Origin of the sequence: Arthrobacter zhaoguopingii, from assembly GCF_009828605.1 — a bacterium.
Classification (GTDB): Bacteria; Actinomycetota; Actinomycetes; order Actinomycetales; family Micrococcaceae; genus Arthrobacter_D; species Arthrobacter_D zhaoguopingii.
In genome coordinates, this window is the sequence record NZ_WIAE01000002.1 from 391,814 (window position 1) to 448,689 (window position 56,876).

At 69.3% G+C, this 56,876-nt stretch carries 51 protein-coding genes and 6 tRNA genes (2 of these 57 running past the window's edge); 27 read left to right on the top strand and 30 right to left on the bottom strand.

Features of this window, described 5'->3' with window-relative positions; genetic code table 11:
- The 8 genes from aroC to rpsD all read right to left on the bottom strand — a co-directional run.
- On the bottom strand, window positions 1-1,090 hold the 5' portion of the coding sequence (aroC, locus tag GVV77_RS04730; RefSeq protein WP_159616815.1) for a chorismate synthase. The gene continues 110 nt to the left of window position 1, outside the view; the window shows 1,090 of its 1,200 coding nt (coding positions 1-1,090); its start codon is at window positions 1,088-1,090; its stop codon lies off the left edge, out of view.
- Between the two features lie 32 nt (window positions 1,091-1,122).
- Window positions 1,123-2,013 carry a shikimate dehydrogenase gene (locus GVV77_RS04735; protein ID WP_246199642.1) on the bottom strand — a complete coding sequence of 297 codons (891 nt, stop codon included), beginning with the start codon at window positions 2,011-2,013 and terminating at the stop codon, window positions 1,123-1,125.
- Window positions 2,004-3,242 (bottom strand): endolytic transglycosylase MltG, encoded by a 1,239-nt coding sequence (gene mltG / locus GVV77_RS04740; protein WP_159616817.1) that lies wholly within the window; start codon window positions 3,240-3,242, stop codon window positions 2,004-2,006. The genes GVV77_RS04735 and mltG overlap by 10 nt, the downstream gene beginning before the upstream one ends.
- Window positions 3,239-3,817: a Holliday junction resolvase RuvX gene (ruvX, locus tag GVV77_RS04745; RefSeq protein WP_159616819.1), complete on the bottom strand. Its 579-nt coding sequence runs from the start codon at window positions 3,815-3,817 to the stop codon at window positions 3,239-3,241. Before ruvX ends, mltG begins: the two co-directional genes overlap by 4 nt.
- A 13-nt stretch (window positions 3,818-3,830) precedes the next feature.
- On the bottom strand, window positions 3,831-6,509 hold the full coding sequence (gene alaS, locus GVV77_RS04750; protein WP_159616821.1) for an alanine--tRNA ligase: 2,679 nt from the start codon (window positions 6,507-6,509) through the stop codon (window positions 3,831-3,833).
- 99 nt (window positions 6,510-6,608) lie between these two features.
- Entirely contained in the window at window positions 6,609-6,854 is a 246-nt protein-coding gene (locus GVV77_RS04755) for a DUF6167 family protein (RefSeq protein ID WP_246199643.1), read from the bottom strand.
- Between the two features lie 69 nt (window positions 6,855-6,923).
- Window positions 6,924-7,298: a DUF948 domain-containing protein gene (locus tag GVV77_RS04760; RefSeq protein ID WP_159616823.1), complete on the bottom strand. Its 375-nt coding sequence runs from the start codon at window positions 7,296-7,298 to the stop codon at window positions 6,924-6,926.
- Between the two features lie 141 nt (window positions 7,299-7,439).
- Window positions 7,440-8,066 (bottom strand): 30S ribosomal protein S4, encoded by a 627-nt coding sequence (gene rpsD, locus GVV77_RS04765; RefSeq protein ID WP_159616825.1) that lies wholly within the window; start codon window positions 8,064-8,066, stop codon window positions 7,440-7,442.
- Window positions 8,067-8,367: 301 nt separating this feature from the next.
- On the opposite strand from rpsD, the gene GVV77_RS04770 reads away from it, so the two are divergent.
- Window positions 8,368-8,949 carry a GNAT family N-acetyltransferase gene (locus tag GVV77_RS04770; protein ID WP_159616827.1) on the top strand — a complete coding sequence of 194 codons (582 nt, stop codon included), beginning with the start codon at window positions 8,368-8,370 and terminating at the stop codon, window positions 8,947-8,949.
- 40 nt (window positions 8,950-8,989) lie between these two features.
- On the opposite strand, the gene GVV77_RS04775 is transcribed toward GVV77_RS04770, so the two are convergent.
- The gene (locus GVV77_RS04775) at window positions 8,990-10,387 is read right to left on the bottom strand and encodes a replication-associated recombination protein A (RefSeq protein WP_246199644.1); all 1,398 of its coding nucleotides are present in this window, start codon (window positions 10,385-10,387) and stop codon (window positions 8,990-8,992) included.
- A 62-nt stretch (window positions 10,388-10,449) separates the two neighbouring features.
- On the opposite strand from GVV77_RS04775, the gene GVV77_RS04780 reads away from it, so the two are divergent.
- On the top strand, window positions 10,450-11,100 hold the full coding sequence (locus tag GVV77_RS04780) for an acVLRF1 family peptidyl-tRNA hydrolase (protein WP_159616829.1): 651 nt from the start codon (window positions 10,450-10,452) through the stop codon (window positions 11,098-11,100).
- A gap of 146 nt (window positions 11,101-11,246) precedes the next feature.
- On the opposite strand, the gene rpe is transcribed toward GVV77_RS04780, so the two are convergent.
- From rpe to GVV77_RS04805, 5 genes are all read right to left on the bottom strand, one after another.
- Window positions 11,247-11,918, bottom strand: a complete 672-nt coding sequence (rpe, locus tag GVV77_RS04785) for a ribulose-phosphate 3-epimerase (protein WP_159616831.1) — start codon at window positions 11,916-11,918, stop codon at window positions 11,247-11,249.
- Between the two features lie 54 nt (window positions 11,919-11,972).
- Entirely contained in the window at window positions 11,973-13,541 is a 1,569-nt protein-coding gene (locus GVV77_RS04790; RefSeq protein ID WP_159616833.1) for an RsmB/NOP family class I SAM-dependent RNA methyltransferase, read from the bottom strand.
- Complete coding sequence (fmt, locus tag GVV77_RS04795; protein ID WP_159616835.1) at window positions 13,534-14,493, bottom strand: methionyl-tRNA formyltransferase; 960 nt, start codon at window positions 14,491-14,493, stop codon at window positions 13,534-13,536. Before fmt ends, GVV77_RS04790 begins: the two co-directional genes overlap by 8 nt.
- Complete coding sequence (def, locus tag GVV77_RS04800) at window positions 14,490-15,104, bottom strand: peptide deformylase (protein ID WP_159616837.1); 615 nt, start codon at window positions 15,102-15,104, stop codon at window positions 14,490-14,492. Before def ends, fmt begins: the two co-directional genes overlap by 4 nt.
- A gap of 265 nt (window positions 15,105-15,369) precedes the next feature.
- Window positions 15,370-16,329 carry a cytochrome gene (locus tag GVV77_RS04805; protein ID WP_159616839.1) on the bottom strand — a complete coding sequence of 320 codons (960 nt, stop codon included), beginning with the start codon at window positions 16,327-16,329 and terminating at the stop codon, window positions 15,370-15,372.
- A 161-nt stretch (window positions 16,330-16,490) separates the two neighbouring features.
- On the opposite strand from GVV77_RS04805, the gene GVV77_RS04810 reads away from it, so the two are divergent.
- The 7 genes from GVV77_RS04810 to GVV77_RS04840 all read left to right on the top strand — a co-directional run bounded on the left by GVV77_RS04810 (window position 16,491) and on the right by GVV77_RS04840 (window position 19,701).
- Window positions 16,491-16,564 (top strand) — tRNA-Gly (locus tag GVV77_RS04810).
- Between the two features lie 50 nt (window positions 16,565-16,614).
- Window positions 16,615-16,688 (top strand) — tRNA-Cys (locus GVV77_RS04815).
- A 26-nt stretch (window positions 16,689-16,714) separates the two neighbouring features.
- Window positions 16,715-16,786 (top strand) — tRNA-Val (locus GVV77_RS04820).
- Between the two features lie 332 nt (window positions 16,787-17,118).
- Window positions 17,119-17,826, top strand: a complete 708-nt coding sequence (locus GVV77_RS04825) for an SDR family NAD(P)-dependent oxidoreductase (protein WP_159616841.1) — start codon at window positions 17,119-17,121, stop codon at window positions 17,824-17,826.
- 295 nt (window positions 17,827-18,121) lie between these two features.
- A complete protein-coding gene (locus GVV77_RS04830) occupies window positions 18,122-18,844 on the top strand; it encodes a hypothetical protein (RefSeq protein ID WP_159616843.1) in 723 nt (240 codons plus the stop codon).
- A 255-nt stretch (window positions 18,845-19,099) separates the two neighbouring features.
- Window positions 19,100-19,176 (top strand) — tRNA-Gly (locus GVV77_RS04835).
- A 267-nt stretch (window positions 19,177-19,443) separates the two neighbouring features.
- Window positions 19,444-19,701: an antitoxin gene (locus tag GVV77_RS04840; RefSeq protein WP_159616845.1), complete on the top strand. Its 258-nt coding sequence runs from the start codon at window positions 19,444-19,446 to the stop codon at window positions 19,699-19,701.
- An 82-nt stretch (window positions 19,702-19,783) separates the two neighbouring features.
- Here the strand turns inward: GVV77_RS04840 and zapE are convergent, their stop codons facing one another.
- A complete protein-coding gene (zapE, locus tag GVV77_RS04845) occupies window positions 19,784-20,818 on the bottom strand; it encodes a cell division protein ZapE (RefSeq protein WP_159616847.1) in 1,035 nt (344 codons plus the stop codon).
- A gap of 164 nt (window positions 20,819-20,982) precedes the next feature.
- Between zapE and GVV77_RS04850 the strand changes: the two genes are divergently transcribed.
- Together GVV77_RS04850 and GVV77_RS04855 are read left to right on the top strand one after the other, a co-directional pair.
- On the top strand, window positions 20,983-21,900 hold the full coding sequence (locus GVV77_RS04850; protein WP_159616849.1) for a sulfurtransferase: 918 nt from the start codon (window positions 20,983-20,985) through the stop codon (window positions 21,898-21,900).
- Entirely contained in the window at window positions 21,897-22,337 is a 441-nt protein-coding gene (locus tag GVV77_RS04855; RefSeq protein WP_159616851.1) for a SufE family protein, read from the top strand. The genes GVV77_RS04850 and GVV77_RS04855 overlap by 4 nt, the downstream gene beginning before the upstream one ends.
- Here GVV77_RS04855 and GVV77_RS04860 read toward each other — a convergent pair.
- Window positions 22,318-23,583 carry an alpha/beta hydrolase family protein gene (locus GVV77_RS04860; RefSeq protein ID WP_159616853.1) on the bottom strand — a complete coding sequence of 422 codons (1,266 nt, stop codon included), beginning with the start codon at window positions 23,581-23,583 and terminating at the stop codon, window positions 22,318-22,320. The two genes, GVV77_RS04855 and GVV77_RS04860, sit on opposite strands and share 20 nt — an antisense overlap.
- Before the next feature lie 147 nt (window positions 23,584-23,730).
- On the opposite strand from GVV77_RS04860, the gene GVV77_RS04865 reads away from it, so the two are divergent.
- From GVV77_RS04865 to GVV77_RS04905, 9 genes are all read left to right on the top strand, one after another.
- Window positions 23,731-24,219 carry a hypothetical protein gene (locus GVV77_RS04865; RefSeq protein ID WP_159616855.1) on the top strand — a complete coding sequence of 163 codons (489 nt, stop codon included), beginning with the start codon at window positions 23,731-23,733 and terminating at the stop codon, window positions 24,217-24,219.
- 14 nt (window positions 24,220-24,233) lie between these two features.
- Window positions 24,234-24,659, top strand: a complete 426-nt coding sequence (gene msrB / locus GVV77_RS04870) for a peptide-methionine (R)-S-oxide reductase MsrB (protein ID WP_159616857.1) — start codon at window positions 24,234-24,236, stop codon at window positions 24,657-24,659.
- A gap of 226 nt (window positions 24,660-24,885) precedes the next feature.
- A complete protein-coding gene (locus tag GVV77_RS04875) occupies window positions 24,886-26,253 on the top strand; it encodes a DUF6421 family protein (protein WP_159616859.1) in 1,368 nt (455 codons plus the stop codon).
- On the top strand, window positions 26,250-27,002 hold the full coding sequence (locus GVV77_RS04880) for an SDR family NAD(P)-dependent oxidoreductase (RefSeq protein ID WP_159616861.1): 753 nt from the start codon (window positions 26,250-26,252) through the stop codon (window positions 27,000-27,002). The genes GVV77_RS04875 and GVV77_RS04880 overlap by 4 nt, the downstream gene beginning before the upstream one ends.
- A gap of 24 nt (window positions 27,003-27,026) precedes the next feature.
- Window positions 27,027-28,097: a threonine aldolase family protein gene (locus GVV77_RS04885; RefSeq protein WP_159616863.1), complete on the top strand. Its 1,071-nt coding sequence runs from the start codon at window positions 27,027-27,029 to the stop codon at window positions 28,095-28,097.
- Window positions 28,098-28,180: 83 nt separating this feature from the next.
- Complete coding sequence (locus GVV77_RS04890) at window positions 28,181-28,816, top strand: DUF3000 domain-containing protein (protein WP_159616865.1); 636 nt, start codon at window positions 28,181-28,183, stop codon at window positions 28,814-28,816.
- A gap of 33 nt (window positions 28,817-28,849) precedes the next feature.
- Window positions 28,850-30,199, top strand: coding sequence for an HRDC domain-containing protein (locus GVV77_RS04895; RefSeq protein ID WP_159616867.1), 1,350 nt, complete (start codon window positions 28,850-28,852; stop codon window positions 30,197-30,199).
- 82 nt (window positions 30,200-30,281) lie between these two features.
- On the top strand, window positions 30,282-31,532 hold the full coding sequence (locus GVV77_RS04900; RefSeq protein WP_246199645.1) for a thiolase family protein: 1,251 nt from the start codon (window positions 30,282-30,284) through the stop codon (window positions 31,530-31,532).
- Window positions 31,529-33,652 carry a 3-hydroxyacyl-CoA dehydrogenase NAD-binding domain-containing protein gene (locus GVV77_RS04905; RefSeq protein ID WP_159616871.1) on the top strand — a complete coding sequence of 708 codons (2,124 nt, stop codon included), beginning with the start codon at window positions 31,529-31,531 and terminating at the stop codon, window positions 33,650-33,652. Before GVV77_RS04900 ends, GVV77_RS04905 begins: the two co-directional genes overlap by 4 nt.
- 528 nt (window positions 33,653-34,180) lie before the next feature.
- Here the strand turns inward: GVV77_RS04905 and GVV77_RS04910 are convergent.
- From GVV77_RS04910 to GVV77_RS04935, 6 genes are all read right to left on the bottom strand, one after another.
- Complete coding sequence (locus GVV77_RS04910) at window positions 34,181-35,140, bottom strand: aldo/keto reductase (protein ID WP_159616873.1); 960 nt, start codon at window positions 35,138-35,140, stop codon at window positions 34,181-34,183.
- Between the two features lie 35 nt (window positions 35,141-35,175).
- Window positions 35,176-35,598 (bottom strand): nucleoside-diphosphate kinase, encoded by a 423-nt coding sequence (ndk, locus tag GVV77_RS04915; protein WP_159616875.1) that lies wholly within the window; start codon window positions 35,596-35,598, stop codon window positions 35,176-35,178.
- A 79-nt stretch (window positions 35,599-35,677) separates the two neighbouring features.
- On the bottom strand, window positions 35,678-36,121 hold the full coding sequence (locus GVV77_RS04920) for a DUF4233 domain-containing protein (protein WP_159616877.1): 444 nt from the start codon (window positions 36,119-36,121) through the stop codon (window positions 35,678-35,680).
- Between the two features lie 4 nt (window positions 36,122-36,125).
- On the bottom strand, window positions 36,126-37,502 hold the full coding sequence (locus GVV77_RS04925) for a bifunctional folylpolyglutamate synthase/dihydrofolate synthase (protein ID WP_246199646.1): 1,377 nt from the start codon (window positions 37,500-37,502) through the stop codon (window positions 36,126-36,128).
- Window positions 37,499-40,819 carry an isoleucine--tRNA ligase gene (ileS, locus tag GVV77_RS04930; RefSeq protein ID WP_159616879.1) on the bottom strand — a complete coding sequence of 1,107 codons (3,321 nt, stop codon included), beginning with the start codon at window positions 40,817-40,819 and terminating at the stop codon, window positions 37,499-37,501. The genes GVV77_RS04925 and ileS overlap by 4 nt, the downstream gene beginning before the upstream one ends.
- 470 nt (window positions 40,820-41,289) lie before the next feature.
- A complete protein-coding gene (locus GVV77_RS04935; protein ID WP_159616881.1) occupies window positions 41,290-42,090 on the bottom strand; it encodes an SDR family oxidoreductase in 801 nt (266 codons plus the stop codon).
- Window positions 42,091-42,170: 80 nt separating this feature from the next.
- Here GVV77_RS04935 and valS point away from each other — a divergent pair, with 80 nt between their 5' ends.
- Entirely contained in the window at window positions 42,171-44,804 is a 2,634-nt protein-coding gene (valS, locus tag GVV77_RS04940) for a valine--tRNA ligase (RefSeq protein ID WP_159616883.1), read from the top strand.
- A 95-nt stretch (window positions 44,805-44,899) separates the two neighbouring features.
- Here the strand turns inward: valS and GVV77_RS04945 are convergent, their stop codons facing one another.
- From GVV77_RS04945 to GVV77_RS04970, 6 genes are all read right to left on the bottom strand, one after another.
- On the bottom strand, window positions 44,900-45,514 hold the full coding sequence (locus tag GVV77_RS04945; protein ID WP_159616885.1) for a mycothiol-dependent nitroreductase Rv2466c family protein: 615 nt from the start codon (window positions 45,512-45,514) through the stop codon (window positions 44,900-44,902).
- 132 nt (window positions 45,515-45,646) lie between these two features.
- Window positions 45,647-46,939, bottom strand: coding sequence for an ATP-dependent Clp protease ATP-binding subunit ClpX (clpX, locus tag GVV77_RS04950; RefSeq protein WP_159616887.1), 1,293 nt, complete (start codon window positions 46,937-46,939; stop codon window positions 45,647-45,649).
- Window positions 46,940-47,078: 139 nt separating this feature from the next.
- Window positions 47,079-47,753, bottom strand: coding sequence for an ATP-dependent Clp protease proteolytic subunit (locus GVV77_RS04955; RefSeq protein WP_159616889.1), 675 nt, complete (start codon window positions 47,751-47,753; stop codon window positions 47,079-47,081).
- A gap of 48 nt (window positions 47,754-47,801) precedes the next feature.
- On the bottom strand, window positions 47,802-48,398 hold the full coding sequence (locus GVV77_RS04960; RefSeq protein WP_133402674.1) for an ATP-dependent Clp protease proteolytic subunit: 597 nt from the start codon (window positions 48,396-48,398) through the stop codon (window positions 47,802-47,804).
- A gap of 262 nt (window positions 48,399-48,660) precedes the next feature.
- A complete protein-coding gene (gene tig / locus GVV77_RS04965; RefSeq protein ID WP_159616891.1) occupies window positions 48,661-50,046 on the bottom strand; it encodes a trigger factor in 1,386 nt (461 codons plus the stop codon).
- Between the two features lie 89 nt (window positions 50,047-50,135).
- Window positions 50,136-50,209, bottom strand: a tRNA-Pro gene (locus GVV77_RS04970).
- Between the two features lie 112 nt (window positions 50,210-50,321).
- Between GVV77_RS04970 and GVV77_RS04975 the strand changes: the two genes are divergently transcribed.
- Window positions 50,322-50,392, top strand: a tRNA-Gly gene (locus tag GVV77_RS04975).
- A gap of 77 nt (window positions 50,393-50,469) precedes the next feature.
- Here the strand turns inward: GVV77_RS04975 and GVV77_RS04980 are convergent.
- Entirely contained in the window at window positions 50,470-50,943 is a 474-nt protein-coding gene (locus tag GVV77_RS04980) for a ribose-5-phosphate isomerase (RefSeq protein ID WP_159616893.1), read from the bottom strand.
- Between the two features lie 242 nt (window positions 50,944-51,185).
- On the opposite strand from GVV77_RS04980, the gene pepN reads away from it, so the two are divergent.
- The 4 genes from pepN to GVV77_RS05000 all read left to right on the top strand — a co-directional run bounded on the left by pepN (window position 51,186) and on the right by GVV77_RS05000 (window position 55,417).
- Complete coding sequence (gene pepN / locus GVV77_RS04985; protein ID WP_159616895.1) at window positions 51,186-53,738, top strand: aminopeptidase N; 2,553 nt, start codon at window positions 51,186-51,188, stop codon at window positions 53,736-53,738.
- Window positions 53,739-53,741: 3 nt separating this feature from the next.
- Window positions 53,742-54,230 carry an OsmC family protein gene (locus GVV77_RS04990; protein ID WP_159616897.1) on the top strand — a complete coding sequence of 163 codons (489 nt, stop codon included), beginning with the start codon at window positions 53,742-53,744 and terminating at the stop codon, window positions 54,228-54,230.
- Window positions 54,231-54,308: 78 nt separating this feature from the next.
- On the top strand, window positions 54,309-54,932 hold the full coding sequence (locus tag GVV77_RS04995) for a mechanosensitive ion channel family protein (protein ID WP_159616899.1): 624 nt from the start codon (window positions 54,309-54,311) through the stop codon (window positions 54,930-54,932).
- Complete coding sequence (locus tag GVV77_RS05000; protein ID WP_281350576.1) at window positions 54,929-55,417, top strand: globin; 489 nt, start codon at window positions 54,929-54,931, stop codon at window positions 55,415-55,417. Before GVV77_RS04995 ends, GVV77_RS05000 begins: the two co-directional genes overlap by 4 nt.
- A gap of 278 nt (window positions 55,418-55,695) precedes the next feature.
- Here GVV77_RS05000 and GVV77_RS05005 read toward each other — a convergent pair whose 3' ends face one another.
- A complete protein-coding gene (locus GVV77_RS05005) occupies window positions 55,696-56,361 on the bottom strand; it encodes a DUF8185 domain-containing protein (RefSeq protein WP_159616901.1) in 666 nt (221 codons plus the stop codon).
- Window positions 56,362-56,644: 283 nt separating this feature from the next.
- Here GVV77_RS05005 and GVV77_RS05010 point away from each other — a divergent pair, with 283 nt between their 5' ends.
- Window positions 56,645-56,876 carry the start of an acyl-CoA thioesterase gene (locus GVV77_RS05010; RefSeq protein ID WP_159616903.1) on the top strand. It continues 659 nt past the right edge of the window, so 232 of the gene's 891 nt are visible here — the first part of the coding sequence; its start codon is at window positions 56,645-56,647; its stop codon lies beyond the right edge, outside the window.

A 56,876-nucleotide genomic window follows, 5' to 3' on the forward strand; every position in this document is an offset into this window, starting at 1 on the left:
CGAGCACCAGCGCCGTCATGGCCTCGGCCACCACGCCGGCCGCCGGGACGGCAACCACGTCGGAGCGCTGGTGGTGGGCGGTGGCGGCATCACCGGTTCTGACGTCGATGGTGCGCAGGGCACGCGGCACGGTGGCGATCGGCTTCATGGCGGCGCGCACGCGCAGGGTGTCTCCGATGCTCATTCCGCCCTCGATACCGCCGGCGCGGTTGGTGTCGCGCACGATGCGTCCCGAGCCGTTCCGGAGGATTTCGTCGTGGGCTGCGGTGCCGCGGCGTGACGCGGTGAGGAAGCCGTCGCCGACCTCGACGCCCTTGATGGCCTGGATGCCCATGAGGGCGGCGGCAAGGCGGGAGTCGAGGCGCCGGTCCCAGTGGACGTAACTGCCCAGTCCCGGCGGCAGCCCGTAGGCGATGACCTCAACGACGCCGCCGAGGGTCTCGCCGTCCTTGTGGGCGGCATCCACCTCGGCGACCATGGCGTCGGAGGTGGCGCGGTCGAAGCACCGCAGGGGGTCCTGGTCGAGGGCGAGAACGTCGCCGGGGCCGGGAAGCCGGGCCCCGGTGGGCACGGACACAGAGGCGATGGAGACCGTGTGGCTGACCAGCTGCACGCCCAGTGCCGCGAGAAACCGTGCGGCGACGGTGCCGAGTGCCACGCGGGTGGCCGTTTCGCGGGCGCTGGCGCGTTCGAGCACGGGGCGGGCCTCGTCGAAGCCGTACTTCTGCATGCCGGTGAAGTCCGCGTGACCGGGGCGCGGCCGGGTGAGCGGGGCGTTGCGGGCCAGGCTGGCCAGCTCCTCGGGGTCCACCGGATCCGGGGACATGACCCGCTCCCACTTGGGCCATTCGGTGTTGCCGACCTCAATGGCGATGGGTCCGCCCTGGGTGAGCCCGTGGCGGATGCCGCCGAGGATGCGCACCTCGTCCTGTTCGAACTTCATGCGTGCCCCGCGGCCGTAGCCGAGCCGGCGCCGGGCCAGGGCGGCCTGGATATCGGAGCTCGTCACCTCGACTCCGGCGGGCATGCCTTCAAGGATTCCGACTCCAGCGGGGCCGTGGGATTCTCCGGCCGTCAACCAACGCAACATGCCTTCAATACTGCCACGGCCCGGAGGGTGCTTCAGCGCAGGGGAACGCCGATCGCCTCACACATCCGGTTTATGACGGCCGGCGGGAGCGGCCCGGCGTCCGGGGAGAAGAGGCTCACCTGCTCGATCGCCTGGTACAGGAGCATCTCCAGGCCGTGCACGACGACGCCGCCGGCGCGCGCCCAGGCGGCGGACAGGACGCTGGGCCAGGGATCGTAGGCTGCGTCCAGGAGGACCCCGGCCGGGCCGTCCGCCGGAAGCGCAGTTGCCAGGGAATCCGCGGCGCGGGGCGGCAGGGTCGAGACGACGACGTCGGCGGCGCGCACGCTGGCCCGCGCGCCGTCCCAGGGAAGCACTTCCACCGCCATGCCGAGCGCCGCACCGGCGGTGGCGAGACCGGCCGCCCGTTCCGGCTGCCGGACGTACACCCGGACCCGGTCCGCGCCGAGACCGGCCAGTCCGGCGACGGCCGCCGCCGCGGTGCCGCCCCCGCCGAGAACCAGGCAGTTCCGGGGCGTCGACGCGCCGGCGTGGGCGAGGGCACCGGTGATCCCGGCGACGTCGGTGTTGTGCCCGGTGAGGACGCGGCGGCCGGGGCCGCCGCTGAAGGTGACCGTATTGAGGACACCGAGGGTCTCAACGAGGGCCGTGTTGGCGTCGGTGAGGGCCGCCATCGCGGCCTTGTGCGGCATGGTGACCGACAGGCCCCGCCACCGGTCGTCGGCGCGCAGGGAACGGACGAAAGCGGCGAGGTCCTCCGGCGCGACATCCTGTGCCGTGTAGGACCAGTCGAGGCCGAGCCCGGAGTAGGCCGCGGCGTGGAGCAGCGGCGACTTCGAGTGCGCGATCGGGTGTCCGATCACGGCGGCCCGCCCGGCGCCGCCCGCCGGGCCGGCGCCCACCCCGGCTGCGGCTACTCGCACCGGCCGGGGTTGTCGGCGCACCACGCCTGATACTCGGCGACGTACCGGCCGTGCTCGGCGAGCGTCTCGGAGAACTTGGTCTCACCGGAGTCGAGGTCGACCGTCACCCAGTAGTAGAACGGGACGTCGGCGGGCGAGACGGCCGCGTCGATGGCTTCTTCGCTGGGCGATCCGATCGGGCCGACCGGAAGCCCCGGATTGGCGTAGGTGTTGTACGGGTTGGAGGTGTCTGCCTTCTCCTCCGGGGTGATGTCGTAGCTCTTCCGCCCGAGACCGTAGGTGACCGTGGCGTCGGACTGGATCAGACCCGAGGTCTCGGTGTTGTCCGGCTTGAGCCGGTTCATGATCGAACCGGCGACGGAGGCGTAGTCGGCCTCCCCGGCCTCGGCCTGGATGATGCTTGCGATGGTCAGGATCCGGTACTGCTCAGCGGGATCCTTGATGCCGTCCTCTTCGAGCTGGGCGAAGGTGTTGTCGACCATCTCCTGAACGATTTCCGGTGCTGTCGCGTCGACGCTGAAGCGGTATTCGCCCGGATGCAGGTAGCCCTCGAGGCTGCGGGCCTGCTCGGGCAGGCCGAAGCGGGCCGGTTCCTTGGCGAGTGCCTGGAATTCGGTGACCGGGATCCCGGTTGACTCGGCGAGGATGTTGAACACCTCGCTCTGGCGCAGGTCCCGTGCCACGGCGGCGTAGGAAACCTTCGCTGACTCATCGCTGACCAGGATGGCCGCAGCGTCGTCGGAGGCCATCTGGTAGCGCATTTCGTACTCGCCGGGCTGGACTTCCCGCCCGTCGAGGACCCCCTCGAGCGCGGAGATGAACTCCCCGGAGTCCGCGACGATGTCCTCGGACTCAAGGGCATCGGCGATGGCCAGCGGCCCGGCGCCCTCGGCGACGGTGAAGACCACCTCGCCGGTGCCGGGGCCGGGATAGTCCTTGATGTCATTGAGGCCCAGGAGGTCCCTCAGCATCATGGCGACGCCGAAGACCACGCCGGCGAAAACCAGCAGGACGACAAGCAGGATGACCGTCCGGCGCTGACGGCGGCGCTGGCGTGCCTTGGACGGTCGACGTACGCGGCTGCGGCGGTTCACGTCCTGACTTGCGAAAAACTGTTCGACGGGTTCGGGATGCACAGGGTCGGCTCCGTTGCGGGCGTAGGGGGCGTCCGGGTCGTGCCAGCCTTCCGGCTCCTGGGACGCGGGTGACTGCGGGTAACGGGAACTCACAGTTCCTGGTCCTTCCCACTCAAACTGCTCTCCGAAATGACCGGCTCCTCGATAGCGGCCGTCGATGCGTTCCCGGAACTTCTCCGAAGACGTGCGCTGACCTGTTCCCCCACGTCCCGTCCAAGCGAACGCTGCATGTCGATGGCATGCTGGAGGATCTCCACGGCTGCCACCTGATCCACTACCTTACGATGATCACGGGTGCTCAATCCAGCCTGCCGCAGTGACCGGTGCGCCGAAACGGTGCTGAGCCGTTCATCGATCAGCCGCACCGGAAGCTCAAGCCCTACCGCTTTCAGCGCATCGGCCAGCAGCTGCGCGTACCCGCGCGCCATGTCCGCCGACTCCGACTCCCGGCCGCTGAGGTTCTTCGGCAGCCCGACGAAGACCTCCACCGCGCCGCGGTCCCGCGCTTCCTGCACGAGGACGCGGACGTCGGAGTTCTTCTTCGCATCGCGGGACAGCGTGCGGACCGGCGTGGCCAGCAGCCCGTCGCGGTCGCTGGCGGCCAGGCCGACGCGGACGCGGCCGACGTCGACCCCCAGTTTCGCCCCCGCAGGGTACCCGCCCGTCACCTCGGCCGGCACCCTAGCGTGCGGCCACGGCGGCGCGCACCGCTTCGAGGGCCGCGGCCACCTTGTCCGGGTCCGCGCCGCCGCCCTGGGCGACGTCCTCCTTGCCGCCTCCGCCGCCGCCGAGCACGCCCGCGGCGGTGCGCACCAGCGCACCGGCCTTGACGCCCTGGGCCCGGGCCGCTTCGTTGGTGGCGATGAGGATGAGCGGGCGCCCGTTGGCGACGCCGGCCACGGCCACGGCTGCCGCGGAGGAGCCGAGGCGTCCGCGCAGGTCGAGCGCGAGCGTGCGCAGCGCGTCGGCGCCGGCGACGGACCCGGCGTCATGGGCGATGAGCCGCACCCCGTCGACGTCCTGCGCCGTGCCGACGAGGGAGGCCGCGGCCGCGGCGAGCTGCTCGTTGCGCAGCCGCTCAAGCTCCTTCTCCGCCGTCTTGAGCTTCTGCAGGGTCAGCGACAGCCGCTCGGGCAGCTGGTTGGAGGGCACCTTGAGCATGTCCGACAGCTCGCTCACCAGGGCCCGTTCGGCGGCGAGGTGGCGGAAGGCGTCCATGCCCACGAGCGCTTCAACGCGCCGGTTTCCCGAACCGACCGACTGCTCCCCGAGCAGGGTCAGCGACCCGATGAGGGAGGTCGATTCGACGTGCGTGCCGCCGCACAGTTCACGGGACCAGTCGCCGTCGATCTCGACGACGCGCACCCGGTTGCCGTAGGCCTCCCCGAACAGCGCCATGGCACCGAGGGCCTTGGCCTCCGCGAGCGGCATGATCTTGGTCTCGACCGCGTGGTTGCTGCGGATGGCGAGGTTCGCCACCTCCTCGATTTCGCTGCGGGCGGCGGGGCTGATGCCCTCACCCCACGCGAAGTCGAACCGAAGGTAGCCGGCCTTGTTGAAGGACCCCCGCTGGGTGGCTTCGGGGCCGAGGATCTGGTGCAGCGCGGCGTGGACGATGTGCGTTCCCGAGTGGGCCTGCTCCCCGGCATGGCGGCGCTGGCGGTCGACGGCGGAGGTGACCAGGGCGCCGGAGGTGATCTCGCCTTCGCGGACGACGGCACGGTGGACGTGGAGGCCCTTGACGGGGCGCTGGACGTCGAGGACCTCGACCACGAAGCCGTTGCCGGTGATCAGCCCGACATCGGCGGCCTGTCCGCCGGATTCGGCGTAGAACGGCGTCTGGTCCAGGACCAGTTCGATCTCCTCGCCCGTGGAGGCGACAGGAATCGACTGTCCGTCGCGCAGCAGGCCGGTGACGACACCCTCGGTGGTCAGCTCGTCGTAGCCGGTGAAGATCGTCTCGCCCGTGGCGAGGATCTCGTTGAAGACGGAGAGGTCGGCGTGTCCTGCCTTCTTGCCGCGGGCATCGGCCTGCGCGCGCTGGCGCTGTTCAAGCATCAGCGTCCGGAAGCCCTCGGCGTCGACGGCCAGCCCGGCCTCTTCGGCCATTTCGAGGGTCAGGTCGATGGGGAAGCCGTAGGTGTCGTGAAGGGCGAAGGCGTCCGATCCGGACAGCGGCCGGCTGGCGGCCTTCGACTCCTTGACGGCCTCTTCGAGCCGGGCGGTGCCGGAGGCGATGGTGCGCAGGAACGCCTTCTCCTCGGCGTAGGCGATCCGGGCGATCCGCTCGAAGTCCTTCTCGACCTCCGGGTAGGTGCCCTTCATCGCATCGCGGGAGGCGGGCAGCAGTTCCGGCAGGCAGGGCTTTTCCACCCCGAGCAGGCGCATCGCCCGGACGGCCCGGCGGATGAGGCGGCGCAGCACGTAACCGCGCCCCTCGTTCGAGGGGGTCACGCCGTCGGCGATCAGCATCAGCGAGGAGCGGATGTGGTCGGCGACGACGCGCATCCGGACGTCGTCGGTGTGGTGCGGGTCGTCGGGGGTTTCGGCGCTGGTGTACTCGCGTCCGCTGAGTTCTGCCGCCTTGTCGAGCACGGGGCGCACCTGGTCCGTCTCGTACATGTTCTCAACGTCCTGCAGCACCATGGCCAGGCGTTCGAGTCCCAGACCGGTGTCGATGTTCTTCTTGGGCAGTTCACCGAGGATCTCGAAGTCGTCCTTGCCGGTTCCCTCGCCGCGCTGGTACTGCATGAACACGAGGTTCCAGATCTCGACGTAGCGCGAGTCGTCGGCCTCGGGCCCGCCCTCGACGCCGTAGGCCGGGCCGCGGTCGTAGAAGATTTCCGAGCAGGGGCCCGCGGGGCCGGGCTGTCCGGTGGACCAGTAGTTGTCCTTCTTGCCCATCTTCTGGATGCGCTCGGCGGGGACACCTACCTCGTCCCGCCAGATGGCCAGGGCCTCGTCGTCCTCGTGGTAGACGGTGATCCACAGCTTCTCCGGGGGCAGGCCGTATCCGCCCTGATCGACGCCGGAGGTCAGCAGCTCCCAGGCCATCCGGATGGCATCCTGCTTGAAGTAGTCCCCGAAGGAGAAGTTCCCGGCCATCTGGAAGAACGTGCCGTGGCGTGCGGTCTTGCCGACTTCCTCGATGTCACCGGTGCGGATGCACTTCTGCACGCTCGTCGCCCGGTTGTAGGGGGCCTGCTCGCGGGCGGTGAGGTACGGGATGAAGGGGACCATGCCCGCGACCGTGAAGAGAAGCGAGGGATCGCTGGAGACCAGCGACGCCGACGGCACGACGGTGTGCCCGTTCTTCTCGAAGTAGCTCAGCCAGCGGCTTGCGATCTCATGGGACTTCACGGGGGGATCCTTCGGGTTCGACAGGTGGATTCGGACCGGCAGGGGCGGTGCTGCCCGCGGCGAGCCGGTGCGGTTCAGGTTCGGGGCGCTCCGGCCCCGTCAGCGGTGCGTTGCCGGGGCCGGGGGAACCGGCTGCTCGACGCCGAGCGCGGAGCGGAGGTCCGACTCGCGCTCACGCATCCCGGAGCGGAAGGCGTCGGCGAATCCGGCGATATTGTCAGAGGCCGAGCCGACGGCGCGGTTGAGGCCGGCCGGCCCCAGCGCTGCCTTCGCGGCGGAGACCTTGCGTACTGCGAGAACACCGATGGCCACTCCCGCTGCCATCCATAGGGCTCTTCTGATCATGGGATCCTCCTCGTCGAGTGCTGACGGCGGTGTCTGGTGATCCGGGACCGCGGGCCCGGAGGGGATGGCTCAGCGGCTGCGGCGCCGCCCGGCCGACGTCTTCCGGCCGGCGAAGGCGCTGCGGACGCCGTAGGAGAACGCCGCGACCTTGATCAGCGGGGCTCCAAGCGTCGCGGCGACCAGGGAGGACAGCGCGGAAAGGTTCGCGGAGGCGTCGGACACGTTGGAGGTGATGCCGTCGACGTTCTTCAGCTGCTGGTGCGTGGTGCTGACGGTGCTGGTCACCTCGGTGATCAGCGGCGTCGTCTCGTCCGTCACGGTGCGGATGGCGGTGCGCAGCTCGTCGAACACCCTGCCGAGCTTCAGCACAGGTACAGCCAGCAATGCGACCAGGACGGCAAACACGCCGGCTGCAATGAGGCCGGCAATATCTCCACCGGACATGGACGGTCTCCTTCGTACGCAGGTAACCGCCCTCGGGCGGCAGAGTTTTTTAGGTGCCTTACCCAATAGCCCGCGGCCGGAGCCGCGGGCTATTGGGATGGCTGCTGTTCGATTCCGGCGGGCAAGCCGCCGGAGCCTCGACTAGCGGGCGTAGTACTCCACCACGAGCTGCTCTTCGCAGGTCACGGGGACCTCCGAGCGCTTGGGGCGGCGGACCAGGCGGGCCTGGAGCTTGTCGAGCTGGACGTCGAGGTAGCCCGGGACGGCCGGCAGGACGTCGCGGTGGGCGCCGGCTGCTGCAACCTGGAGCGGGACCATGGTCTCGCTGCGGCTGTGAACGTGGATCAGCTGCCCCTCCGCAACGCGGAACGACGGGCGGTCCACGCGGGCGCCGTCGACCATGATGTGGCGGTGGACGACCAGCTGGCGGGCCTGGGCGATGGTGCGGGCGAAGCCGGCACGGAGCACGAGGGCGTCAAGACGCATTTCGAGCAGCTCGATGAGGTTCTCACCGGTCAGGCCCGAGGTGCGGCGTGCTTCTTCGAAGACGCGGGTCATCTGCGCTTCGCGGATACCGTACTGGGCGCGCAGACGCTGCTTTTCGCGCAGGCGTACGGCGTAGTCGCTGTCCTGCTTGCGGCGGGCGCGTCCGTGCTGGCCGGGAGCGTACGGGCGACGCTCGAGGTACTTCTCGGCCTTCGGGGTCAAAGCAATGCCGAGGGCACGCGAAATGCGGACCTTCCGGCGGGCACGTGTGTTGTTAGCCACGTTTACCTTTCATCTGTTTCTGCGGCAAAGAGCCTGGCGCATCGGATGAATGCACGGCACTTTCTCTGTGTTGCTGGCCTCCTTGTGCGGAGAGCCGGGATTGGCCGCTTCCCGGTACTACAGTCAGCTCTGCGCACGCTCCTCCCCTTCAAAATTCGAGGGAAAGGGCACGGGCACGGCGCTACTTGCCAGTCAACCCACAATCCTAGCAGTCCGAGGGCCCCGGGATGGTCAGCGGCCGCTTCCCCCGCCGGCCCGGCGCCCGATGGTTCCCCGGCCCCCGGGCGGCTAGGGTACCGGCATGGTGTACGAGATCCGTCCGGCGACTAGGGACCGGTTCGGGGACGTCGCGGTCGTGCTGGGCCCCCGCAACCCCGACTCTTCGGTGTGCTGGTGCCTGACCTACCGGCTGCCGTCCCGCGAGAACCGGGAGCTGACCGGGCGCGGACGCGCCGAACGCGTCGAGGAGCTCTGCGGCCGGGCCATTCCGCCGGGGATCCTGGCCTACGACAGCGGGGAGGTGGTGGGCTGGTGCGGCGTGGCACCCCGGGCCGAGCTCAACTCCTTCGCACGCAGCACGAAGATCCCGCACCTCGATGGCCTTCCCGTGTGGAGCATCTGGTGCTTTCGGGTCCGGGGCGGGCACCGCGGCAAGGGCGTTGCCGCGGCGCTGCTGCAGGGCGCCGTGGAGCATGCCCGGGACTCCGGGGCGCCCGCCGTCGAGGGCTACCCGGTGGACAACGGCGGGCAGAAGGTCGACACGACGATGGCCTATGTCGGCACCCGGGCGCTGTTCGAGCGGGCAGGCTTCGCCAAGGCCGCCGACACCACCTCGGTCTCCAACGGCTTCCCGCGCGTGCTGATGCGCCGCACCCTCCCCTGAGCGCGGCCCCGGCGGACCCGCCACCGACCTCCGCCGGGGGCTACCGGCCCCGCAGGATCCTGCGCAGCCGGCCGAGGCGCGTTCCGATGTCCCGTTCGGCCCCCCGGTCGGTGGGGAGGTAGTAGTCCCGGCCGACCAGGTCGTCGGGCGCGTACTGCTGGGCGGCGATGCCGTGCGGTTCGTCGTGGGAGTAGACGTATCCCTTGCCGTGGCCGAGCTGGGACGCCCCGGGATAGTGGGCATCGCGCAGGTGGGCGGGGATGCCTTGGCCCCGTCCGGTCCGCACGTCGGCGATCGCGGCATTGATGCCGTTGTACGCCGCGTTGGACTTCGGGGCCGTGGCGATGTGGACGACGGCCTCGGCGAGGATGATCCTCGCCTCGGGCATCCCGACGAGCTGCACCGCCTGCGCCGCCGCCACCGCTGTCTGCAGCGCCGTCGGATCGGCCATGCCCACATCCTCGGAGGCCGAGATCATGATCCTGCGGGCGACGAAGCGCGGGTCCTCCCCCGCCTCGAGCATCCGGGCGAGGTAGTGGAGGGACGCGTCGACATCCGACCCCCGAAGGGACTTGATGAAGGCGCTGGCGACGTCGTAGTGCTGATCGCCCGCCCGGTCGTACCGCAGCGCCGCGACGTCGAGGGCCTTCTCTGCGTGCTGGAGTTCCACCACGGCCGGCCCCGGCCCGTCGCCGGCGGACTGGGCGACGCCGGCCGCCGCCTCGAGGGCGGTAAGCCCACGGCGGGCGTCGCCGGCGGCGAGGCGCACCAGGTGCTCGAGGGCCTCCTCGCTCAGGCGGACGGTCCCGCCGAGGCCCCGTTCGTCCTCGACCGCCCGCTGCAGCAGCCCGGCGATGTCGGCCTCGGTGAGCGGGCGGAGGGTCTGCAGCAGCGAGCGCGAGAGCAGCGGCGCGACGACGGAGAACGAGGGGTTCTCGGTGGTGGCCGCGATCAGGACGACCCACCGGTTCTCGACGCCGGGCAGCAGCGCGTCCTGCTGGGCCTTGTTGAACCGGTGGATCTCATCGAGGAACAGAATGGTGGTCCGGCGGTGGAGGTCGCGCGCGGTCAGGGCCTCTTCCATCACCCGGCGGACGTCCTTCACGCCGGCGGTGATCGCCGAAAGCTCGACGAACTGCCGCCCCTGCCCGCGTGCCACCACGTGCGCGAGGGTTGTCTTTCCGGTTCCGGGCGGCCCCCACAGCACGACCGAGGACGGGCCGGCGGGCCCTCCGGAGGCGGTGTCGCCGGCCAGTGTACGCAGCGGCGACCCGGGGCCGAGGAGATGCTGCTGGCCGACAACCTCATCGAGGGAGCGCGGACGCATCCGCACGGCCAGGGGGCTCCGCGGCCGCTGGGAACCGGCACCGGCAAGGGTCGGCGGTGCGGCGCCGGGGAAGCCGTCGTCCTCATCCGCGGCGCTGAATAGATCATTCACACTGCCAAGGCTACTGTGTAGCACTGACGCCGGCGGATGGCCGGGGCGGAGCGGAGGACACGATGGCAGAGCCGAGAACCGTCCTCGTTTCGGGCGAGCGCCTGGCTGGCTGGCTGGAGCGGTTCGCGCAGCGCAACGGTGGATACACGATCGATGAAGGCTCCCCCGGCGGAGCCCTGACGCTGAGCGCCTCCAACGGGTGCCGTGCCGTCCTGGTTCCACCCCTTCCACCGGAGGCCACCGGGGCGCCGTCGGTGGAGGCCCTGACCGCCGCCGCGGGGGAACCGCGCGCGGTTGCGCTGATCCTGGTCCGCCGGGGTGGCTATTCGGTGGGGGTGGCCCGCAACGGCAGGCTGCTCGCCTCCAAGACCGGCACGCGGTACGTCCAGTCCCGCACGGCCGCGGGCGGCTGGTCCCAGCAGCGGTTCGCGCGGCGCCGGGCCAATCAGGCCTCTTCGCTCGTCCAGGCCGCGGCGGAACACGCCTCGGCGGTCTTCTCGGCCCACCCCATTGACTGCGTCCAGCTGGGCGGCGACCGCACCCTGGCCCTCGAAGTGCTCGCCCACCCGGCGCTTGCGCAGTATGGGCACCTCCCCCGGCTGCCGTTCACCGCGGTACCCGATCCGCGCCTGGCCGTGCTGCAGCGGGCGGCGGCGGAGGCCATGTCGGTCCGGATTACCATTACGGACCCGCCGGCGGCGGCCGCGGGTTAGGCTCGTCCGCCCGGCGCCGCACGTCTTCCGACAGCGGCGGCACCAGTCCTGAGGGGCACGGGCCAGCGGACGGCGGCGCCGGCGGCCGCCGGGCGGGACCAGGGGCAGGGCGATCCGGCCTAGGCGCCCGGGCCGGACGGCGTCGGTTACCGGCCGGCAGCCGCGGCAACGGCCGCGCGGCGGAGTCGGTCGATCGCCTGGCCGGGATCGTCCGCCCCGTAGACGGAGGAGCCCGCGACGAAGACCGTGGCCCCGGCCTCCGCTGCGCGCAGGATGGTCTCTTCGGTGATGCCGCCGTCGACCTGGATCGCCAGCGGCAGCGACCCCCCGCGGACCGCCTCGGCGGCCCGCCGGATTTTGGGCAGGGTCAGGTCGAGGAAGGACTGCCCACCGAACCCGGGCTCAACCGTCATGATCAGGAGCATGTCGAGCTCCCCCAGCATGTCAAGGTAGGGCTCAACCGGCGTGGCCGGCCGCAGCGCCATGCCCGCCTGGGCGCCTCCCGCCCGAAGCTCGCGGGCCAGGCGGACCGGGGCGGCCGCGGCTTCGGCGTGGAAAGTCACCGACGCCGCACCTAGTTCGGCGTACGCGGGGGCCCAACGGTCGGCGTCCTCGATCATGAGGTGGACATCGAGCGGGAGCCCGCTGACCTCCTGGATCCGCTTCACCACCGGCTGGCCCAGCGTGAGGTTGGGCACGAAATGGTTGTCCATCACGTCCACGTGCACGGCGTCGGCCGCGCCGATGCGCTCGAGTTCACGCTCGAGGTTCACGAAGTCGGCTGAAAGGATGCTCGGATTGATGCGGCAGGCTCCCACAGGTGTCCTTTGCGGTTGGAGGTGGCGGGAGCGCGCTGCGTCCCGGAACGGAAGTCAGAGGGGTTTGCGGATCAGGGCCAGGAACATGGCGTCGGTTCCGTGAAGGTGCGGCCACAGCTGCGCCGTGGATCCCGTTCCGGACGCGGCCGGCCGGGCGGCGTTCAACGGTCCGCCGATGCTGACCGCGTCGAGGGCCGCACCGGAGTCGAGCAGCTCCATCTCCGGCCGGCGGCGCAGGGCGTCCTCGACGACGGCGAGGGTTTCCGCATGGTGCGGCGAGCAGGTCACATAAGCGACGACGCCGCCGGGGCGCACGGCCTCGAGCGCGGACTCAAGCAGGCCGCGCTGCAGCGGGGCAAGCTCCACGAGGTCCGCGGGCTTGCGCCGCCATCGGGCCTCGGGGCGGCGCCGCAGGGCGCCGAGCCCGGTGCAGGGCGCGTCGACCAGGACGCGGTCGTAGCTTTCGGGTTCCTCCTGCCCGACCTCCCTGCCGTCACCGACGCGCACAGTCCAGGTCCCGCCGTCCACCGGACGCAGGGCCTGACGGACGAGCTGTGCGCGGTGCGGCACCGGCTCGTTGGCGACGAGGGTCGCGGGCACCGGGCGGCCCAGCGCAGCGAGGAGCGCAGATTTGCCTCCGGGCCCGGCGCACAGGTCGAGCCAGCGCTCGGATCCGGGGGCGGGCGCCGGACCGGAGCCGCCCCCGGCTCGGGTCTCGGGTCCGACGGGAAGCAGGTCGACGGCGGCGAGGGCGCGGGCGACCAGCTGCGAGCCCGCGTCCTGCACGCGGAGCGTGCCTTCCCGCACCCCGGCCAGCCGTCCGACGTCGCCTCCTGCGAAGTAGGCGGACCCTTCGGCCAGGCGGCCCGGTTCGGCGCCCTCGGCCAGGGCTTCGTCGAGGGAGCCCAGGCCGGGAAGCGCCACAAGGTTCACCACGGGCGCGGCATTGTCGGCCTCGAGCAGCTCGTCGATCTCCTCGACGGTGCGACCGTGGGCGACCAGTGACTGCCGCATAGCCCGCACGATCCACTCCGGATGGCTGTGCGTCAGGGAGGCGATCCTGACGCCGTCGGTCTGGCCGGCGGTCAGCTCGGCGATCCAGGAGGCGAGGTCGCGGGCGGCCACCTTGCGCAGCACGGCGTTGACGAGGGAAGCGGGCCCCGCACCGATCACGGCACGGACCAGGCCGACGGTCTGATCGAGCGCGGCATGGGCGGGCACGCGCATCCCGAGGAGCTGATGGGCACCGATGCGCAGCGCGTCGAGCACCGCCGGATCGAGCTGCACCAGGGGACGGTCGACGCAGCGGGCCAGCACCGCATCGTAGGTCCCCTGCCCGCGCAGGGCGCCGTAGGCCAGTTCCGTGGCGAACCCGGCGTCGCGGCGGTCGAGTCGGTGCCTGCGGATGCTCACCGGCAGGACGAGGTTCGCATAGGCGTCTTCCGCAGCCACCGCCCGAAGCACCTCGAACGCGACAAGGCGCGCCGGGTCGGCCTTCCGGGTCCGCTGAGAGGGCGCGGCCTGGGAGAACCTGCGCTCCCCCGAACGGTTCCGTTCCCTGCCCTTATCATTACGGCGCGGGCGCTGGCCCGGCCGCTGACCAGCTCCTGGGGTATCAGACATCAAAAACCAACTCTCCGCGCGCCAGGGCGCCCCTCGCCCAGTCACGGGCGTCCATCATTGTCTTGCCGGCGGGCTGCAGGCGGCCGAGCACCACCGGCTCCGATCCGGTGCCGACCTGCACGCCGCCGTCCCGGAGCTCCACCCGACCGGGGGCAAGGTCCACCGGATCGCCGGACCCGGTGTCCGGCCGCGCCGGCCGGAGTTCCGACGCCGGGCGCACCGGCGCGATCTTCACGCGCTGACCCGCAAGGAGTGTCCAGGCGCCCGGCTCGGGGGTCACGGCATTGATCCGCCGCCGGACGGCGACGGCCGGCTGCGTCCAGTCAATCCGGGCATCATCGATCGACAGCTTGGGGGCGAGGCTGACCTCCCCCTGCTGCGGAACCGCCTCGACCGCGCCCTGCCCGAGCGCTGTCAACGTCTGCGCCAGCAGGGTGGCGCCGCTGTCCGCAAGCCGGTCCAGGACCTCGCCGCTGGTGTCGGACGGTGCCAGCGCTTCGGTCACGGTTCCAAACACGGGGCCGGTATCGAGTCCGCGTTCGAGGCGGAAGGTCGACGCCCCGGTGATGTCGTCGCCGTGAAGCACGGCGTGCTGCACCGGTGCGGCGCCGCGCCAGGCCGGCAGCAGCGAGAAGTGAAGGTTGATCCAGCCATGCCGTGGAAGCTCGAGCGCCCGCGCCGGCACGAGCCCTCCGTAGGCGACGATCGCCGCTGCGTCGAGGTCAAGCGCTGCCAGCTGCCCGACCACCTCGTCAGTGAACCGGTTGGCCTTGATCAGGGGCAGCCCCAGCTGCTCCGCCCGGGCGGCCACGGGGCTCGGGGCCAGGGTCCTCTTCCGCCCGACCGGGGCATCGACGCGGGTGAGCACCGCAGCGATCTCAAAGCCCGCGTCCGACAGCGTGTTAAGGGAGGGGACGGCCACGGCCGGAGTACCGGCGAACAGGATCCTCACCGCCGGCGTCCCGCATTTTCCGCACGCGCCGGTGCGCCCGCAGGACCGGCGGCCGATGCGCTGATGAAGCTCGACCCGAGGGTCTTGGCTCGCTGTGCCGCCGTCTGGCCGGCCACGGTGTTGTACTCGGCGCTGCGGATGGCGCGCATCGCCGCTTTTTTCTCCTCGCCCCGGAGCCTGTCGATGTAGAGCGTTCCGCGCAGGTGGTCCGTCTCGTGCTGCAGGCACCTCGCCAGCATGCCGGTGCCTTCGACCTCGACCGGCTCCCCGTGCACATTCTGCCCCCGGACCCGCGCCCATTCGGCGCGCTCAAGGAAGTTCCCCAGCCCCGGGACGGAGAGGCAGCCTTCGACAGCGCCGTCCTGCTGCAGGGTCTCCCCCACCTCGAGCACCGGGTTGACGACGTGGCCCTCGAAACCGTCGATGCTGTAGGTGAAGACCGAAAGGCCCACCCCGATCTGGGGCGCGGCGAGACCGACGCCCTGCACATCGAGCATTGTCTCGGCCATGTCCGCCACCAGCTTCTCGAGCTCGGGGCCGAAGTTTGTCACCGTCGCGGCAGGGGTGCGCAGGATCGGGTCGCCGATGATCCTGATACTCAGTACAGCCATGCGGTTCGGATTCCTTCACCTGGTTGGGCGCGTCGGGCGGATGCCCGGGTGGGCACTGCGGGGGTCTGCGGCGTGCGCGGAGGGCTCGGACCCATCAGCGAAAGCCCTCGAGCCATTCTAGAACGCCGCGCCGCTTCGCCGTCCCCGGCGCCGCTGGGCTGTGGAAAGTGCCGGGCGCGTCCGGGCAGGGCCGGTGCCCTGCCCGCTGCCTACCCGAGGCCTGCCCTCGACCGGGACGGAGCCGGCCCGGGCTCCTCGGCGACCGTCAGCCGGCTGCGACGGAGGACGGCGCTTCCGGAGCGGGTGCGGCCGGGCCCGGGGCGTCCGCACCGGTGGCCGGCGCCGGACCAGCCGGAGCCGCCGCCGGCGCCCCGGCCGCAGCGCGGGCGGGCGGCGGGCCGATCGGGAGCAGCGCCCGCCCTGCCGTTTCGGCGTTTCGGCCGGCCTCCCAGGCACGGCGCAGTGCACAGAATCGAAACCAGTGCTCCTTCAGCACCTCGGGATTGGCCCGCAGGGCCCGGACCTCCGTCTGGCCGACTGCCACGCCGAGGAGGAGGGGCTGCTCGCCGTACTTCCACGGTTCCCATTCGCCCTGATGGGAATCAACGAGGCTTTCCTGGGCCTTCATCCCGGCAACCAGCTGCATGACCACCTTGTCATCGAGCCCCTTGACGAAGCCGTCACGGTCGGTGCTCTTGGTCTTGTAGTCGATGAGGCACAGCCGGCCTCCGATGGTGGCCACCAGGTCGAGGGTTCCGGCGTACCCGAGTTCCTGATTCCAGACGGTCAGTTCCGGGGCGATCGGCCGGACATCGTAGAGTTCCCACCATTCGTCGAAACGGGCCGCGAATCCCTCCTCCCCGTTCTCCACGAGGGCGAGGCGTGCGGCGTCGAGGGTGGAGGGCCTGCCAAGGGCGCGCAGCGCCACCTGTTCGCAGTAGTTGTGCACCCGGGTGCCCCGGAGGGCCGCGTCGTCGCGGTACCGCTCGGCAGCCTGCGCGGCGTCCCGGACGGCCTGCTTCAGCTCGGCAGGTTTGCCCAGCGATCCTGGCAGGCGCGGATCGGCAGCCAGGGCGTTCGCCGCCATGTGCCCGAACCAGCCGCCGAGGGACGACGGCGCCTGGGCGATGACGGTCGTGATCGACGGGACGGTGGGCTGGTCCGACGTCGACCTCGCATACATCCGTCCGTAGGGAGTGGAGTGGGCGAGCAGCGGTTCAGTCATGGCTTAAGTCTGTCACTCTCCGGTGACACTCCCTCGCCGCGCCGTTGACCTGAAGACGCGCCCGATTGGACGAACCTCGAATAGTCCTATAGAGTTTTTTCTCGTTGGAAAACAGAAAAACACGAGGAACTCAAGGGTTTCGTGTTCAAAATTTTCTTTCTGCGGACGTAGCTCAGCTGGCTAGAGCACCACCTTGCCAAGGTGGATGTCGCGGGTTCGAATCCCGTCGTCCGCTCGCAAGTCACTGCATGGCCGGTTCATCCGGCTGTCTGTTTGTTGGATAGCGGTGGGGTGGCCGAGTGGCTAGGCAGCGGCCTGCAAAGCCGTGCACGCGGGTTCGAATCCCGTCCCCACCTCCAGTAGGTGAATTGCAGAGAAGGAAATTGGGCGATTGGCGCAGCGGTAGCGCGCTTCCCTGACACGGAAGAGGTCACTGGTTCGATCCCAGTATCGCCCACCGAGAAAGACCCCCGGGAAACCGGGGGTCTTTTGTTTTTGCAGCGCATTACGCGGGCTCCCGGTGTCGACGTGATAGGAAACACCCCTGAGAGGTTAGGGAGTACGTTCCGCATCCTCGTGGCTGCCGGAAGAAGCCGGCGGATGCGCTTTCCTCCGGCGAGGGGGCGGCCAGGACACCCTGCCGTTCCGCGCCACACTCCTCCGCACCCCACGCCCGCATTGCGGGCCCCAAGCCAGGGCTCCTACCCGCGGGGTTGTCAATAATCGACTGGTCAGCTATAACTGTACAGGTCGGTAGTTGACCGACTGTCTACTAAAGGGAGCGAAACCATGGAAGCACGTAAAGTCGCCGTCATCACCGGCGCATCGCAGGGCATCGGAGCAGGCCTCGTCGACGGGTACCGCAAGCTTGGGTATGCGGTGGTCGCGAACTCCCGCTCCATCGCCCCGTCCGAAGACTTCGACCTTGTCACCGTTGCCGGGGACATCTCGGACCCCGAGGTTGCCGAGCGCGTCATCGCCACGGCAGTGGAGCGGTTCGGCCGCGTGGACACGCTCGTGAACAACGCCGGCATCTTCATTGCGAAGCCGTTTGCGGACTACACCCAGGAGGACTACGACAACGCCCTGCGCGTGAACCTCGGCGGTTTCTTCCACATCAGCCAGAAGGCCATGGCGAACATGGTCGAACGGGGCTCGGGTCACGTTGTGAACATCACCACCACCCTGGTCGAGAACGCCAACTCCAATGTCCCGTCCGCCCTCGCTTCACTGACCAAGGGCGGCCTCGCTTCCGTCGTGAAGTCCCTCGCAATCGAGTACGCGGCCCGCGGGGTGCGCGTGAATGCAGTCTCCCCCGGCATCATCAAGACCCCGCTGCACGCGGAGGAGACGCACGACACCTATGGAGCACTTCACCCGGTCGGCCGGATGGGAACCATCGACGACGTCGTCCACGGCGTGCTCTACCTTGAGCAGGCCCAGTTCGTCACCGGCGAGTTCCTTCACGTCGACGGCGGGCAAAGCGCAGGAAACTAGCACCGGCCGGGGGCGGCGGGTCCGCCGCCCCCATCCCGGCGGGAACGATGCACAGCTGTCTTCCTCCCGCGAAGCCGCAACCGATCCGGAACCCTTTCATTCCGCGGACCCGACGAGCGGCGTCAGCCTCTGACGTAGCGCGGTGCTGGGCCATCTGACGTGGGCAGGGCGCCATGCCGGGGAGGCCCAATGGCGCAACTCAAGGACCTCGTCGGGCACGGCCCTCGGGGAATTATCCGTCGACCCCTTCGGTTGATACCAAAATAGAATCTATTAGTCCTAAAGGAGTACTTACATGGCGGCACTACTCGAGCAGGTCCTTGAAGCGAACGGCGGCCTCGACCGCTGGAAGAGCCTCAACGGCTTCACCGCCCGCATCACTTATGGCGGCCCGTTCTGGGGATTCAAGGGACAGCCTGACGTCGTCGGCACCGACCTCGTCGAGGCGAACCTGCAGGAGCAGCGCACCCGCCACACGCAGGAGGGAACCGGCCGCGTCGTCGAGTACGACAGGAAGGCCGACCGCGTCACGATCACGGCCGCCGACGGCACGCTTATCGAGGAGCTGAACAACCCCCGCGCCAGCTTCGAGGGCTACACCCACGAAACGCAGTGGACCCTCGCCCAGATGTATTACTTCCGCAGCTACGCCACCTGGCACTACCTCGTGGAGCCCTACATCTTCACCTGGCCCGGCGTTGAGACCCAGGAAGTGGAGCCCTGGACCGAGAACGGCGAGACCTGGCGCGTGCTCAGCGTCACCTTCCCTTCCTCGATCGACACCCACACCACCACCCAGCTGTACTACTTCGATGCGGCCGGCCGCCTCCGCCGGATGGACTACCAGCCGGAGGTCAACGGCAACTCCCCCGTTGCTCACTACATCCGCGGGGAGGCCGAGGTCAACGGACTCAGCATTCCCACGAAGCGGCACATCCACATCCGCAACAATGACCGGACCCCCGATCTGTCCTGGGTTCCGATTGAGATCGAACTGAGCGACATCAAGATCGCGTGATGCTCCTGCCGGAGGGGAGGACGCCTCCTCCCCTCCGGCCGACGGCCGGCTCCACGGCACCCACCTGGCTCCGCTCGAAGCGGTTCAGCGGCTTCCGCCGGACCGCCGGCCCCGGATTTGGCTCCCCCTTCGCCGCACGATATTGTTGATGCACTGGTTCAAGCCGGGTTCGCGACGCATGAAAATCCTTCTGCAAACGAATCCCCTGGGAGCCAAGCACATATCACCCGGGGTCCCGTGCAGGGACGCCCTCTTGCGGACGTAGCTCAGCTGGCTAGAGCACCACCTTGCCAAGGTGGATGTCGCGGGTTCGAATCCCGTCGTCCGCTCCACCGCTTCCGGTTCACAGCCGGAACTGCCCCACCGCAGCAAATCCGACGTCGGCCGCCGCGTGCCGCTTCCATGGCCCTCCTGTCACCCCCTCCCGCGAGACTGCAGCACACCACGTAATGTTCCGCTCGAAGCGTGGTGACCTGCACACTCGGCGGCGAGGGAAGCCTCAGAGGAGTGCCCACCCCTCCCCCGGACGCTTGCCCGCAATCTGCACTACGATTGTGACGAAGGGAACACCAGGTTCCCGGGTAGGAAAGGAGGTGCCTGTGTCTGTTTTTGACGGGCTCAAAGGCAAGGCCGGTGGGTTGAAGGACAAGGCGACCGGACTGATCGGCGCCAACTCGGAGAAGGTCAAGACCGGCATCACCAAGGCCGGCGGCTTTGTCGACGGCAGGACCGGCGGCAAGTACTCCGGGCGCATCCGCGGAGTGCAGTCGAAGGCCTCGGCGATGGTCGACAAGATCGAACGCGAGCAGCGCGGCGGCACGACCGGACCTACACCTCCTCCGGCCTCATCGCTTTAAGTACCGCAAAAAGGAAGCGCCGGTCCCGCCGTGAGGCGGAACCGGCGCTTTTGTTTAAGCCGGTCCGGGCCCGGCCCGCAGGCTACGCGCCGGAACCGCCCTGCCGGGCCAGTGCCGTAAGCCGGGAGACCGCCCGGTAATACTTCTTCATGTACCCGCCGTGCATCATCTCATCGGTGAACAGCTTGTCGAAGGGCACGCCGCTGGCGAAGATCGGAACGTCCCGGTCGTAAAGGCGGTCGGCCAGCACCACGAAGCGCAGGGCCACGGACTGCTCGGTGATTGTGGAAACCCGGTGCCATGCCACCGCCTCGACTCCGTCGAGCAGCTGCCGGTACTTGCTTGGGTGCACGCCGGCGAGGTGATGGATGAGGTCGCCGAAGTCATCCTCGGCCAGCAGCCCGCCGTTGCCCGAGTAGTTCCGGACGTGGTCGCGCAGGCCGGATTCACTCAGGGGCGCCGGCGGCTGCGGCAGCCCGCGGTGGCGGTAGTCCTCGCCGTCGATCCGCAGCACGTCGAACTGGTCGGCGAGAACCTGAATCTCCCGCTGGAAGTCGACCGCCGCGAACCGGCCATCGCCGAGGGACCCGGGCAGCGTGTTGGAGGTGGCGGCCAGCTTGACGCCGGCGTCCGCGAGTTCGCGCATCAGCCGGGACATCATCACCGTGTCACCGGGGTCGTCGAGTTCGAATTCATCGATGCAGACGAGGTTGTAGCCGCTGAGCGACTCGACGGTCTTGCGGAACGAAAGCACGCCGCACAGGTTCGTGTATTCGACGAACGTGCCGAAGGCCTTCGGCCCCTGCGTCGCGTGCCAGAGGGAGGCAAGCAGGTGGGTCTTCCCGACGCCGAAGCCGCCGTCGAGGTAGATCCCCGCTCGGGAAGGCGCCTTCCGTGCGCCGAAGAGCTTCCGCAGTCCGCTTGGCTCGGGCTCGTCAACGGTCGTTGCGAACGCCCGCAGCCCACGGACGGCGGCCGACTGCGAGGGCTGTGAGGGGTCGGGCCGGTAGCTGGAGAACGACACGTCCTTGAAGCGCGGCGAGGGGTAGAACCCGTCGAGCAGTTCCTCGACTGAAACTTTCGGCGCGCGGTCGGTCAGATGCTCTACGGATGCCACGGATCAGGGGTGCTTTCTCTTGCCGGCCGAAGGATGCGATGGGAGCGCGACGGCGCGCCCGTCAGGCAACATTACGGCACCGGACTCCAAGGTGCCGGAAGCAATTCGCGCCGGGCGTGGTTACGCTAAGTAGAGAGAAGCCGCCCCCAGCAGAAAGCCATTTAATGCCGCTCGAAACAGATTCGTCCGAAAAGTTCGCTGCCTATGCCCACCCCGGCCGGCTCGTCTCGACGGACTGGCTCGCCGACCACCTCGGCGTGGACGGGCTGGTGGTCCTTGAGTCCGACGAGGACATCCTGCTGTACGAAACCGGGCACATCCCTGGCGCGGTGAAGATCGACTGGCACACCGAACTCAACGACGAGGTACGCCGCGACCTCGTCGACGGTGAGGCCTTCGCCCGCGTGATGACCGCCAAGGGCATCTCCCGCGACACCACGGTGGTCATCTACGGCGACAAGAGCAACTGGTGGGCCGCCTACGCCCTCTGGGTCTTCGAACTGTTCGGCCACGAGGATGTCCGGCTGCTCGACGGCGGACGGGACAAGTGGATCGCCGAGGGACGGCCGCTGACGACGGAGGCCACCACGGTCCGCCCCGGCGACTACCCGGTCATCGAGCGGAACGATCCCCGCGTGCGTGCCTACCTCGGCGACGTGCTTGAGCACTTCGGCAACCCCCTCATCGACGTCCGCTCCCCGGAGGAATACACCGGCGCCCGGACGCACATGCCCGCCTACCCGGAGGAGGGCGCCATGCGCGGCGGCCACATCCCCACGGCGGCGTCCATCCCGTGGGGCCGCGCTGCAGCCGGGGACGGAACCTTCCGCAGCCGGGAGGAGCTCGACGCGATCTACCGCGGCGAGGCGGGCCTCAAGGACGGCGACGACGTCGTGGCGTACTGCCGCATCGGTGAGCGCTCGAGCCACACCTGGTTCGTCCTGGCCCACCTGTTGGGCTTCGACCGGGTGCGCAACTACGACGGGTCCTGGACCGAGTGGGGCAACGCGGTGCGCGTGCCGATCGTCCGCGGTCCCGAACGCGGCGAGGCTCCGGTCCGTCCGGCGGAGGCCCGGCGATGAGCACGGCCCTGCCGGCCCAGCTGGCCGAGATCATCGATGACTTCCAGGACCTGTCGGAGCCGGACCGGCTTCAGCTGCTCCTCGATTTCTCCCGGGAGCTTCCAGAGCTGCCCGAGCGGCTCCGCGAGCATCCCGAACTCCTCGAGCAGGTCGTCGAGTGTCAGAGCCCGGTGTTCCTCACCCTCGAGGTGGGCGAGGGACCCGAGCACCGGGTGAACCTGTTTTTCTCGGCTCCGCCGGAGGCGCCGACGACCCGCGGGTTCGCCGGGGTCCTGATGGAGGGACTCGACGGGCTGCCTGCCGAGGAGATCCTTGCGGTCCCGGACGACGTGCCGGACCGGCTGGGCCTGACCCGCGCCATCACGCCACTGCGCATGCGCGGCATGAGCGCCATGCTGGGCCGGATCAAGCGGCAGATCAGGGCGACTGCGGCCTAGCCCCCGCTCCGGGGTGCCTGCCGCCGGGCAGGGTGCGCTGGTGCAGCACCCGGTCAAGCCAGCGCGAGACCGTTTCCTCCCAGCGGGCCGGGTCGACGTTCCACTCCTTGGTGTGGCGCGCCCGGTGGAACCGTTCGAAGGTGACGAAGGCCGGGTTCCGTTCGGCGAGTTCCACCGAAGGAGCGACCGGAACGAACTCGTCGTCCTCGCTGTGCAGGATGAGGGTGGGGATGGTCAGCTGCTCCGCCCGTGAGATCCAGTCCATGCTCTTGAGGTCGAGGGGCGCGGCCAGGCCTGTGATGCGCTTGGCGGCGTCGTTGGCCAGCAGCCACTGGCCCAGCCGCCCCACCGGGGCCGGGATCCGGTTCAGCTGGGCGTGGTAGGCAAGCACCTCGATCCAGTTCACCACCGGCCCGTCGAGCACCAGCGCGCCGATGCGCCGGCGGTGGCGGGAGAGATCGGCGGTCTGCAGGGCGATCGCGCCTCCCATCGACCAGCCGAACAGGACGACCTCCTGGGCACCGGAGGCGATGGCGTAGTCGATGGCCGCCTCGACGTCGCGCCACTCGGTCGCGCCGAGGCCGTAGCGCCCGTCCGGGGCGAACGGGGCATCGCCGTCGTTCCGGTAGGAGATGACGAGGCTGGTCAGGCCGACGCTGCGGGCGGTGCGCACAGCCCGCAGGGCCTCGGTGCGCTGGGCCCCCCTGCCGTGGATCATGATCGCCCAGGTGTCGGCCGGCGCCTCGGCGCGGATCAGCCACGCAGGCGCTACCCCGCCGTCCACCGGCACCTGGACCTCCTCGTCGGCGAACCCCAGGCCCGACGGCGCCGGGTAGACGCTCCCGCTCCACCAGCCGCGCCGGGCGGTGCGCAGGTCCCCGGCATACACCTCCTCGACGTCGCGCTCAACAGTTCCCTCGCGGGGGCTGTACGAGTGGATGGCGCCGATCCGGGCATGGCCGGCCCCCCGGTTGAAGTAGAGGCTGTAGGTGCCCTCGACCGTGGTGTCCTCGTTGGCCGGCAGGATCACCCGCTGGTCCTGCCCGGCGCCGGTGACGGCGAGGATCTCAAGGTTCTCCTCGCGCGTGCGGGCCGGGGTCACGACCCGGCGCGCGAAGTACGCGGCGAGCGCCGATGCGGCCGTGGCGGCCGACGACGTCAGCAGCGCACCCACGCCGATCCCGAACGCCGTCCATTTCACCCAGGGGGCGGGGGCGGTGGCCTGTGATGCTGGTGGGAATGCCATACGGCCATTCTCACCCGTTCGGGCGCCCAGCGGGCAATTTCGTGAAAGCCGGTGCGTCCGGCCCCTCCGCGCGCCGCCGCCGGGGCGCCGGGCAGGGCCGTGCCGCGGTCCTCCCGCACCCGGCGGGCCGGGTCTACTGTTGGCGGTATGACTCAAACCATTCTGGTGCTGACCGAGGAAGCCCTGCAGGACGCGGATGTGTCGAACCTGAGGACGCTGCAGGGCGAGGAGGAAGCCGAATTCATCATTCTCATTCCGGCGGACCGGAACAAGAGCATGCTCGGCGAGTTCTTCCACCACCTGAGCATGCTGGAGTTCGCCCAGGCGTTCCGGGACGTTGCAGGCAGTGATTCCGGCCACCGGCCGGAGCACACGGCCGCCGACGCACTGGAGGGCTCCCTCCGGATGGCCGCGGCGTCGGGCCTGAGGGCACGGGGCTACACGGTCGGGGACAACGCCGTCGAGGAATTTGTGCGGGCTGCGGCCGACGAGGGCGCTGCGCAGGCCGTGGTGATCACCCGGCCGCACGCCGTGGCGGACACCCTCCACACCGACTGGGCCAACCGCGCGCAGAGCCACCTGGGGATCCCCGTGCTGCACCTGTATTCCGGCTCGGGATTTATTGGCGACTCATAATCGTTGCCAAAGGTATGACGACATCAGAAAACGCCGCTCACCCCGAAATCTTCAAGACCGATGACGAGTGGCGCCAGGAACTGACCCCCGAGGAGTTCCAGGTGCTGCGGAAGGCCGGGACCGAACGCCCCTGGACCGGGGAATACACCGATTCCCACACCGCCGGGGTCTACCAGTGCCGGGCCTGCGGCCAGGAACTCTTCACCAGCAACGAGAAGTTCGACTCCCAGTGCGGCTGGCCGTCCTTCTGGGCCCCGCTTGCCGAGGACAAGGTCCGTTACATCCACGACCGGACCCTTGGCATGGAACGCATCGAGGTGCGCTGCGCCCGGTGCGATTCGCACCTCGGCCACGTCTTCGAGGGCGAAGGTTTCTCGACCCCGACCGACCAGCGGTACTGCATCAACTCCATCTCTATGAAACTCGTTCCGGCCGAGTAATCCGGGAGGTTCAGCCACCGGAGACAGCCGGGAGGACCTGCGGTTGCCGCCTCGTGCGTGCAGCGGCAGGTCCTCTTGCTCTCAGGCTACGCGGGCCCACCACCAGCATAAGATTGTCTAATTGGACGACCAGTTTCGAGTAAGCGTTGCTTTTTTGTTGCTAGGCTCGCCTCAGCATCAGATCCACCGCCCCGCCCGCCGGGGCCCGCTCCGAAAGCAGGCATCCATGACCACTCTGGCGTCCTCCCCGCTCAGCCCCACCACCCTTGCGGAGCACTCCGCCTGGCTCCGCCTCAAGGCGGCGGCCGGTGCCCTGCAGCAGCTGCAGATCAAGGATGGATCGGTCCCCGAACCGGCTGACCTCCCGAAGGCCGCCGAGCTCACCGCGACGATTGTCGAGGCGGTCAGCGAACTCGCCCCCGCCTTCCCGCACGACGCCGCCTACCTCACCGCGCTGGTGAAGGATCTGAAGGCCTGGGCGGAGTCCGGCTTCGGCGTCCCAGACTTCCTCGACTCACTGCTGGCCTTCCAGCCGCAGCAGCACCGTGTCGACGGCCTCGCGCACCTGGTCCTCTTCCCCATGTACACCCAGAACGGCAGCAGCAACCGCCTCGTGGAGGCCGTGCTGATCGAAGTGATCTGGCCCGAGTTCATCGCCGACCTCGAGGCCGGCGACTACTCCAACGGGCTGTTCGTGCCCATCCGCTTCATCGACTTCACCGAGGGCTACAACACCAACTCCGCCGTCCTCTTCCCCGAGACCGTCGCGGTCCGCGAGACCCCCACCTTCACCTGGGGTGCGATCTTCGCCGACCGCGAGGCCGCCCGCTTCCGCCGCGTGGTGGAGGCCGCCGCCGACATCACGCGCCTGGACCTGCCCGCGGAGGCCCGCGAACTCCTGGCCGACCAGAAGCTGGCCGAGGAAACCTTCGTGATGTGGGACCTGATCCACGACCGCACCCACATGCGCGGTGACCTGCCGTTCGACCCGTTCATGATCAAGCAGCGCATGCCGTTCTTCCTGTACTCCCTCGAGGAGCTGCGCTGCGACCTGACCGCGTTCCGCGAATCGGTGCGCATCGCGAAGGACGAGGAGGCCTCGCCCGAGACCCGCCGGCACGCCCGCCTGGTGCAGTACGCGGTGATCTTCGACCGGATCTTCCGCTTCGCCATCACCGGCTCCCGCGTGCGCAACTACGACGGCCTCGGCGGTCAGCTGCTCTTCGCCTGGATGCACCAGCACCGCGTCCTCCACTGGACCGACACCAAGCTCACCATCGACTGGGACGAAGTGGCCGACGTCGTCGTGGCCCTGGGTGAGGAGATCGAGCAGCTTTACTGGCGCTCCATTGACCGACCCAAGACCGCACACTGGCTCGCCGCCTACGAGCTGGTTTCCAAGACCGTCACGCCCCACCCGGCCTCGGTCTGGGCCAAGGGACCCGATGCCCTTCCGCTCAGCGGCCCGCCGCGCGGCCTGACCGACGCCGTGCTCGACGACGAGTTCCCGCTGTCGATGTTCTTCGAAGCCCTCGACCGCAAGATGAAGCCGGTCATCGAGTCGACCGCCGGAATCACCGGAGCCTCGGCGTGACGGACGCCGTTTCGCCGGCGGGCGCACCCGCACCCGCCGGCCTCACCGTGGTGGTGGCCGGGGCAACGAGCGCCTCGGGCGTAGCCGTGGCCCGGGAACTCACCGCCCGGGGCGCGCGCGTGATCGCCGTCGGCTCCCACGCCGGCCGGCTGCAGGACGCCCTCGGGCACCTGAACGGCGTCGAGCAGCGGGTGTGCGACCTGACCGACGCCGCCGCCGTGAACACCCTCGCGGCCGCGGTCGAGGCGGACACCGGCGGCGCCGACGGGCTGATCCACCTCGTTGGCGGCTGGCGCGGCGCCAAAGGCATCACCACCCAGTCGGACGAGGACTACGCCTTTCTGCACGGCTCGGTGTTCCGCACCCTCTTCAACACGAGCCGCGCCTTCTACGACCAGCTCGCGCGCTCGCCCCGCGGCCGGCTCGCCGCCGTCTCGGCCACCGCCGTCGACTCCCCCACCGCGGGCAGCGCCTCCTACGCCGCGGTGAAAGCCTCGGCGGAAACCTGGCTGCGCGCCGTCGCCGAGGGCTTCACCCGCGACGGGTCCGCTGCCGCGTCGACCGCGCTGGTCGTCAAGGCCCTGCTCGACGATGCCATGCGGGAAGCGCAGCCCGGGCGGCGCTTCCCTGGCTACACCCACGTCGACGACCTCGCCCGGGCCGCCGCTGCACTCTTCGCCGTCCCGGCGGCCGAGGTCAACGGCCAGCGCACTCCACCGGCAGACCTGCTGGCCAAGGCCGACGGCTGAACGCCGCTAGGGGATAATGAAACAGTGACTGAGACTCTTTCGACCTTCCGCCCGCTGCACGACATCAATGAGCGCGGCTTCGCCTCCGACAACTACTCGGGAATCCACCCCGAGGTGCTCGCCGCCATCGCGGCGGCCAACGGCGGCCACCAGGTGGCCTACGGCGACGACGTCTACACCGCCCGGCTCAAGGAACTCCTCGAGGAGCACTTCGGCGAGGGCATCGAGGCCTTTCCCGTGTTCAACGGCACCGGCGCGAACGTCCTGTCGCTCCAGTCGATCCTGCCCCGCTGGGGCGCCGTCATCTGCGCGGCCACCGCTCACATCAATGTCGACGAGAACGGCGCCCCCGAGCGTGTCGGCGGCTTCAAGCTCCTGACGGTCCCCACCCCGGACGGCAAGCTCACCCCCGAACTGATCGACCGCGAGGCCTGGGGCTGGGGGGACACCCACCGGGCCCAGCCGCTCGCCGTCTCGATCACCCAGACCACCGAACTCGGTACGCTCTACACGGTCGAGGAGATCCGGGCCATCGCCGACCACTGCCACGCCCGCGGGATGCACCTGCACATGGACGGCGCCCGGCTGGCCAACGCCGCCGCGGCGCTGGGCCTGCCGCTGCGGGCCTTCACCCGCGACGCCGGCGTGGACATCCTCTCCTTCGGCGGCACCAAGAACGGGCTGATGTTCGGCGAATGCGTCGTCGTCCTCAACCCCGCCGCGTCGACCGGGCTTGACTACCTGCGCAAGATGAACATGCAGCTCGCCTCGAAGATGCGCTTCGTCTCGGCCCAGCTCATCGCCTTGCTCGAAGACGGTCTGTGGCTGCGCTCGGCGTCCCACGCGAACGCCATGGCTGCACGGCTGACCGAGGCGGTGCGCGGCATCGACGGCGTCCGGCTCACCCAGGAGACCCGCGCGAACGCCGTCTTCGCCGTCCTCGACCCGGCCGCGGCCGACCGCGTCCGGAAGCAGTTCCGCTTCTATGACTGGGACCAGGCGACCGGCGAGGTGCGGTGGATGTGCTCGTTTGACACCACCGAGGAGGACGTCGACGCGTTCGCGGCGGCCATCGCGCGCGAAGTCGGCGCATAAGCGCTCATTGCCTATGGTTACGAAAAGGTAACCCCCGCGAGTCCCCCCGCGACACGCCGCAGATTCTGGCATAGCCTGCGGGGGTGAGCGCACTTGGCGGCCTGTCGCAGGCACCCGACGAATTCCGAACGGCTCTTGCCGGCCTCAAGGAGGCCCGCTGCCGGACCGAGCTGCGCCTCGAGGAGATTCCCGCACCCTCGCGCCTGGCACCGTTCGCGGTCGCCCTCGGCGCGGAGGTGTACCAGCCGGCCCAGCCGGCGCGGCGGCCGGTCCATGGGCCCGCCGGCGCCGAGCTGCTCCCGCAGGAACCCGTGGAGCTTGCCACCGGCCGGTTCATCCTGCTGTACGACCCGCAGGGCTCGGCGGTGTGGGACGGCAAGTTCCGGGTGGTCACCTACATCCGCGCCCAGCTTGAACCGGACATGGGCAATGACACGCTGCTGGGCTCGGTGGCCTGGACCTGGCTCGCGGAGGCGCTCGAGAACCACGGAGCCGCCCATTCCAACGCCGGCGGGACGGCGACCCGCATCCTCTCCGAGAGCTACGGGACCCTCGAGGACCGGCCGGACACCATCGACATCGAACTGCGGGCCTCCTGGACACCTGACAGCGCGGAGATCCGACGGCACCTCGAAGCGTGGTCCGACATGGTGTGCACCTTCGCGGGGCTGCCGCCCCTCCCCGAGGGCGTCCTGACCCTGCCGCACCGGCGCAGCTAGGCCCGTCCGGCCGACCGATAGACTGGAACAACCATGAGCTCCGAGAATTCCGATCGGCGGAACCTGCCCGCCGACGCCGCCCCGCCCACCGAGACGCCCGAGAACGGCACGGAACCTGAGGCCGGGCACCTGCCGCTGCTGACGGAACCGCGCGACGGCGTCCCCTTCGTCATCGACACCCCGGCCGGGCTCGAACGGGCCGCAGCCGCCCTCGCCGCGGGCACCGGGCCGGCCGCTGTGGACGCCGAGCGCGCGTCGGGCTTCCGGTACGGCCAGCGGGCCTTCCTCGTGCAGATCCGCAGGGAGGGAGCCGGCACCTGGCTCATCGACCCGGAGCCCTTCGGAGACCTGAAGATCATCGACGACGCCCTCGAGGGCGTCGAGTGGATCCTTCACGCCGCCAGCCAGGACCTGCCCTGCCTCTCGGACCTCGGCATGTGGCCCGACCGCCTCTTCGACACCGAACTGGCCGCACGGCTGGCCGGGCTCCCGCGCGTCGGGCTCGCGGCGGTGATCGAATCCCAGCTGGGCTTCACCCTCGCCAAGGAACACTCCGCGGCCGACTGGTCCACCCGTCCGCTGCCCGAACCGTGGCTGCGGTACGCCGCCCTCGACGTCGAGGTGCTCAGCGAACTGCGCGGCAAGCTCGCCGCGCTGCTGGACGGGCAGGGGAAGCTTGCGATCGCCGAGGAGGAGTTCGAGCACATCCGCTCCACTCCGCCGGCGGAGCCCAAGACCGACCCCTGGCGCCGCACGTCGGGGCTTCACCAGGTCCGCGACCGCCGCCAGCTTGAGGCGGTCCGGCGGATGTGGACCGAGCGCGAGGAACTGGCCCAACGGCGCGACGTAGCACCGGGCCGGCTGATCCCGGATTCCGCAATCGTCGCAGCGGCCAAGGCGATGCCCACCACGGTGCCGCAGCTGCTGTCCACCAAAGGCTTCCACGGCCGCGCCGCCCAGAAGGAAGCGCCCCGCTGGATGCGGTGCATCAACGACGCCCGCCGGGCCAAGGACCTCCCGCCCCTTCACATCTCCAGCAATACTCCCCCGCCGCCGCGCGTCTGGGCCGAAAAGGATCCCGAGGCGGCCGCCCGGCTCATCACCGCCCGCCCGCGGATCGCGGCGCAGGCCGAGAAGCTCGACATGCCGGTGGAGAACCTCCTGACGCCTGACTTCCTGCGCCGGATCGCCTGGCGTCCGCCCGCCGAGATCACCCTGGAGACCATCAGCGCCGCCCTTGCGGACCTGGGTGCCCGGCCCTGGCAGATCGACCGGGTGGCGGCGGTCATCACCGTGGCCTTTTTGGACCCCCACGCGCTTCCCGTCAAGGCCCCGGCACCAAAGGCGGCGCCCGATGCGGGCCCGATGGAGGCCGCCGGGTAGCGAAGGTCCGGGCTCCGCTTGCACCGCTAAGTTACTGCTGAGTAACATGAGGTCGGATCAACATCTCAAAGAGGAGCACAGTGTGAGCCAACCAGCAGCAACCACCCCCGCCCGTGCCGGTGCCCGCAGCGTGCGGGACGTCGTCTTCGTCGACGGCGTCCGGACGCCGTTCGGGAAGGCCGGCGACAAGGGGATCTATGCCGGGATGCGGGCCGATGACCTGGTGGTCAAGTGCATCCGGGACCTGCTGCGCCGCAACCCGTCCCTGCCCCCCGAGCGGATCGACGACGTCGCGATTGCCGCCACCACCCAGACCGGGGACCAGGGCCTCACCATCGGCCGCACCGCCGCCCTGCTGGCAGGGCTCCCCCGCACCGTGCCGGGCTTCGCCATCGACCGGATGTGCGCCGGCGCCCTGACCGCCGTGACCACCACGGCCTCCGGCATCGCCTTCGGCGCCTACGACGTCGCGATCGCCGGCGGCGTTGAACACATGGGGAACCACCCGATGGGCGAGGGCGCCGACCCGAATCCGCGGTTTATGTCCGAACGCCTCGTGGATCCGGCGGCCCTGAACATGGGCAACACCGCCGAGAACCTCCACGACCGCTTCCCCGCCATCACCAAGGACCGCACCGACGCCTACGCCGTCCGCAGCCAGGCCAAGCTGGCCGCCGCCTACGCGGAGAACCGGATCCAGCCGGACCTGGTGCCCGTCGCGGGCAGGAAGCCCGGCGAGGGCTGGACCCTGCACAGCATCGATGAGCCGCCGCGGCCCCACACCACGGTGGAGGACCTCGCCCAGCTGCGCACCCCCTTCCGTCCGCACGGCCGCGTCACGGCCGGCAACGCCGCGGGCCTCAACGACGGCGCGACCGCCGCGCTTCTGGCCTCCGCCGACAGCGCCGCCGAACTCGGCCTCCCGGTGCGCATGCGGCTTGTCGCCTACGCCTTCGCCGGCGTCGAACCCGAGGTGATGGGCATCGGCCCGGTCCCCGCCACCGAGAAGGCGCTGCGCCAGGCGGGCCTCGGCATCGGAGACATCGGCCTGTTCGAGATCAACGAGGCCTTCGCCGTGCAGGTGCTCTCCTTCCTGGACCACTTCGGCATCGCCGACGACGACCCGCGCGTCAACCGCTACGGCGGCGCCATCGCCGTCGGGCATCCCCTCGCCTCCTCCGGCGTCCGGCTGATGACCCAGCTCGCCCGCCAGTTCGAGGAGGACCACTCGGTGCGCTACGGCATGACGACCATGTGCATCGGGCTGGGCATGGGAGCCACCGTCATCTGGGAAAACCCCCACCACGCCGACTACGGACAGGACGCAGCATGAGCTTCGAACGCTTTGAGGAACTCGCCGGGCTGGTGCCCAACGAGATCGTCACCCACTCCCTGGTGCAGGACGTCGCCCTGCCCGGCGGGGCCGGCACCCTGGCGCTCATCACCCTCGACAACGGCAAGGACCACACCAAGCCGACCACCCTGGGCCCGAACACCCTGATCGAGTTCGGACGCACCCTCGAGGGCCTCAAGGAGCGCAGCAGCCGCGGGGAGATCGCCGCGGTCGCCATCACCGGCAAGCCCTACTTCCTTGTCGCCGGTGCAGACCTCTCGACGGTGAAGTCGCTCAAGGCCGAAAAGCACGGCCGGGCGATGGCTGAGCTCGGCCACGCCGCCTACGACCTGCTCGGCTCACTCGGCGTGCCCAGCTTCGCCTTCATCAACGGGGTGGCCCTCGGCGGCGGCCTCGAGATCGCCCTGGCCGCGGACTACCGCACCGTCTCCACCGGAGCCAACGGAGTCGGCCTGCCCGAGGCGTTCATCGGCCTGGTCCCCGGCTGGGGCGGGGTGTACCGGCTGCCGCGCCTAGTCGGGCCCGCCTCCGCGGTGAAGGTGATGATCGAGAATCCGCTGAGCAACAACCGGATGCTCGACGGCGCCGCCGCCTACGGCATCGGCATCGCCGACGCGCTCTTCGAACCCGCGGACTTCCTTGAGCAGTCCCTGGCCTGGGCCGCCCGCGTCGTCGCCGGCGAGCCGGCGGCGGTGGAGGCCGTCGAGGCCCGCCGGGCGGGCTTCACCGCCTACAGCGACGCCGACTGGGACGACGCCGCCGCCGCGGGACGGGCCTTCATCCAGGCCCGTACCGGCAATGCCGCGCCCGCCCCGTCGCGGGTCCTCGACCTGTTCGAGGCCGGCAGGACGCTGACCCGAGAGCAGTCCGCCGAGGCCGAATGCATCGCGCTGGCCGAACTGATGCAGACCCCCGAGTTCCACGCGACCGTCTACGCGTTCCTCGAGCTGGTGCAGAAGCGCGCCAAGCGGCCCGCCGGGGCGCCCGACGCGAAGCTCGCCCGGCCGGTGACGAAGGTCGGCGTCGTCGGGGCCGGCTTGATGGCCAGCCAGCTGGCGCTGCTGTTCGCCCGCCAGCTCAAGGTGCCCGTCGTCCTGACGGACATCGACCAGGCCCGCGTCGACAAGGGCGTCGCCTACGTCCACGCCGAGGTCGACAAGCTGCTGGGCAAGAAGAAACTCTCCGCCGACGCCGCGAACCGTACCAAGGCGCTGGTCTCCGGATCGGTGTCCAAGGAGGTCTTCGCGGACGCCGACTTCGTGATCGAGGCGGTCTTCGAGGAGATGGGCGTCAAGAAACAGGTCTTCGCCGAGGTCGAGGCCGTCGTATCGCCCGAGTGCATCCTCGCAACGAACACCTCCTCTCTGTCGGTCACCGACATGGCCGCCGATCTGGCCCGTCCCGAGCGGGTCGTCGGGTTCCACTTCTTCAACCCCGTCGCCGCGATGCCGCTGCTGGAGATCGTGAGGGCGCCGAAGACCGACGACGCCGTGCTCGCCACCGCCTTTGCCCTGGCCAAGCAGCTGAAGAAGAACGCCGTCCTGGTCCAGGACGCCCCGGCGTTCGTCGTCAACCGGATCCTCGGGCGCATGTTCGGCGAGATCACGAAGGTCTTCGACGAGGGCACCGATGCCGAGACCGCCGACAACGCGCTGCGGCCTCTGGGCCTGCCAATGACACCGTTCCGGCTGCTGGCCCTCGTGGGCCTGCCGGTGGGCCAGCACGTCCAGGAGTCGCTGCACGCCGCCTTCGGCGACCGGTTCCACGTCTCGGCGAACCAGCAGAAGCTGATCGACGCCGGCATCAAGGGACTGTGGGTCAAGGACGCGTCGGGCCGGGAGACCGTGCCCGAGTTCACCCTGGCGCTGATGGAGCGCGGCTCCTCGCCGTCGTCCAGCGAGGAGATCCTGCGGCGCACGCAGGACGCCCTCGCGGACGAGATCGGCAGGATGCTCGACGAGGGCGTCGTCGCCGCCCCGGAAGACATCGACCTGTGCGTCATCATGGGCGCCGGCTGGCCGATGCACCTCGGGGGCATCACGCCGTACCTCGACCGCACCGGCGCCTCGGAGCGGGTCCGCGGCAGGACGTTCCGCTAGGCCGCCCCGTTCACGACAAGCGCGCTCCATAACGACGCGCGCCCCAGATAACGACGAGCGCACCCGATAAATCGGGTGCGCTCGTCGTTTTTGGGTGCAGTCGTCGTTTCAGGGCGCGCTAATCACGACGACGCGCGGACTTCGGGGACGGACGTCGACGGGCCGGCCTCAAAGCGACAAACACACCGCACAGCGCCCACCGGACCAGATTGTGACGCGAGGACCCGCTTTTGACGGCGCGATCGTCGCTATCGGGTGCAGCCGTCGTTCTTGGGTGCAGCCGTCGTTTTCGGGCGCAGCAGTCGTTCTTGGGTGCAACCGTCGCTTTTGGGCGCGAAGCCGGGGAACGGACGCCGACGGGCAAGCCACAAAACGACGAACGCACCTCATTACGACGAACGCACCCGATAAATCAGGTCCGTTCGTCGCTTTCGGTCACCGCCGCCGCTTTCGGGCACCGCCGTCGCTTTCGGGCACCGCCGTCGCTTTCAGGCGCGCAGCCTGGGAACGGACGCCCGGCGGCGGACCTCAGCCCCGCGGGAAGATCCGGTCCAGCTCCTCGAGATCCGACGGCGACGGCGTCCAGGAGGCGGCCGCAGCGTTCTGTGCCACCTGCTCCGGGGTGGTGGCCCCGGCGATGATGCTCGACACGGTCGGCTGGGCCGCAAGCCACGAGAACGCCACCTGCACCTCGGTCAGCCCGCGGGCCGCCGCGAAAGCACCGAAGGCCGCCAGCTGCTGCAGGTCGGCCTGCTCGAGCAGGTGCGTGCGGACCCGGGTCAGCCGGCTGCCCTCGGGCGCCTTCCCGGAGGAGTACTTGCCGGTCAGCAGCCCGTTCGCGAGCGGGAAGTACGGCAGCAGTCCCAGCCCGTACGCGGCGGAGGCAGGGATCACCTCGTCCTCGGCGCCCCGGTCGAGCAGGCTGTACGCGTTCTGGGCCGAGACGAAGGGGGTGAGTCCTTCGAGCCGCGCCGTGAATTCGGCCTCGGCGATCTGCCAGCCGGCCCGGTTCGAGTGCCCGAGGTAGCGGACCTTTCCGTCGCTCACGAGGGTGTCGAGCGCCGACAGTGTCTCCTCGACGGGAGTCCCTGCATCGGGCACGTGGAACTGGTAGAGGTCGATCCAGTCGGTGCCCAGCCGCTTCAGGGACGACTCGACGGCGCGCAGGATGTACCGGCGGGAGCCGCGGGCACCCCAGTCGGGACCGTTGGCGCCGCGCATGTCCGCGCCGAACTTCGTGGCCAGCACGACGTCGTCCCGGCGCTTTCCGAGGGCCGCACCCAGCATTTCCTCGCTCAGCCCCGGGTGCCCGCCGTAGATGTCGGCGACGTCGAACAGGGTAATCCCGGCATCGATGGCCGCGCCGACGACGGCGTCGGTCCCCTGCTGGGTTTCCGTGACGGTGCCCGGGCGGCCGAGGTTGTTGCAGCCCAGGCCCACGGTTGAGACGCTCAGGCCGGAAGACCCGAGCCTTCGGTATTCAGTCATGCCTCACCCTTCCCGGGGAGTCCGGTGGAGCGGGATCAGGACGCAGAGAACCAGATGCCGATTTCCCGGGTGGCGGACTCGGCCGAGTCGGAGCCGTGGACGAGGTTCTGCTGCACCTTCAGCCCCCAGTCGCGGCCGAAGTCGCCGCGGATGGTGCCCGGGGCCGCAGCTGTCGGCTCAGTGGACCCGGCGAGCGACCGGAACCCTTCAATGACGCGCTGGCCTTCGAAGACGGCGGCGACGATCGGGCCGCTGAGCATAAACTCGACGAGCGGCTCGTAGAAGGGCTTGCCGACGTGTTCGGCGTAATGCTCCTCGAGGAGTTCGCGGGTGGCTGACATCAGTTTCAGATCCACAAGGGTGTACCCCTTGGTCTCGATCCGGCCGAGGATGGTGCCGGTCAGGTTCCGCGCGACGCCGTCGGGCTTGATCAGTACAAGGGTGCGTTCAGTGCTCACACGGTCCTCCAGGGGTTCGTGGGGAAAAGGAATCGAAATGCTCCGTCTTGAACTCTACTAAAGACAGGCAGGGTGCTGCCTATTCGGCGGCCGCCTCGGGGTGCTCCTTCTCCCACTCGGCCTGGGCGCGGTCCCGCTCGGCGTTCTCGCGGTCGAGCCTCCTGCCGGTGCGGATGCCGTAGAGCCAGGTGAGGGCGAACGCGGTTCCGACGAGGAACATGGTGGGCTCAAGGAACCCGGCGGCGATGATGGCGAGCTGGAGGACCCAGCCGACGGCGATGCCCCACGGGCGGGTCAGCACCGCGCAGGTGAGCACGAGCAGCAGGCTCAGCGCCACCCCGGCGCCGAGGATGAGCGCCGGGGAGAGCTCGTCCCGGCGCAGGCCGAAGATCACGAGGGTCCCAAAGAACACCACGAACGCCTCGAGCAGCAGCACCGTCGAAGCGAACATGATCTTGATCGAGCGGCGCTTCTTGGGCATCCCGGGACGCCACTCGCGCTGGGCCTTGGTCAGGCGGGCCATGGTCCTACTTTCCTAGGAGGGTCCGGGCCTCGCCCACGACGGTGATGGAGCCCGTAATGAGGATGCCGCCGGCGAGGTCGCCGGACTCCTCGGACTTCATCACCGCCCATTCGAGGGCGTCGTCGAGGCGCTCGGCGATGTGGATGTTCTCCTCGGCGAACCCGGCCGCCAGGGCGTCGGGCAGCAGGTCGGCGGCGGGGATAGCGCGCGGCGAGGTGGACTGGGTCAGGACGACGTCCTCAAGCACCCCGGCGAGCTCCTCGTGGAGTTCGGCCAGGATGGCCGCGGCGTCCTTGTCGGAGAGGACCCCGATGACCAGCACGATGCGCGGGAACTGGAAGGCCTCGGCGATACCGCGGGCGGCCGCCCGCGCCCCGTCGGCGTTGTGGGCGGCGTCCACGAGGATGCTCGGGGCGGTGCGGACCACCTCGAGCCGGCCCGGGGAGGTCACGGCCCGCAGCCCGGCACGCACGACGTCGGGCTCAAGCTGGCGGGCTCCCCCGCCCAGGAACGCCTCGACGGCCGCGACGGCGACGGCGGCGTTCTGCGCCTGGTGCTCGCCGTGGAGCGGGACCAGCAGTTCCTCGTACCGGCGCCCGGCGATGCCGGTGATGGAGACGACCTGCCCGCCGACGCCCACGCTGCGGGAGTCGACCGAGAACTCGACGCCCTCGAAGCGGAACTCCACTCCGGTCTCGCGGGCCTTCTCCAGGAGCACCTGGGCGGCCTCTCGGGGCTGGGCGGCGCTGACGAGGAACCCGCCGGGCTTGATGATGCCCGCCTTCTCGTAGGCGATGTCCTCCACGGTGTCCCCGAGCAGGTCGGTGTGGTCGAGGGAGATGGGGGTGACCACCGAGACCGCGCCGTCGCCGACGTTGGTGGCATCGGTGATCCCGCCCAGTCCCACCTCGATGACGGCGACGTCGACGGGCTCGTCGGCGAAGACGGCGAAGGCGAGCACCGTGACGCATTCGAAGTAGGTGAGCCGCGGTTCGCCGGCGGCCTCGAGTTCGGCGTCGACGATGTCGAGGTACGGGCGGATCTCGTCCCAGACGCGCACGAACGTGTCGTCGGGCACGGGTTCGCCGTCGATGCTGATCCGTTCGGTCACCTTGGAGAGGTGCGGGCTGGTGTAGCGCCCGGTGCGCAGGTCGTGGGCCAGCAGCAGCGACTCGATCATCCGCGCCGTCGAGGTCTTCCCGTTCGTTCCGGTGATGTGGATGATCGGGAAGGCCTTGTTGGGTTCGCCGAGGATGTCCATGGCCCTGAACATCGGAGCCATGCGCGGCTCCATCTTGTTTTCGGGGGCGCGGCTCAGCAGCTCGGCGTAGACGCTTTCGACGGAGAACTGGTCAAGGGGCGCTTCGTCGTTCGGGTTCACTTGTGCCTTTCAACGGTGACGCGGAAGTCCTCGCCCGAACCGTTGCCGGCCCGCACGATCAGTTCATTGGTCAGGGTTTCGTCCTGGATGAGCCGGGCATGGTCCTGCAGGGCCTTCACGCTGGCGGGGGCCGTCTCGATGACCGCGGTGATGCGGTCGCTGATCGACAGGTCCGCGTCGCGGCGGGCCTGCTGGATGGCACGGATGGCGTCGCGGGCGGTGCCCTCGGCGGCCAGCTCGTCCGTGACGGCGGTGCTGAGGACGAGGAAGCCGCCTCCGGGGAGCACAGCGACGGCCTTCTCGTCGGAGTCGGCGCTTTCGACGACGGTCTCCAGGGTGTACTCCTGCTGCTCCAGCGCCACCCCGCCGGCGGTGACGGCGCCGTCGTCGTCCACGGACCAGTCGCCGGCCTTGGCGGCCCGAATGACGGTCTGGACGTTCTTCCCGAGGCGGGGTCCGGCGGCGCGGGCGTTGACGGCGAGCCGCTGGGTGATGCCGAATTCCTCGGGTGAGGCGTCGTCGGCGTCGATCAGGCGCACCGACTTGATGTTCAGCTCGTCGGCGATGATCGAGGTGAACTGGCCCTGCAGGCCCTCGGCGGAGGGCGCGACGACGATCAGTTCCGAGAGCGGCAGCCGCACCCGCAGGTTGGCGGCCTTGCGCAGGCTGGAGCCGGCCGAGCAGATCTGCCGGGTGCGGTCCATCCGCTCCACCAGGTCCGGGGCCCCGGGGAACTCTGACGGCGAGGGCCAGTCGGTGAGGTGCACCGAACGCCCGCCGGTGAGCCCGCGCCAGATCTCCTCGGAGATCAGGGGCAGCAGCGGGGCCGCGACGCGGCACACGGCCTCAAGGCAGGTGTAGAGGACGTCGAAGGCCTCGGTGTCCTCGTCGAAGAACCGCTGCCGGCTGCGCCGGACGTACCAGTTGGTCAGCGTGTCGAGGTAGCGCCGCAGCGACTCGCTGGCGTCGCTGATGTTGAACGCGTCGAGGGCCTCGGTGACCTCCCGGACCAGGTTGCCGGTGTTGGCCAGCAGGTACTGGTCGAGCGGTTCGCGCAGCCCCGCCGCAGCCTCGGCGCTCACGGTGCGCGCCTCGTAGCCGGCGCCCCCGTTGGCGGCGTTGGTGTAGAGGCTGAAGAAGTGCCACACGTTCCACAGCGGCAGGATGACCTGGCGCACGCCGTCGCGGATGCCCTGTTCGGTGACCACGAGGTTCCCGCCGCGCAGGATCGGCGAGGACATCAGGAACCAGCGCATCGCGTCGGAGCCGTCGCGGTCGAGGACCTCGGAGACGTCCGGGTAGTTCTGCAGGCTCTTGGACATCTTCTGGCCGTCGGAGCCCAGCACGATGCCGTGGCTGATCACATTGCGGAACGCCGGGCGGTCGAACAGGGCCGTGGCCAGGACGTGCAGGGTGTAGAACCAGCCGCGGGTCTGCCCGATGTATTCGACGATGAAGTCGCCCGGGTTGTGCGAGGCGAACCAGTCGGCGTTCTCCATCGGGTAGTGGACCTGCGCGTAGGGCATCGACCCGGAGTCGAACCAGACGTCGAGGACGTCGGTGACGCGGCGCATCGTCGACCCACCCTCCTCCGGGGACCGCGGGTCGTCCGGGTTGGGCCGGGTGAGCTCGTCGATGAACGGGCGGTGCAGGTCGGGCTTGCCGTCCTTGTTAAGCGGCAGGCGGCCGAAATCGGCCTCGATCTCCGCCAGGGACCCGTAGACGTCCGTGCGGGGGTAGGTGGGGTCGTCGGACTGCCAGACCGGGATGGGGCTGCCCCAGTAGCGGTTGCGGCTGATGGACCAGTCGCGGGCATTGGCGAGCCACTTGCCGAACTGGCCCTCCTTGACGCTGCCGGGGATCCAGTTGATCTCCTTGTTCAGCTCGACCATGCGGTCCTTGACCTTGGTGACCTCGACGAACCAGGAGGACACGGCGCGGTAGATCAGCGGGTTGCGGCAGCGCCAGCAGTGCGGGTAGCTGTGCACGTAGCTGGCCTGGCGCACCAGGCGTCCCTGCTCCTTGAGCACCCGGGTGATGGGCTTGTTCGCCGCGAACACGTGCTGGCCGGCGATCTCGGCGAGCGGGCCCGTGCCGAACAGGGGCAGGAAGCGGGCGCCGGAGTCGACCGAGAGGATCACCTGGATGCCGGCGGCCTCGGAGATCCTCTGGTCCTCCTCGCCGTAGGCGGGGGCCTGGTGGACGATACCGGTGCCGTCGGTCGTCGTGACGTAGTCGGCGACGAGGAACCGGAAGGCGTTGCGGTAGCCGCCGGCCTCGGGGTCGGCGAGGTAGTCCCAGAGCGGTTCGTAGGTGAGCCCCTCGAGCTGCGTGCCGGCGTAGGTTGCGGTGACGGCCGCGGCGGCCGCGGCGGCGTCGGGGTAGCCGAGGTCCTTGGCGTAGGCGCCGAGGAGGTCCTCGGCGATCAGGAAGCGGCCGGGGGTTCCGCCGGCGGCCTCCCGGGCGTCGGGCACGACGGCGTACCGGATGTCCGGCCCGACGGCGAGCGCCGCGTTGGTGGGCAGGGTCCACGGCGTGGTGGTCCAGGCGAGCGCGGCGGTGCCGGCCAGTTCCTTCGAGAGTTCGGAGTCGCCGGCGAGGATCGGGAAGGTGACGGTGACCGTCTGGTCCTGCCGGTCCTGGTAGACGTCGTCGTCCATGCGGAGCTCGTGGTTGGACAGCGGCGTCTCGTCGTTCCAGCAGTAGGGAAGCACCCGGTAGCCGTTGTAGAGCAGGCCCTTGTCGTAGAGGGTCTTGAAGGCCCACAGGACCGACTCCATGTACTCGATGTTGAGCGTCTTGTAGTCGTTCTCAAAGTCGACCCAGCGTGCCTGGCGGGTGACATAGTCCTTCCACTCCCCCGCGTACTTCATCACCGAGGCGCGGGAGGCGTCGTTGAACGCATCGATGCCCATTGCCTCGATCTGGCGCTTCTCGGTGATGCCGAGCTGCTTCATCGCCTCGAGTTCGGCGGGCAGGCCGTGGGTGTCCCAGCCGAAGCGCCGTTCGACGCGGCGGCCGCGCTGGGTCTGGTACCGGCCCACGAGGTCCTTGGCGTAGCCGGTGAGCAGGTGGCCGTAGTGCGGCAGGCCGTTGGCGAAGGGAGGCCCGTCGTAGAAGACGAACTCGTTGGAGCCGTTTTCCCCGGCGTCGCGGGCGTCGATCGAGGCCTGGAAGGTCCCGTCCTTGTCCCAGTACTTCAGGACCCGCTCTTCGATCTCGGGGAAGCGCGGCGACGCGCCGGCGCCTTCGGGCTGGCCCTGGCCGTCCGGGGCGGAGTCGGTGGCTGAGGTGGCTTTGGGGTAGATCTGCGGCATGTATTCATCCTGAACAACGGTGGAGACAGAACAAGGGGCGGTTATCCTGCTGCGAGGACGTGCTCTGAACCTGGAGGCCGGGGATGCCGGCCACCGGGAGCGGAACCCGCGGTACCACCTCACTTGCCGCCGCCGCGTGCCGGGCCTCCGCGGGGAGGCCGGCCCAACAGGGCTGCCACTCATTTTCAGGCGGTGACGGGCCCACCCGTCCGGTTCTACTGGGCCCTGCGGCCCCTGCTGGGCCCGCCGTGCTGTTCTTCCGGAAGCTCCCCGGTGATTGCCGGTTCGACGCTTATGGCCCAAGTCTAGCCGCCCGCGCGCAGGCGTGTCGAAAGGCGCCCGGGCGCCGGTTCGAAGGTTACGCCGGTTCGAAGGTTACGCCGGTTCGAAGGTTACGCCGGTTCGAAGGTTGCGCCGGGCCGCCGCCGGGGCCTCAGGGAAACGCCTCCGGGGGCCCCGTGAAGAGCCCCTCAGGTGGCGCGGATGACCTTGTGGTTCGCGGCCTGGGCCAGGGGGCGGAGCACCAGGGTGTCGACATTGACGTGGAGCGGCGCGTTGAGCGCGTACACGATGGCGTCGGCGACGTCGGCGGCGCTCAGCGGGTTCGCGACCCCCTCGTAGACCTTGTCGGCGGCCGCTGAGCTGCCGAGGCGGTTGAGGGAGAACTCCTCGGTGTGGACCATGCCGGGGGCCACCTCGATGACGCGGACGTTGTTCGCTGCCTCCTCGAGGCGCAGGGTGCGTGCCACCGCCTGCTGCGCGGCCTTCGCCGCCACGTAGCCGGCCCCGCCCTCGTAGGCGGCGAGGGCCGCGGTGGAGGTAAGGAACACGAAGCTGCCGTGCCCGCTGCTGCGGACCGCCGGCAGGAAGCCGCGGGTGATGCGCATCGACCCGAGCACGTTCACGTTGTACATGTGCTCCCAGTCGGCGGTGCGCGCCTCGGCGACCGTTTCCATGCCGAACGCACCACCGGCGTTGTTGATGACCGCATTCACCTCCCCGGCGGCGGTCACCTCCCGCACCAGGGCGTCAACCGAGTCCTGGTCGGTGACGTCGACGACGGCGGCCCGCGCCCCCGTCTCGGCCGCGAGCCGTTCGAGCCGGTCGGCGCGCCGGGCCGCGGCGGTGACGTCCCAGCCGGCGGCGCGCAGCGCACGCACCGTGGCGGCGCCGATTCCGGAACTGGCGCCCGTGACGACGGCGCGCAGGGGCCCGTCCGCGCTGCGCGAAGGGGACCCAATGGCAGGAGTTGGCGCTGGTTCGGTGCTCATTGCACCACTCTAGCCAGCAACCCCGGCCGGCGCCCGGCGCGGCGGCGGGTATACACGGGCGTCATGGAAGAATGGACACCATGGCCGAAAACATTCAGGGCACAGACACGCCCGCCCACCAGCCCGTCAACGTTCCCGACAAGCCAGCGCTCGAGGGCCTTGAGCCGCGCCTGGCCAAGCAGTGGAGGGACAACGGGACGTACGCGTTTCGCCGGGATACCACCCGGGAGGAGGTGTACTCGATCGACACTCCCCCGCCCACGGCGTCGGGTTCGCTGCACGTCGGGCATATGTTCTCCTACACCCAGACGGACGTGATGGCGCGCTTCCAGCGCATGCGGGGGAAGAACGTGTTCTACCCCATGGGCTGGGACGACAACGGCCTGCCCACCGAGCGCCGGGTGCAGAACTACTTCGGGGTCCGCTGCGAGCCCTCGGTCCCCTACGACGCCGGCTACACCCCGCCGGCGCAGCCCGCGAAGAACCAGCGGGACTTCGACGCCGTCTCCCGGCGCAACTTCATCGAACTCTGCGAGCAGGTCGCGGTCGAGGACGAGAAGGTCTTTGAGGACCTCTTCAGCACCCTCGGCCTCTCCGTTGACTGGAACCTGACCTACCGCACCATCGACGACACTTCACGGGCCGTCTCTCAGCGTGCCTTCCTGGCGAACCTCGCCGCGGGGGACGCCTACCTCGCCGAGGCGCCGACCCTGTGGGACGTCACCTTCCGCACCGCGGTGGCCCAGGCCGAGCTTGAGGACCGTGAGCAGCCCGGTGCGTACCACCGCATCGCCTTCTCCACCCCCGACGGCCAGAAGATCCACGTCGAATCGACCCGGCCCGAGCTCCTGCCGGCCTGTGTTGCCCTGGTGGCCCACCCCGACGACGAGCGCTACAAGCCGCTGTTCGGCACCACCGTCACTTCCCCGCTGTTCGATGTCGAGGTCGAGATCAAGGCCCACCCGCTGGCCAAGCCCGACAAGGGCAGCGGCATCGCGATGATCTGCACCTTCGGTGACCTCACCGACGTCACCTGGTGGCGCGAACTGCAGCTGCCCACCCGCGCCGTGGTCGGCCGCGACGGGCGCATCCGCACCGAGACCCCGGAGTGGATCGCCACCGACCGTGCCCGGGAGAACTACGCGGCCCTGGCCGGCAAGACGATCTTCAGCGCCAAGGAGGCCGTCGTCGATCTGCTCCGTGCCAGCGGCGACCTCGACGGCGAGCCCAAGAAGATCCTGCACCCGGTGAACTTCTACGAAAAGGGCGACAAGCCGCTCGAGGTCGTCACCAGCCGCCAGTGGTACATCCGCAACGGCGGGCGCGACGCCGACAAGCGCGAGCGGCTGCTCGCCCGCGGCCGGGAGATCGACTTCCACCCGGCGTTCATGCGCTCCCGGTACGAGAACTGGATCGAAGGCCTCAACGGCGATTGGCTGGTCTCCCGGCAGCGGTTCTTCGGGGTGCCCGTGCCGGTCTGGTACCGCCTGGACGCCGACGGCGAGCCGGATTACGAGAACCCGATCGTGCCCTCCAATGAGTCCCTGCCGGTTGACCCGGCCGGTGAGCCGGCCCCCGGCTTCGAGGAGAGCGCCAGGAACCAGCCGAACGGGTTCATCGGAGACGCCGATGTGCTCGACACCTGGGCGACGTCCTCGCTGACCCCGCAGATCGTCGGCGGCTGGTCGCGGGACGAGGAGCTGTTCTCCCGCGTCTTCCCCTTCGACCTGCGCCCCCAGGGCCACGACATCATCCGCACCTGGCTGTTCTCCACCGCGGTGCGCGCCGACGCACTGCAGGACTCCCCGCCGTGGCGCCACGCGGCGCTCTCCGGCTGGATCCTGGACCCGGACCGCAAGAAGATGTCCAAGTCCAAGGGCAACGTGGTAGTCCCGACCGACGTGCTTGAGCAGTTCGGCTCGGACGCGGTGCGCTACTGGGCCGCATCGGCCAAGCTTGGCGCCGACACTGCCTACGAGATCAACCAGATGAAGATTGGCCGGCGGCTGGCCATCAAGCTGCTCAACGCGTCGAAGTTCGTGCTGAACCTCGGGGCCACCGAGGCCTCGGCCTCCCCCTCGGCCCTGCCGCGGGTCGCCCTGCCCATCGACCTCGCCCTGCTGGCGCAGCTGCGCGAGGTCACGGCGCAGGCGACGGCGGCATTCGAGAAGTACGACTACGCGCGGGCGCTCCAGCTCACCGAGTCCTTCTTCTGGACCTTCACCGACGACTACGTGGAGCTCGTGAAGGACCGCGCCTACGGTGCGGCGGGCGAGGACGCGAAGGAGTCGGTGCTCACGGCCCTGGCCACGACGCTCGATGCCCTGCTGCGGCTGTTCGCCCCCTTCCTGCCCTTCGCCACCGACGAGGTCTGGAGCTGGTGGCGGGAGGGTTCGGTGCACCGCGCGCCGTGGCCGTCCGCCGACGCCCTGCAGGGCCTCGACGGCGCCGATCCCGAGCTGCTCACCTCCGTCGCCCTGGCGCTGGGAGGCGTGCGCAAGGCGAAGTCCGAGGCGAAGGTCAAGCAGCGCACCGAGGTGGCCACCGCCGTCGTCACCGCGTCGCCGGCCCGCGTGGCGCACCTGCATGCGGGTCTTCCCGACCTGCTCGCCGCCGGCAATGCACGCGACCTCACCCTCGCCGAGGGCGACGGCGACCTGACGGTCTCCGCGGTGGAACTGGTCCCCGCCGAGGTCTCGCCCGCCGACGCCTAGGCACTTGTATCGGATCTAGGCCCGCAACGACAACGGCCCCGCGCAGTGCGCGGGGCCGTTTGTGTGCCTGCCGCCGGGAGGGCGGCGTCGACGCCCTACTCGAAGCTGGGGTCCTCGGTGCGGGTGCGCTTGATCTCGAAGAAGCCGGGGAACGAAGCGAGCTGCACGGCGGCGTCGAAGATGCGGCCGGCTTCCTCCCCCCGGGGGATGCGGGTGAGGACCGGGCCGAAGAAGGCGGTGCCGTTGAAGGCGACGACCGGGGTTCCCACCTCGTCGCCCACCCGATCGATGGCCCCCTGGTGCGAGGCGCGGAGCTTGGCGTCGAATTCGTCAGTCGAACCGTAGTCGGCCAGCTCGTCCGGAAGCCCCACCTCGGCGAGGGCTTCCTTGATGACCAGTTCGAAGTCCCGGTTGCCGTCGACGTGGATCCGGGTGCCCATGGCGTCGTAGAGCGGCTTGGTGTACTGGGCGCCGTGCAGCGTCTCCGCCGCGATCAGGACGCGCACCGGCGCCCAGGCCGAGTCCATCAGGGTCCGGTAGTCCGGCGGAAGGTCGCGGCCCTCGTTCAGCACCGCAAGGCTCATCACGTGCCAGTCGATGCTGATGCTGCGGACCTGCTGGACCTCACCCATCCATCGGGATGTCACCCAGGCGTACGGGCACACCGGGTCGAACCAGAAGTCGGCCTTCTCGGCTACGGAATTTTGCATGGGGGTACTCCTTTTGGGGTTGGGACAGTTCTGTTCGCGGCGGACCGCGGCAGAAGAGAACGGCGCCGTGCCCCTCAGGGCACGGCGCCGATGCCGGGTACAGGCGGTTTCTCTACAGGATGGGGGTGGGAACTAGGCGGACTTGTTGCGGCGCTTGGCCACGACGTCGTGCGAGATCAGCGTCGGCTCGGCGCGCTTGGCGACGACGTCTGCGGTGATGACGACCGAGGCGACATCGTCGCGGCTTGGCAGGTCGAACATGACCGGCAGCAGCACTTCCTCCATGATGGCCCGCAGCCCGCGGGCGCCGGTTCCCCGCTCCAGGGCGAGGTCGGCGATCGCCTCGAGCGCCTTCGGGTCGAAGGACAGCTCGACGCCGTCGAGCAGGAACATCTTCTGGTACTGCTTCAGCAGGGCGTTCTTGGGCTCGGTGAGGATCTGCATGAGCGCCGGACGGTCAAGGTGGGTCACCGTGGTGATCACCGGAAGCCGGCCGATGAACTCCGGGATCAGCCCGAACTTCAGGAGATCCTCGGGCATGACGTCGCCGTAGCTGACTTCCTCGTTCTTCAGTGAGCTCAGCGGCGCACCGAACCCGATGCCCTTCCGGCCGGCCCGCGACCCGATGATCTCCTCGAGGCCGGCGAAGGCGCCGGCGACGATGAACAGCACGTTGGTCGTGTCGATCTGGATGAACTCCTGGTGCGGGTGCTTGCGCCCGCCCTGCGGGGGAACCGACGCCACGGTCCCCTCGAGGATCTTCAGCAGGGCCTGCTGGACGCCCTCGCCCGAGACGTCGCGGGTGATCGAGGGGTTTTCGCTCTTCCGGGAGATCTTGTCGATCTCGTCGATGTAGATAATGCCCTGCTCGGCCTTCTTCACGTCATAGTCCGCGGCCTGGATCAGTTTCAGGAGGATGTTCTCGACGTCCTCGCCCACATACCCGGCCTCCGTGAGCGCCGTCGCGTCGGCGACGGCGAACGGAACGTTCAGCCGCCGGGCGAGGGTCTGGGCCAGGTAGGTCTTGCCGCAGCCGGTCGGACCGATCAGCAGGATGTTGGACTTGGCGATCTCCACTTCCTCCGCACCGGGCGTGCCGGTGAGCGTTCCGGCCGTGCGCGGGGCGCTGCCGGACTGGATCCGCTTGTAGTGGTTGTAGACGGCAACGGCGAGGGAACGCTTCGCGGGCTCCTGGCCCACCACGTACTCCTGCAGGAAGTCGAAGATCTCGCGGGGCTTGGGCAGTTCGAACGTGCCAAGGTCCGCGACCTCCGAAAGCTCCTCTTCGATGATCTCGTTGCAGAGGTCGATGCATTCATCGCAGATGTAGACCCCGGGGCCGGCAATGAGCTTCCGCACCTGCTTCTGGCTTTTTCCACAGAAAGAGCACTTCAGCAGATCCGCGCTCTCACCAATGCGAGCCATGTGTCAGTCCCCTTACGTGGTACTTGGATGCTGTTTCCACTCTAGGCCACATGATCCCGCGAATCAGTACCAAAATGCCCGTAGTGCCAAACCTGGCACTACGGGCATCGGCGGCCGGGCCGGGAGCGGCCGGTGGAAATTACGGCGTGTTGATCATCGGCTGGACCATCTTGCGCGAGGTCAGGACCTCGTCGACGAGACCGTAGGAGACCGCTTCGGCCGCCGTGAGGATCTTGTCGCGCTCGATGTCGCGGTTGACCTGCTCGGTGTCGCGCCCGCTGTGCAGGGCGATGGTGTCCTCGAGCCAGGTGCGCATGCGCATCACTTCGTTGGCCTGGATCTCGAGGTCCGAGGCCTGTCCGCCCTGCCCGCCCGAGAGGGCCGGCTGGTGGATCAGGACGCGGGCGTTCGGCAGCGCCAGGCGCTTGCCGGGCGCACCGGCGGCCAGCAGGACGGCGGCGGCGCTGGCGGCCTGCCCGAGGCACACCGTCTGCACCTCCGGACGGATGAACTGCATGGTGTCGTAAATCGCCGTCATGGCCGTGAACGACCCGCCGGGCGAGTTGATGTACAGCGTGATGTCGCGCTCGGGGTCGGTGGACTCGAGCACGAGCAGCTGGGCCATGATGTCGTCGGCCGAGGCGTCGTCAACCTGGGTGCCGAGGAAGATGATGCGGTCCTCGAACAGCTTCGTGTACGGATCCTGACGCTTGAAGCCGTAGGGCGTGCGCTCCTCGAACTGCGGCAGGATGTAGCGGCTTGAGGGCATCTGGGGTGCCTGCGACCCGGCCGTGGCCGAGAAATTGGTGTTCATGGGGGTCTCCTGGTGGAAAGGCTGTGAAAGGTAGGAAACTGCGGGCACTTACGGGCGGTGGGTTCCGCCGCCGCCGGACACCGTGCCGGCGTGGGCCGAGATGTGGTCGAAGAACCCGTACTCGAGGCCTTCCTGGGCGGTGAACCACTTGTCGCGGTCGTTGTCCTTGAGGATGGTCTCGACGCTCTGGCCGGTCTGCTCGGCAGTCAGCTCAGCCATGACCCGCTTCATGTGGAGGATCAGTTCGGCCTGGATGCGGATGTCGGAGGCGGTACCGCCGATGCCACCGGAGGGCTGGTGCATGAGGATGCGCGCGTGGGGGGTGGCGTAACGCTTGCCCTTGGTGCCGGAGGACAGCAGGAACTGGCCCATCGAGGCGGCGAGGCCGGTGGCGACAGTGACCACGTCGTTCGGGATGAACTGCATGGTGTCGTAGATGGCCATGCCGGCGGTCACCGAGCCGCCGGGCGAGTTGATGTACAGGAAGATGTCCCGCTCCGGGTCCTCCGCCGAGAGCAGCAGGAGCTGGGAGCAGATGACGTTTGCGTTGTCGTCCCGCACCTCGGAACCGAGCCAGATGATGCGCTCCTTGAGGAGCCGGTTGAAGATGTAGTCATCGCGTCCGCCCGGATCGGCGGTCGCCATGCTGGGGGTGGTTGGTTCGGTTGCCATTCTCGTTAACCTCTCACTCTGGCGGGCGCTTCCCCGAGAGGGGCTGCCCGTCCGTTTGTCTCACATTGGACACTAACCCGCCCCGGCGAATTTTTGCTCCTGCTCCGGGAACTGTTCGCTGACGGCGCACCACCCCGGGCCGGGCATTTCCGGTCGGAACCGGGGCCGCCGGGGCAACGCAAAAGACGCCGCGGCCCGGGGGGCCGCGGCGTCTTTTCACGCTGGTGGAACGGGATCAGGCGCGCTGTGCGTCGTCGCCCTCGGCGACCTCGGCAGCCGGCGCGTCCTCGACGGTGTCGTCGACGTCGACGGTCTCGGTGTCATCGGCGCCGGGACGCACGAAGTCGGTGAGATCGACGGCGTCACCGTTGGAGTCGGTGACCTTCGCCAGTTCGAGGACCTTGGCCAGGGCCTTGCGGCGCCGGACCTCTCCGACGATCATCGGGACCTGGCCGCTGGAGTCGAGCATCTGGGCGAACTGGTTCGGCTCCATGCCGTACTGGCTCGCGGTCGAGACGATGTAGTCGATCAGTTCGGCCTGGCTGACCGAGACCTCTTCCTTCTCGGCAACGGTGTCGAGGATGATCTCGTTGCGGAACGCGCGCTCGGTGTTGGTGCGCACCTCCGCACGGTGCTCCTCGGTGTCGTGCTCTTCGCCGGCGTTGCCGGCGTTCTCGGGCTTGAAGTGCTGCTCGAGCTGCTCGGCGATGACGGCCTCGGGGACGGGCACCTCGATCATCTCGACGAGCTTGTCGAGGACCTTGTCGCGGGCTTCGACGCCCTGGTCGACGATCTTGCTTTCGGCGGCGCGCTTGGTGAGGTCCTCGCGCAGCTCGGCTGCGGTGTCGAACTCGCTGGCCAGCTGGGCAAAGTCGTCGTTGACCTCGGGGAGCTCGCGCTCCTTGACGGCCTTGACGGTGACGGTGACCTCGGCGTCGGCGCCGGAGTGCTCGCCGCCGGCGAGCTTCGTCGCGAAGGTGGCGGACTCGTCGACGCTCAGGCCGGTGACGGCCTCGTCCATGCCCTCGAGCATGGTGCCGGCGCCGACCTGGTAGGAAAGGTCCTGCGCGGAGTCGACCTCTTCGCCGTCGACCTTGGCGCTGAGGTCGATCGTCAGGAAGTCCCCGTCCGCGGCCGGGCGGTCGACGGTGTTCAGCGTGCCGAAGCGGCTGCGCAGCTCGTCCACGGCCTTATCGATGTCCTCGTCCGATGCCTTGGCGGCCTCGACGGTGACCTCGATGCCCGAGTAGTCGGGCAGTTCGATCTCGGGGCGGATGTCCAGCTCCACGGTGAAGACGAGCTGGCCGTCCTTCTTCGCGGGATCCGGAACCTCGGTGATCTCCACCTCGGGGCGGCTCAGCGGCCGGATTCCGGTCTCCTTGACGGCGTTCTGGTAGAACCCGTCGAGCCCGTCATTGACGGCGGTCTCGATGACGTAGCCGCGGCCAACGCGCTGGTCGATGAGCTGCTGGGGAACCTTGCCCTTGCGGAATCCAGGAACCTGCACCTGACCGGCGATCGTCTTGTAAGCCGCGTCGATGTTCGGCCTGAGTTCCTCGAACGGGACCTCGACATTGAGCTTCACCCGCGTGGGGGAAAGGTTTTCGACAGCGCTCTTCACAGCGTAGGACTCCTGAGTGATTGGGATAGTTTCCGTATTGAAAACGAGGACTCGGTATCCGGAAATACTGGGGTCCTCGACATACGGAGTCGGGGTGACAGGAGTTGAACCTGCGACTTCCTGCTCCCAAAGCAGGCGCTCTACCAAGCTGAGCTACACCCCGAGAGTGCGAGAGCCAGTCTACGTAACTTTGACCCCCGTTGCACATTTGGCGAATGCAGCCCACCTGTGGTGTAGTTATATGCGTTCCGGAGAGCCTCTGAGGCCCGGAATCCGGGGATGTAGCTTAATGGTAAAGCCTCAGTCTTCCAAACTGATTACGCGGGTTCGATTCCCGTCATCCCCTCGGAAACGAAAAACACCCGGACGTCTGAGACGTCCGGGTGTTTCTGTGTGCGCTGCCGTGGGGGCGGGCCGCAGTGCCTAGTCGGGGACGTCCCCGGTGGCTTCGTAGTCGGCGATCTTGCCGATGCGGCGCACGTGGCGGTTGTCGTTGCTGAACGGCTCGGCGAGGAACGCCTCGATGATTGAGGTCGCCTCCTCGACGCTGTGCTGGCGCCCGCCGACGGCGATGATGTTCGCGTCGTTGTGGTTGCGGGCCAGCCGGGCGGTGTCGAGGTTCCAGGCCAGGGCGGCGCGGATGCCGCGCACCTTGTTGGCGGCGATCTGCTCGCCGTTGCCGGACCCGCCCAGCACGATCCCGAGCGCCTCCACCCCTGCGGCCTGGTCGGCGACAACGGCGAGGGCCGCGTTGATGCAGAAGCGGGGGTAGTCGTCCTCGGGGTCGTACTCGGCCGGGCCGTGGTCGACCACGTCGTAGCCGGCGGTGCCGAGATGGCCGACAAGGTGGGCGCTGAGCTCCATCCCTGCATGATCTGTGGCGAGGTGGACACGCATGAGCATTCCGTTCAGTCGGGGGTGGTTCCGCCTCCAGCCTACTGCCAAGGCGCCGGGGCTTCCGCTCCCCCGGGCACGACGCCCGGCCCACCCCGAGTGCACCCGTTTACCGGAAGTCGGTCCGTCGGAACGCCCAAAGGGAGGTGCTCAAAAGGAAAAAGTGGAAGAATACGAAACGCTGCGCAGGGCAACCCCGACGCGGCGTCCTTGTTCCCCACCCTGGAGGCGACCCCTTGCCCGGCATGAACCTGACGCGCAGTGAAGCCAGCGTCCGCTCCGAACTCCTGCAAGTCCACTCCTACGACATCAACCTTGACCTGATGCGCGGGGAGCGCGTGTTCGGCTCGAGGACGGTGATCCGCTTCGATGCGGCCCAGGGCGCCTCAACCTTCATCGATGCCGTGACCGACACGGTGCACCGCGTGAGCCTCAATGGCGTGGAACTCGATCCAACTCAGGTCGCCGACGGGCACCGCATCGCCCTGCCGGACCTCGCCGCCTCCAACGAGCTCGTCGTCGACGCCGACATGCTGTACATGAACACGGGCGAGGGCCTCCACCGCTTCGTCGATCCCGTGGACGGCGAGGTCTACCTCTACACCCAGTTCGAGGTTCCTGACTCCCGGCGCGTGTTCGCGGTGTTCGAGCAGCCAGACCTGAAGTCGACCTTCCGCTTCACCGTGACCGCGCCGCCGCACTGGGATGTCATCTCCAACTCCCCCACCCCCGAGCCCGTCGCCGCCGCCGCTGCCGGCGAGGAGCCGGCACGCTCCACCTGGTCGTTCGAGCCGACTCCGGTCATGTCCTCCTACGTCACGGCCCTGATCGCCGGGCCGTACCAGGCGGTGCGCAGCGAACTGACGAGCGCTGACGGGCGCACCATCCCGCTTGGGGTCTTCGCCCGCCGGTCCCTCATGCAGCACCTCGACGCCGAAAACATCTTCAAGCTCACCCGCCAGGGCTTCGAGTTCTACGAAAAGCAGTTCGGCACGCCGTACCCCTTTGAGAAGTACGACCAGCTGTTCGTCCCGGAGTTCAACGCCGGGGCCATGGAAAACGCCGGTGCGGTGACGTTCGTCGAGACCTACGTCTTCCGCTCCCGCGTCCCCGAGGCCACGGTGGAGCGCCGGGCCATCACCATCCTCCACGAGCTGGCCCACATGTGGTTCGGCGACCTCGTCACCATGAAGTGGTGGAACGACCTGTGGCTCAATGAGTCCTTCGCCGAGTACATGTCGACCCTGGCCGCCGCGGAGGCGACGGAGTTCACCCAGTCCTGGACCACGTTCGCCTCGCTCGAGAAGTCCTGGGCGTACCGCCAGGACCAGCTGCCCTCAACGCACCCGATCGTCGCCGAAATCAAGGACCTCGATGACGTCCAGGTGAACTTCGACGGCATCACCTATGCCAAGGGCGCCTCGGTGCTCAAGCAGCTGGTCGCCTGGGTCGGCCAGGAGAAGTTCATGGAGGGCGTGCGGGAGTACTTCTCCCGGCACTCCTGGAAGAACACCGAGCTCAAGGACCTGCTCGTCGAACTCGAGAAGGCCAGCGGGCGCGACCTCACCCGGTGGTCCTCGCTGTGGCTGGAGACCGCCGGCGTGAACACCCTGCGCCCCGAGTTCACCGTGACCGAGGACGGTGTGATCACCGCCTTCTCCATCGAACAGTCCGCGCCCGAGGACTACCCCACCATCCGCCCGCACCGGCTCGCGGTCGGCTTCTACGACCTCGACGACGAAGGCCGGCTGACCCGGGTGGCCCGGATGGAGCTCGACGTCGACGGTGAGCGCACCGAGGTTCCCGAGGCCGTGGGGCAGCGCCAGCCCGCCCTGGTCCTGCTGAACGACGACGACCTCGCCTACGCCAAGATCCGCCTTGACCCGGCGTCGCTGCGCACCTCCATCCGCCACCTGCGGAACTTCGCCGATTCGCTGGCCCGCACCCTCGTGTGGGGGTCGGCGTGGGACGCGGCGCGGGACGGCGAGACCCCGGCGCGGAACTACGTCGAACTGATCATGCAGAACATCGGCGAGGAATCCGATTCCTCGGTGGTCCTCGTGCTGCTCCGCCAGCTTGCCGCCACGCTCACGTTCTACGTCAACCCCGAGGACCGGCAGGCCATGAGCGACGCCGTGGCCGACAGCCTGCTCGAACTCTCCGAGGCGGCCGGGCCCGGCTCAGACTCGCAGCTCCAGTTCATTAAGGCGTTTGCCACCCATGCCCGGACCGACGCCCAGCTCGACGTCGTCGAGGCGATCCTGACCGGCACCTCCGTCCCTGAAGGGCTGACGGTCGACCCGGACCTCCGCTGGGAGCTGCTCACCTCACTCGTCGCCGGGGGCCGGTACGGGCAGGAGCAGATCGACGCCGAACTCGAGGCCGACTCCACGGCGACCGGCCAGCTTGCGGCCGCCCTGGCACGCGCCGCGGTGCCGACCGCGGAGGCCAAGGCCGACGCCTGGACCGCCATCGTGGAGCGCAGTGACCTGCCCAACGCCGCCCAGCGGTCGGCGATCCAGGGTTTCACCCGCGTCCACGACACCGCACTGCTTGAGCCGTACGCCGCGAAGTACTTCGACTCGGTCCGGGAGGTCTGGGACTCGCGCACCTACGAGATCGCCCAGCAGATCGTCGTCGGCCTGTACCCCTCCCGGCTCGTCTCCGAGGGCACGCTCGAGCGGACCGACGCGTTCCTGGCCGAACTCGGCGACGAGATTCCGTCGCTGCGGCGCCTGATCCTCGAGAACCGCGACGGCGTGCAGCGGGCGCTGCGCGCCCAGGCCGTGGACCGGTAGCCCGTGAACCTCTCCGAACATCGATACAACGTGGCGGTGAAGTGGACGGGGAACCTCGGCACCGGCACCTCGGGCTACCGGGAGTACAGCCGGGAGAACGAGGTCACCGCCCCCGGGCTGCCGCTCCTTCCGGGCACCGCCGATCCGACCTTCCATGGGCAGAAGGACCGGTGGAACCCGGAGCAGCTGCTCCTGGCCGCCCTGTCCCAGTGCCACCTGCTGTCCTACCTGCACGTGGCAGTGAAGGCGGGCGTGACTGTGACCGCCTACGACGACGACGCCGAAGGCTTTCTGCGGCTCAACCGCGACGGCACCGGCGAATTCACCCGCGTTCTCCTCCGTCCCCGGGTGACGGTCGCCTCACCGGAGGACGTCGAGAAGGCCACCGGGCTTCACGCCCAGGCCGCTGCGACGTGCTTCATCGCCCGTTCGGTGAACTTCCCGGTCGACCATGAGCCCGTCACGGTCCTGGCGGACCCGGCGGTAGCCTAGTAACAGCAGCGCCGCCGGACCCCCGCACCGGGCGGGAGCTGGCCCCGCGGCACCCACGAAGGAAGCAGTAACACCGGCATGGAACTCTTTCCGGAGCTTGGCTACGGCGGGCGCGTCATCGGCGCGGTCCTCATCCTGATCGTCGCCCTCATCCTCTGGCTCATCGTCCGCTACCTGGTGCACCGGTCTGTGACCCGGGTCCAGAACGGCTATAACGTCTTCAAGAAGCCCCACTTCCGGTGGGCGCAGCCAGTACTGCGCTCACTCGACACCGGGCGGCGCAGCCAGCGGGCCGAGACCATCGGCGGACTCCTCACCAGCGTCGCCGCCGTGAGCCTCGCCGTGATCGCCATCACGATGGCCCTGGGCGAATTGGGCCTGCAGATCGGCCCCATCCTTGCCAGCGTCGGCATTGTCGGCATTGCCATCGGTTTCGGCGCCCGGGAGGTTATCCGGGACGCGTTCCTCGGCTTCTTCATCACCATCGAAGACCAGTACGGCATCGGGGACACCATCGAGATCGGTGAGACCGTCGGCGTGGTGCAGTCCGTTGGTCTGCGCATCACGCGCATGGTCGATGCGAACGGTGCCATCTGGTACGTGCGCAACGGCGACATCACCAAGGTGGGCAACCGCTCGCAGGGAAACTACATCGAGCCGGCGCCGGCGGACCAGCCGGAGACGGCAGGAGAGAAGCCATGACCGAACCCGAGCCGATGCTCCAGGAGACCATTCCGCTGACGGCTGGACGGCCGCCCCTGCCTGCGGACCGGGTCATTCAGGTCGGGCAGGGCTTCACCCAGCCCGACTACAACTTCTACGAGGCGGTCGGCGGCCACCCCGCCTTCGTTAAACTGATCGACGTCTTCTACGACGGCGTGGCCCAGGACGAGATCCTGCGGCCCATGTACCCGGAGGAGGACCTCGGGCCGGCCAAGGAGCGCCTGCTGCTGTTCCTCGAGCAGTACTGGGGCGGGCCTAAGACCTACGGCGAGCAGCGCGGACACCCGAGGCTGCGCATGCGCCACATCCCCTTCCAGGTCACACCGAAGGCCCGCGACGCCTGGCTGCGCCACATGCGCACCGCCGTCGACTCCCTGGACCTCGCCCCTCTGCACGAAGCGACCCTGTGGGACTACCTCGACCGGGCGGCACAGTCCATGGTGAACGCCGCCGACCCGGCCTGACCTCCCCCCCCCCCCCGCCGTGTCGACCCGGCCTGACCTCCACCCCATCGAGGACGCACCAATTACCGGCGGCACGGCCCGTTGGCGGTCGATGCTGCACCCTCGATGGTGGTGTGAGCCGGAGCCCGCAGCCCGTGCTTTGCCCCCATCATCGAGGACGCACCAATTACCGGCATCGCGGCTCATGGGCGGTCAGTGCTGCGTCCTCGATACTGCGCCGGAACGCGCCGTGGGTGTCCCGACCGCCGGCCCGCGGCCGGTGGAACTCTCAAGGGCGTCTAGAGAACCGCGGCGGCCCGCACCAGCACATGCCCGCGCGACGTGCTCAGCCGGGTCCACCGGCCGTTGGTGAACAGCGACGGCGTTTCACCGTCAGCGAGGAACCCCAGGGCGAAGGCGCCGAAGGCGGCTCCGGCCGGCAGGCCCGCGGGGGCTCCGGGGATCGCCCTCCCCCAGACCGTGCCGCGCCGGTTGTTGACCATCAGCGCTCCGGCGCGGTCGGGAAGGCTGCCGGCGACGTCGGCGATCCCGGCCCTCGCCGCCTCTTCGAGTGCGTCGGTGGCGAGCGTCCCCGCAGGCTCCCAGCCGGAGCGGGGCGGCAGCACTCCGGCCCAGTTCTGCCGCAGTGTCGTCGTCGGGACGGCGAAGACGACGTCGTCCCGCATGCGCGCCAGCCGGTCGGAGACCGAGGCCAGCGCCACCGTCACATCGACGCGGGCCGGCTCCGCGAGGGGCATGGTGCGCAGTCCGAGCACCGTGGGGATCGCCTCACCGAGCACAGCGGGTCGCAGCATGCAGACGTAGGCAGCCAGGACGGTTCCCGAGGCCTGGAGCCGCACGGCGCCGTCATCGGTTGCCCGCGCCCGCGCCGTGAAGGTGCGCAGGTCGGCCGAGACCTGGGCATCGGGGAAGACGAGGTGCGTTGACTCGAGTGCCCCCGTCACTGCCGGGCCCACCGTCCGCAGGAAGCGGGGAACTGGACGACCGTGGCGGTGTGACCATGGGTATCGCCGTCGCCGCAGCGCGGCGGGAGAAGGACTGGGAGGGTACGGGGCATGGATCCATCCTCTCAAACCCGCCGCCCGCGGACCATTCGGCCGGACCGGTGGCCGGAGCGCCGGGTGCCGCCTTGAGGCGCCGGTATCGGTACGTCTAAGGTCAGCAGTAGGCCCGGACGCCTGCGCCAAGGATCCGGAGAACGCACCCGCCCCGAGGAGACACCGCCCCATGGCCGCAGAGCCCCGCACCGACCCCACGCTCTCGCTGCTGTCCCTGCTCGACCTGAGCAGCGCCGACGGCGCGCAGACCGACGAGGACATCTTCGTTGGGACTTCGGCCCCCCAGCCGGGCAAGCGGGTGTTTGGCGGGCAGGTGCTGGGACAGTCGCTCATTGCGGCGATCCGGACTGTCGAGCCCACCCGGGAGGTGCACTCGATGCACGCCTATTTCCTGCGGGCCG

What these genes read in the sequence shown, in the direction of transcription:
- GVV77_RS04960 (WP_133402674.1), bottom strand. Translation starts at nt 48,398, where the DNA reads ATGGCGACCGCCGATCCGGGCGGACGCGATGACTACATCTTCAACCGG.
- pepN (WP_159616895.1), top strand. Translation starts at nt 51,186, where the DNA reads ATGAACCTGACGCGCAGTGAAGCCAGCGTCCGCTCCGAACTCCTGCAA.
- GVV77_RS04780 (WP_159616829.1), top strand. Translation starts at nt 10,450, where the DNA reads ATGGCAGAGCCGAGAACCGTCCTCGTTTCGGGCGAGCGCCTGGCTGGC.
- GVV77_RS04935 (WP_159616881.1), bottom strand. Translation starts at nt 42,090, where the DNA reads ATGAGCACCGAACCAGCGCCAACTCCTGCCATTGGGTCCCCTTCGCGC.
- clpX (WP_159616887.1), bottom strand. Translation starts at nt 46,939, where the DNA reads ATGGCTCGCATTGGTGAGAGCGCGGATCTGCTGAAGTGCTCTTTCTGT.
- GVV77_RS04905 (WP_159616871.1), top strand. Translation starts at nt 31,529, where the DNA reads ATGAGCTTCGAACGCTTTGAGGAACTCGCCGGGCTGGTGCCCAACGAG.
- GVV77_RS04830 (WP_159616843.1), top strand. Translation starts at nt 18,122, where the DNA reads ATGGCGGCACTACTCGAGCAGGTCCTTGAAGCGAACGGCGGCCTCGAC.
- ileS (WP_159616879.1), bottom strand. Translation starts at nt 40,819, where the DNA reads ATGCCGCAGATCTACCCCAAAGCCACCTCAGCCACCGACTCCGCCCCG.
- GVV77_RS04995 (WP_159616899.1), top strand. Translation starts at nt 54,309, where the DNA reads ATGGAACTCTTTCCGGAGCTTGGCTACGGCGGGCGCGTCATCGGCGCG.
- GVV77_RS04855 (WP_159616851.1), top strand. Translation starts at nt 21,897, where the DNA reads ATGAGCACGGCCCTGCCGGCCCAGCTGGCCGAGATCATCGATGACTTC.
- valS (WP_159616883.1), top strand. Translation starts at nt 42,171, where the DNA reads ATGGCCGAAAACATTCAGGGCACAGACACGCCCGCCCACCAGCCCGTC.
- GVV77_RS04865 (WP_159616855.1), top strand. Translation starts at nt 23,731, where the DNA reads ATGACTCAAACCATTCTGGTGCTGACCGAGGAAGCCCTGCAGGACGCG.
- GVV77_RS04760 (WP_159616823.1), bottom strand. Translation starts at nt 7,298, where the DNA reads ATGTCCGGTGGAGATATTGCCGGCCTCATTGCAGCCGGCGTGTTTGCC.
- GVV77_RS04770 (WP_159616827.1), top strand. Translation starts at nt 8,368, where the DNA reads ATGGTGTACGAGATCCGTCCGGCGACTAGGGACCGGTTCGGGGACGTC.
- GVV77_RS04850 (WP_159616849.1), top strand. Translation starts at nt 20,983, where the DNA reads ATGCCGCTCGAAACAGATTCGTCCGAAAAGTTCGCTGCCTATGCCCAC.
- GVV77_RS04860 (WP_159616853.1), bottom strand. Translation starts at nt 23,583, where the DNA reads ATGGCATTCCCACCAGCATCACAGGCCACCGCCCCCGCCCCCTGGGTG.
- def (WP_159616837.1), bottom strand. Translation starts at nt 15,104, where the DNA reads ATGGCTGTACTGAGTATCAGGATCATCGGCGACCCGATCCTGCGCACC.
- GVV77_RS04875 (WP_159616859.1), top strand. Translation starts at nt 24,886, where the DNA reads ATGACCACTCTGGCGTCCTCCCCGCTCAGCCCCACCACCCTTGCGGAG.
- GVV77_RS04920 (WP_159616877.1), bottom strand. Translation starts at nt 36,121, where the DNA reads ATGGCCCGCCTGACCAAGGCCCAGCGCGAGTGGCGTCCCGGGATGCCC.
- GVV77_RS04825 (WP_159616841.1), top strand. Translation starts at nt 17,119, where the DNA reads ATGGAAGCACGTAAAGTCGCCGTCATCACCGGCGCATCGCAGGGCATC.
- GVV77_RS04980 (WP_159616893.1), bottom strand. Translation starts at nt 50,943, where the DNA reads ATGCGTGTCCACCTCGCCACAGATCATGCAGGGATGGAGCTCAGCGCC.
- GVV77_RS04955 (WP_159616889.1), bottom strand. Translation starts at nt 47,753, where the DNA reads ATGAACACCAATTTCTCGGCCACGGCCGGGTCGCAGGCACCCCAGATG.
- GVV77_RS04805 (WP_159616839.1), bottom strand. Translation starts at nt 16,329, where the DNA reads ATGACTGAACCGCTGCTCGCCCACTCCACTCCCTACGGACGGATGTAT.
- GVV77_RS04910 (WP_159616873.1), bottom strand. Translation starts at nt 35,140, where the DNA reads ATGACTGAATACCGAAGGCTCGGGTCTTCCGGCCTGAGCGTCTCAACC.
- GVV77_RS04945 (WP_159616885.1), bottom strand. Translation starts at nt 45,514, where the DNA reads ATGCAAAATTCCGTAGCCGAGAAGGCCGACTTCTGGTTCGACCCGGTG.
- GVV77_RS04790 (WP_159616833.1), bottom strand. Translation starts at nt 13,541, where the DNA reads ATGTCTGATACCCCAGGAGCTGGTCAGCGGCCGGGCCAGCGCCCGCGC.
- GVV77_RS04755 (WP_246199643.1), bottom strand. Translation starts at nt 6,854, where the DNA reads ATGATCAGAAGAGCCCTATGGATGGCAGCGGGAGTGGCCATCGGTGTT.
- GVV77_RS05000 (WP_281350576.1), top strand. Translation starts at nt 54,929, where the DNA reads ATGACCGAACCCGAGCCGATGCTCCAGGAGACCATTCCGCTGACGGCT.
- msrB (WP_159616857.1), top strand. Translation starts at nt 24,234, where the DNA reads ATGACGACATCAGAAAACGCCGCTCACCCCGAAATCTTCAAGACCGAT.
- GVV77_RS04895 (WP_159616867.1), top strand. Translation starts at nt 28,850, where the DNA reads ATGAGCTCCGAGAATTCCGATCGGCGGAACCTGCCCGCCGACGCCGCC.